The sequence below is a fragment of the Candidatus Odyssella thessalonicensis L13 genome (assembly GCF_000190415.1).
Classification (GTDB): Bacteria; Pseudomonadota; Alphaproteobacteria; order Paracaedibacterales; family Paracaedibacteraceae; genus Paracaedibacter; species Paracaedibacter thessalonicensis.
In genome coordinates this window covers 346028-403698 of the sequence record NZ_AEWF01000001.1, presented here as the reverse complement: position 1 = coordinate 403698, position 57671 = coordinate 346028, and the positions used below count along the sequence as shown (strand labels likewise).

Sequence of the window (57671 nt, the reverse complement as noted above, 5' to 3'; positions counted from 1 at the left end):
TTCATCATCGGCAAAGTTTTCGACTCTAACGAGCAGATTCTTAACGAAGGGTTTATACTTTTCAGGGAGCGAAGCTAATGTCTTGTAAGCCATAGTATAGAGATCTGCAAGATCAGGCATTTCAGCAGTTTCATTGCGTCGACTGATAATTGATAATTTTACTTTCTTGCCAGCCATCCGGCTCCTCCTACTTGAATTCCTATCAAAAAGTATGCAATCTAGATATAGATCAAATTTAGTGGATAAAAGTTAATAAATGGTCGATATTCTTGAAAAAAATCAATTGCCCGTCGAGTTGGAGAAGCTTGATGGATGGATTTTATCAAATGATGGACAGGCAATTACGAAGAAGTTCACTTTTAAAAATTTTTCGGAAGCCTTTGCCTTTATGACACGGGTAGCCTTAATTGCTGAAAGCCAGAATCATCATCCTGAATGGTTTAATGTTTATAATAAAGTGGATATCCGTTTAACTACCCATGCTGTAAATGGGATAACGATCAAAGACCTAACCTTAGCTAAGCTGATCGAAGGAATATTGAAATGAAGAAATTATTGGGTGCCGTTTCGTTGGCCATTGCCTCTTCTGCTTTTGTTTTGTTGGGATGTGCGCCTGATGCCGTAACCTCGGCTGCAAAATTATCGAAAGCTAAGGTCTGGCTGCATGAGGTGCAGTTTAAAATTGGTAAGAATATGAATAATAACTCTCCTGTTACGGTAAAGGTGGTCATTGTTCATGAAGATGAGCTTTATAAGCAAATCGGAAAATTGACAGCAGCTGACTTTTTCCAACAAGAAGCTAATTTGAATGCTGATCATGCAGGTGAGTTTGAAGTATTTACAGCAGAGGTTGTGCCCGGGCAAAAAAATGATCCTTTGGTCATCGAACCTTCAAATGTGAATTCGGTAGGAATCTGGGTATTTGGTCGGTATGCGACCCCAGGGCCGCACCGCCAGAAAGTTGGAACGGATCGTATTATTGAAGTTGAACTTCTGGATAAAGATTTTAAAATCAATACGATTAAGCCTTAACTCTGACCTAGCTTTTCACCTTAAGATAAGTATCTAAAATAAAGAAATTAAGGCATTTACCTACTTGTTTTGTTTTTTGGATGCTTGATCGATGCCAAAGCCCTGAAATTGACGGACTCCCCACGTCAACCCCTGGTCGACTTCTTTTTCTGTATCACACTTATGTAAGATACAGCAATAGGGGCCCATCTTTTCGATTAAGGCCTTGAAGGTCGCCTCTTTGTCATGAATTCCGGAAGACCAATTTATTTTGTAAGTATGTACGGGGATGGCTGCAAGATTAACTATATCTAAATGGCTTGCGTTAATACCGCTGAGGATAAGACGAAATCCTTTCTCATTTAATAGCTCTTTTGCATAAATGAGTGCTTCCGGATGGGCTATGTAATCAATAATGTCGACGCAAAAGGAGATAGATGTTTGCTTATCATAGCTGCGAAGAAACCTATGGAAGTTAGCTGTAATAATTGAGCGAAGATTTATATTTAAGCTCATGTGGATGTTTTCTAAATTCTTCTGGGCCAGTAAGTCAGGTAAAAGGCTGATTAATTGTTTATCCAGTAAGATGGTAATGTATTTAAACAGCCAAGCATTCGCTATAAGAGAATCGTTAAGGGCTAAGGCATTTTGAAGTGTTTGGATGGAAAGAAAGATATGACTAGAGATTTTTCGCGGTGGCTCTATTCCATCATACCAGTATATAGATTGGCGTTTAATATAGGGAAGTAAGGTAGAATTGGACAGAATCTTCTCTATACTGGAGAGGGTCTCTGAGTTAATTCCTCTATTCAGAAGGTCAGCTGATGAACCATCGCATCTTGCTTTAATATCTGAATATAAAGGATCAGTTTCGATTTCATAAACATAATTATAGAAGCTTTTCCAATTGACTCCTAGCTCATAAATCGTGCAAAACAGATCCTTTTTATTGTTGTTAGCGAGAAGAGGGTCATTTGAAAGTCCTCGTTTAAGCTGACTAATGCAGCGTTCAGAAGAAATTATAGCTTCATTTCTAATCAAACAAACTAGATCATCGTTTTTTAATTTAAATACTTTGCCTTTAATGGTAGCAAAGATTCGGGTTGCTTCAGCAAACAACTGATCGATTTGATCGTTTCCTCTATGGCAAGGCATTAATTTGCTGACATTGAATAAGATAGCCCGATAGCTTGAGGCATCAGATTGCAAGCGTGCTAAAGCTTCAAGGATTTTACTTGATACTGAATCTGGTACGCCCTGTGAGCCGATATTAATCTCGTCAGCCAAGTTCCTGGTTCCCCTTTAATTTGCTTCTATTTTACTTTAGAACAAGTAAAGAAATATTTAAGCGTCTAAACCGTAAATTGCTAATTGCATTCGCCGTTTGCCCTTGGTATGACAGAAGAGTATTCAACCTTAAAAGAGACTTCAAATGTCCTACTTAGCAACGCGACTTTCTTTAATTCAACCGTCCCCGACTTTAGCAATGACGGCCAAAGCTTCCCAGATGAAAGCGGAAGGGATAGATGTAATTGCCCTAAGTGCGGGAGAGCCAGATTTTGATACGCCTGACCATATAAAAGAGGCTGCTAAAATTGCGATGGATAAAGGGCTGACTAAGTATACAGCTGTTGATGGTTTACCCGATTTAAAGAAAGCCATTCAAGCCAAGTTTAAGAAGGATAATTCTTTAGATTATGATCTTGATCAACTTATGGCTGCCACCGGCGGCAAGCAAGTTATCTTCAATGCGTTGATGGCAACAATAAATCCAGGCGACGAAGTTATCATTCCTGCACCTTACTGGGTTTCTTATCCTGACATGGTTAATCTCTTTGGAGGGGTGCCCAAAATTATCCAATGCCCGGAAGTAGCAGGATTTAAGTTAACACCCGCCCTGCTTGAATCAGCAATTACACTAAATACTAAATGGTTAATCCTTAATTCACCCTCAAATCCAACAGGGGAGCTGTATTCACAGCAAGAGCTAGAAGCATTAGGAAAAGTGTTAGAGCGTCATCCTCACATTATGGTGATGTGTGATGATATCTATGAATACTTAGTTTATGATAACCAACCATTTATGACACTGGCTTCAGTTTGTCCAGGGCTGCAATCACGCTGTCTTATTGTCAATGGAGTCTCCAAGTCTTATTCCATGACGGGCTGGCGTCTTGGTTATGGAGCAGGTCCTAAGCCTTTAATCAAAGCTATGACAATGCTGCAATCGCAAAGTACATCCAACCCTTGTTCTATTACCCAAGCTGCAGCTATCGCTGCGATCAATGGTGATCGCAGTTTCTTGAAGGATTGGTGTCAATCCTTTGCTGCGAGGCGTAATCTAACCGCACAACTGATTAATGATATTCCTGGCTTAGCGTGCCGGATTCCCCAAGGGGCCTTCTACCTTTATATTAATTGTCAGGGAATTCTAGGAAAGCGGACCCCAAGCGGCCAGCTCATTGAGAACGATAATCAGTTTGCGCAGTATCTCCTTGCAGAAGCGTTTGTTGCCGTTGTTAGCGGTGATGCTTTTGGGTTATCGCCTTATTTCCGCATTTCCTATGCAACTTCAGACGCTGTCTTAAAGCAAGCTTGTCTGCGAATCCGTGAAGCTGTGGAAAAATTAGTTTAGCGAGTGGGGATTAGGTGTCTCTCTTAAGAGGCACCATCACTTATAAATACATCCGCATATATGCTTTCTATATGGGTAATTTCAGCTTCCTTCAGTGCCGAAAACTCTTTATGGAGGGCCCGCTTGGAGAGTTTTCCATCATTCTGTTTGAGGAAGTTGAATAATAGATCCACCTTAGATGAAGGTAATTCTAGAAAGGCATTAATTTGTTGCTTAAACGTATCATAACGCTGCAAGAATTCAATTTCTTGCGGAAGATCGACCGTGACCGTCTTTTCCACACAAGCATAAAGAAACTCAGTATGAGGGGTCGCATCAAAGTAACGATAAAAGTCATCAGTTTTATTAAGGACTTCAATATTCATACTTAATGTTGGCTCCCACTCGATAAGAGGTAATAAGCGTTTCGAATAACTTTCCAAGATGCTTCTATAATCATCAATCCTTTCCAGAATGGCTGCAGAAATGGGAAATATCAGCCCGGCCGGACTAAATTGTCTCTCAGCGAGGATGTGATGAATTAAATAACGATGTAGCCGCCCATTACCATCGGCAAAAGGGTGAATATAGATAAAACCAAAAGCTACACACGCTGCGGCAATGACTGGATCAAATTCTTTACCTGAAGTGTTAATAAAAGAAAAGAGTCCCTGCATAAGCGAAGGTAAGTCTTCAGGGCGGGCACTGATATGCTCCGGTAACGGAAGCCGAGTGATTTGCTCGTGTTCCCCTACAAAGCCCCCTTCATCGCGCAGGCCTAATCTTACAAAGCGATCATCACCGATAACAATTTTTTGTAACCGTAAAAGCTCAGCCAAATTAAGTGGCTGCTTGCCCGCTTCACCAATAGCGCGTCCCCAGCGTTGGATGCGAGTATGTAATTTTTCTTCCCCTTCAATGGCATAGCTCGATTTGGAATCTTTCAGTAACAGAAAGGAGGCAGTACGAGCAAGAATGCTAGCGGAGGTCTTACCGATAATCTTTTTTGCTCTTTCATCCAGATTCTTGCTGCGATAACTTTCGAGGATCTCTGTTTTAAATACTAGCGGACAAAAATCTCTACAACCTGGTAAGTTATTGATGACACGATGGCGTGGTGATTTTGTACCCTTACTACCATATTGGATGTCTGTATCCAATACATTGGCATAATTCCCAGTGATGACATTTTCTAAAGAGAGCGGTGTCTCTAGTAACCATTCATAAAGAAACCAAAGGCGTCTTGAATAACTGCTGGTGGGTTTCTGGATGACAATTTGTTTTATCTCTTCAGGATTAATCGCTTCGAACACCGCTTTTAACACCGCAAGGTCTAAGCCTTCGTATTTTAGGGCGAAAATTAAATGGTCTTCTAAAGTAGGGGCGGGCATATGGCGAGGTGTTAACACCTTCCAGTTATCCTTTTCATAAACTTTATGGCGGTCACTAATGGCATAAAGCTTAAGAGGGAGAGGAACCTGAAGTTTTAAGGAATGGATTAAGCAGGAGTAACCTGCCAAAGTGGCCGCCTCGGGAAGTTTTCTTTCCTGAAAAAAGCTTAGCTTGTATGAAAAATGATTAGAACTGTAGTTTTCCATGAAAATTTATTAGATAGTCGGGTAATATGATATGTAAACAGCATATCATGAAAAACTTTTATAATTCATGAAAAATGATTATATTTTGTTGTTTTTATGAATAATTGTTTTAGCGCAAAGGTAAAGAGGAAAAGGAGAGAGGCTACACTTTTACCTCTTTAACCCAGCGTAATTTAGGATGTCGGGCAGCGCGGGTCTCATCTAAACGTCGTCGCGGCGCCAGTTGAGGTGCTTGGATAAAGAGCTCAGTATTTCCGCTTTTGGCTTGCTGCGCTAAATGGATTAGCGTATCACAGAATTCATCTAGCGATCTTTTAGATTCTGATTCGGTGGGCTCCATTAACAAGGCTCCGGATACTACTAAAGGAAAATACATCGTCATCGGGTGGTAACCTTGGTCAATCATTGCTTTAGCAAAATCGAGCGTAGAAACTTTTGTCTCATCTAGAAAAGTATCGTCAAATAAGGCTTCATGCATACAGCTGCCTACAAAGGCTGGGGAGAGATGGTCTTTAAGGCGAGCAAGGATATAGTTTGCGTTCAGGACTGCATCCTCGGCGACTTGCTTTAGGCCATCGCGTCCGTGGCTCATCATAAAGGCCAGAGCGCGGGTCAGCATGCCCATCTGGCCATGGAATCCCTTAATTCGTCCTAAAGAGGCGGGAGCTTGATCGTAGGATTCAATGAGATCGAAGCCTTTTTCTGTCCTGATAACATAGGGCAGGGGGGCGTATTGGATCAGCCGTTCTGACAAGACAACAGGACCGCTGCCTGGGCCGCCCCCGCCGTGAGGGGTAGAAAAAGTCTTATGCAAATTAATATGCATACAATCAATACCTAGATCGGCGGGGCGCGTTTTGCCAACAATGGCATTGAAGTTGGCACCATCACAGTAAAAGTATGCTCCTGCTTTATGAATAGCCTCGGCAATATCAATAATATCGCGCTCAAAAAGCCCGCAGGTATTAGGATTTGTTAACATAATGCCAGCAACTTCATCATTAATCTGTGATAACAGGGCTGGTAAGTCAACGCGGCCATCTTCAGCCGCAGGAATTGTTCTGACTTGAAAGCCGCAGGCTGCTGCCGTCGCCGGATTAGTGCCGTGAGCAGATTCGGGAACAAGGATAATGGGGCGATGCTCATTGCGAGCTTCGAGGGCTTTACGGATGGCCATAATTCCGCACAGTTCACCATGCGCCCCCGCCGCTGGAGATAAAGCTACCCCTGCCATGCCTGTTAAACGGGTTAGCCATTCTGCGAGGGAATGGATGACTGCTAAGGCCCCTTGAAGGGTGGTGACTGGCTGCAGGGGGTGAAGATCACCAAAGAATCTTGCCACCTTTTCATTAAGACGCGGATTGTGTTTCATGGTACAAGACCCCAAAGGATACAATCCGGTATCAATGCTGTAGTTTTTCTGGCTAAGGCGCGTATAATGGCGCACGACCATAGGTTCTGATAAGCCAGGGAGTCCAATTTGCACCCGCTCTAAGCCATTCAGATAGGAGGTCTCTGTCGAAGCTTCAGGCCAATCAGTGCCAGATAAACCAGGAGTATCTAATTCAAAGATAAGGGGTTCTTCTATTTGTAATCCGTGATTGCCTGTAAACGTACTTGTCATCTATATACCCCCCTCATACTTTAACCGTATATGAAGACGATAGCATCTTTCGCAGCAATGGTGAAGGCTGCTCATGAGCTGCTGGGGCAGAATTAATTAAACTAAAACAGCAGGCATTTAAAAGAGGATGAAATAGAGCTATAAATTCAACACTCCGAAGCCTACTTATTTATGGTAAAGCTTTAACCTAAGAGTTCAATTAGCAGATAGTGTTTATGAAGCTACCTTATGAATTTTATAACCGTCATGTTGTCGATGTGGCACGGGAGTTGATTGGAAAAAGACTCGTTTGTGGGGCTGTGGAAGGTATTATTACAGAGACTGAAGCTTACCGTGGTGGTGATGATGCAGCATCCCATGCAGCGCGAGGGAAAACCGAACGGTCGGCTATTATGTTTGGCTCACCCGGGCATGCTTATATCTATATTATTTATGGAGTCTATTATTGCCTTAATATTGTAACAGAGCCAGCGGGACAAGCAAGTGCTGTTCTGATCCGCGGCTTAAAATCATCCAATGTTTATCTCAATGGACCAGGAAAGCTTTGCTGCCACTTAGGCATAAATAAGCAATATAATGGGCTGGATCTGGTGGAAAACGATTACATGTACTTAACTTCTGGTATAGATATAAAAGATTGTTTAGTAACTCCCCGAATTGGAATTAGTAAAGCGACAGACAAACTTTGGCGCTTTGTAATGACGCCTGCGGATTTGCAATTGTGCTGATAGCTAAGCTTATTGGCAGGAATAGTGAGTTTTTAAGGGTTAGATAGAGATAATAAAAAGTTTTCGCGAGGATTATAGGTGTGAAAAAGAAAGCTGCCTTTACTTCTCTTGAAACTTTTAAACTTCTTCAGGTGCTGACGCAGCTCTTTAATTTCATCGGTAACAATTAGCTGCGGATTTATAGAGGACTGTTTCTTGGTAACAAGAAGCTGCTTTCTGAAAAAATTAATTCCCTCATCAATTAATCCCGTTTGTATTAAGTAAGTGGAATAAAAAGCATATATTTCCATTTTCTTCGCACTGTACTCACGCAGAAATTTATGAAGAGAGGGGGTCAATTTTTGTTCCCTATTTAAACTGAACAATATTTCGAATTGTGCGAAAGCTTGGTTAAATTGATGCTTACCCGCGTAAATCTGTGAAAGATATAAATAAGCTTTAGGGTAACCTCTTTCACAAGCTTGTAATAATAACGGAATGCTCTCTTCTTTGCGGTTAGTCTTATATAATATTTCAGCTTGAATATAGAGTGCTTGGGTATATTTTCTTTGGGCAGGCTTAGTATCAAGCCAAAGGTAATTACAATAAAAGCTTAAAAGACCATTATAAGAGGGAATAAAATCTTGATCGGCCAGCCTTTTAAAGATTTTCAGGGCATCTTCTGACCGTTGGTAGGCTTTCGCAATCTTGCCTGTTTGCTCAGTATTTAAGGGACAGCTTGCTAACTTTAGATAAATACATCCCAAATTATAATAGGCTCTTAGATTGCCTTTACGGCTAGCCCGAAGCAAATAATCTTCAGCTAGTGTAGGATGTCTTTTTTTCCAATGATAAACACCTAATATTGCTTGGGCTTTAGTATGTCCGTGGAGGGCTGCACTGCTAAGATACATTTGACATTCGACTTCTGGGGCGTAAATAACGTCTTCAAGGCCATAGAAACCGTAATAATATTGCGCTTTAATATCTTCGCTGCGTGCCATTGGGCGCAATGTAGCTGCTGATGCGTTGCCTTTCAATAAGTACGGCATGAATGCTGCCTCATAGCCTGCCTCATTAAGCTCTTTGAGGTAGGATCGAGCTTCGGCAATGTCCCAGGTTCGGTAGGCTCCTTTTCTAAGAACACCATTATAGTATTTTTCCGATGCTGGATTAAAGTTTCCATAGCGAGCAGAAAGCATAATATTGGCACGCGCCAGTTGGTTGGCCTGCTTGTATTTAGGGCCAGAATAGTCAGACTGAAGTGAAGGATTTCCGTAAAGCTGAATATATTTCATCAGTTTGACTAGCATTCTGTGAGAATCAAGATCTGGAGAGCTTTCTCTTTCCTCATACACTGTTCTTAAAAGCTCTATTGCGTTATGATAATCTCGCACTTCCTCATAAAGCACGCCTAATGTAAGCCAATAGTTAATGTCTTGGGTTCTAGAAAAACGAATAAAGTGATAGGGTAATTTTTTCTTTAAATGTTCTGGTACGGTAATATTGCGCGCTATATGTTTAAATAAATTGTTTATATCTTCTTGAGTCCACGCCTGATAAGAGGTAAGCATAAAGGGAATCAAATGGGAATATTCAAGGGGGCATACCCATAGGCCCTCAAATATATCTTCATAAGAGATCCGATTCAAAAGATACTTTGAGACTTCCCTAAAACCTTCATCAATTTGTGAGGTTGTAGCCAAGTCAGCCACAGGAACATAACTTAGAATTTTCATAATCAGCTCATTGGGTAGGGTCATTGAGTGCTGATTAATTTCTGGCTCTAAGGAATTTGTACAATTGGCTGCGAAGAGATTGCACAGTAAGGCAGATGTGCCCAAAAAACTCCAAGTAGTCATTGCTGTATAATCCCTATATTATTTATGTATAATTTTATTAAATTATTAAACAAATATGTTTGCAAGTGACTGGTTTAATAAATTAAAAGTATCTTAAACAATTCGGGGTGATAGAATTCTTTATTTAACAGATTTTAAAAGCTGATGTGTCTTCAGCGGGAGACGTACTGCGCAATTAAAAAGGAAATAGACGCAGAAATTATAAAGGCAAGAGGAGCCCGTGCCAAGGCTCCTAACAATGGAAGCTTTACTCTTTAAGAAGGGAAGAAATATTCTCTTTGGCCAAGCTGATGCCCCGAATTACTTTTCCATTCTCACCTAGAGGAGGCGTAGATTTATCTCCAACCATCAGTTTAATACCAGCACCATTACCCGTATTAAGCTGGTATTTTCCAGTTGCTGGTACGGAATAAGTTTCTCCCGTGCGCATTAAACGCACAAATATAGCTTTACCGTTTTCGTCAACAATTTGCACCCAAGCATCTTTTATAGCGACCACTTGTATCCCTGGGTTTTCTGTCTCAGCAGAGCTTGCCGAATCAGGATGATATGTGGACGCTGATGTCGCAATATTCGCTATTCCTATATCGTTGTTTGGTACTAAAAGGCTTGAAAGTGAGGCATTATCGGGTGGGGCAGAGGTGGAAGAAAGTGTAGTATCTTCCTGTAGGTCTTTTAAAACTACAATATCTTCAGCATGCTGATAACTATTGTTAGAGACATACAAGATGCCGCCGCCAATAAATAAGAGCGTTGTTGCGGCTAAGATGACTTTAAGGTTGGGTTTCTTTTGTTGCTCCACAGGAATGGAATAATTAAAGCTAGAATAATCAGGAGTTATTTCTTCCTGAAGACCCAGATCCTTAAGAATTTGTGTCGCATCAAGATTTAAGAACTTTGCATAGGTTTTGATGAACCCTACTTTATAAACATGTCCTGGCAAGGCTGACAAGTTACCTTGTTCAATCGCAGTAATGTAAACACTGCGAATATGCAGCTCCTGACAGGCGTGCTGAATCGAAATATTTCTGCTTACGCGTGCCTCTTTAAAAAGTGCGCCAACTTTCGCGTAAACGGATTCTTCGTATATATCCTCATTTAATGCTTCTGTACTTGGACTCATGTCAACCCTCAGAAGAAAACAATCTTATTTAATTAAATACAGTTAATTTAAGGTGTGCAAGCGAAAATTATTTTATTAAATTAATTACCTGTATCAGGCGGGAGGGGACGTCATACCTTATAGAGAGCAGATTGTTTGCTGTTAGAAGCTACAACTAGGTCTAAATAAGAATTATAAGTAAAGGCACAGGAGATAACAGATACCTGTCTATATATAATTTCTTAAGGGCTGCGTCTGTCCCATATAATCTTCATAATCAAAATGGCGGCAGCTAAAACCAGAGTTATAGTGTTGGCAATTATAATCGGAGTAGAGTCTAGATAAATGCCATAAATTATCCATAAGATTAATCCCAAACAGAAAATTATATACATACTAACTGAGATATTTTTAACAGAATGAGTTTTTATCACTTTTATAACTTGTGGTAGGAATGCTAGTGTTGTTAACATTCCTGCACTTAACCCAATTAACTCTATCCCAGAAGACATATTTTAGGTTCCTCTCTAAAATATTATTGATAAACAGTTAAGTCACAAAATTGTGAGATATATTTTAAGTATATAAGATTATATATTAAATAATTATAAAGTTCTAAGGTGGTTGTCTATTATAATTGTTTGTTAAATTTAACGCTATCGTCTTATTACTAATTTAGAAGGGTCTTTGGTCCGGCTAGGAAAATCTATAAAATTACTGAGTTAGGCGTTTTTTATATAGCTGTTTTTGCCTGAACAGAGTTTCTACTCTGTACTATAAACAGATAAGCTCTACCAATATGGAGCCTGTTTTCTGAGAAATAAGTGATTTTATGTTTTATCATCCCAGGGCTGTGATAACTTTTTACACACCTATAGGTATATTTGAGATATATTTCCTAAGTGGCTATTATAATGTGATCTGATTGAAGGGCGCTAGAGCAAGTACAATGACATCTAATTATCCATTTCTCTCCACAGTGTCCCCCTTGGAAATTATTGTTAAGCTTAAGTTTGGTTCTCATCTGTATGGTACTGCAACTGCAGATTCTGACTTAGATGTTAAGGCTGTATATATGCCGCGTGCCCGCGATATTCTCCTTCAGACCATATCACCGGCTATTGTGGTGGGCCGAGACAAGGTGGCAGGGGAGAAGAATACCTGCCAAGATATAGATTTTGAAGCTTATAGCCCACATAAATTTTTATCGCTACTCGCAGAAGGTCAGATTGTTGCCTTAGATATGCTATTCGCTCCCTCGGCGTATTTTATTGATCCTCCTTCACCGCTTTGGGAACAAATCCAGGGTGTAGCGTATAAACTTCTCAATAAGAAAGCCGCATCATTTGTCCGTTATTGTCGTCAACAAGCAAGTAAGTATGGCTTAAAAGGGTGTAGGGTTGCGGCGGCTCGCCAAGCAGAGAATCTTCTTGAGAAGGCTTTAAAGCAGTATCCTGCAAGGAGTAAGCTTAACTTATTAGAACCAGAGCTTCATAAATTATCGATGCAGAGTGAACTTATCCAGCTTGGCAACATGGTAAACTTAGAAGGAATTGCGGCCAAGTATATAGAAATATGTGGTAAAAAGATTTTATTCTCAGCCTCGATCAAGACAGCCTGTGAAATTGTTCACAAGCTGGTGGGGCAATACGGTGCTCGAGCTTTGGCCGCTGAAAGAAATGAAAATGTGGATTGGAAGGCCTTATCACATGCTGTGCGTATAGGGTATGAAGCTATCGAATTTTTGACGGATCATAAAATTACTTTTCCTCGCCCAGAAGCCCTGCACCTTGTTGCAATTAAGCAGGGCAAGATTCCCTTTCAAGAGGTTGCTATTGAAATAGAACAGTTACTCACCCGGGTAGAGGAAGCTTCCTTAACTTCTACTCTGCCAGATGGTTATGATCCTGAACTTATCAATGAATTTATTGCTGATATTTATTACCAGCATATTCTTAAGGAGAAGGTATGATTAAGCCATCGCTGCTGCGCTTAGACCATAAAGAATACGTTCGCAATAAACTCATCAAATTTGCTGAGATGCACAATATCAGAATTATTACTGCAATTGAGTCGGGCAGCCGCGCCTGGGGATTTCCTTCTCAAGATAGTGACTTCGATGTGCGCTTTATTTATTATCGACAGCGCGATGATTATCTGTCTATTCACCCATATCCGGATGTTCTAGAAACACCAATAATGGAAGATGAATGCCTCGGTGTAGCTTTCGACTTAAATGGATGGGATATACGGAAAGCTTTGTTCCTTGCTCTCAGGTCTAATGCCGTTGTATTAGAGTGGCTGCAGTCACCCCTCAACTACATGGGCGATGAAGCTATTATCGCAAACTTATTAAAATTTTCTAAGAGTTGTGCTTGCTTAGCTTCTTTAGAGTACCATTATGATCGGCTTGCCCGCCATGCCTGGGAAAAGGTAACAGAAAATGACGATCTCGTAACCGCTAAGACTTACTGCTATGCTTTGAGGCCAGCCCTTATGCTCGCTTGGTTGCGACTTTTCAAAGAGGTGCCGCCGATGGATATATATAATTTGTGTGAAGGGTTGCTACTTAGACCTCAGCTGCGAGAAATTATGGGTGAAATCATCAGCATGAAAGCCGTAGCTAATGAAAAGGATGCCATCCCAAGAGCTGTTATGCTTGATGAATATATCAATACCATCTTGGTTAACAAAGTCACCAAACCTTTAGCTGCTATTCCTTCAGAATTCTCTCTCCTAAAAGCTAATCAAATTTTTAAGAAAATCATTCTTTAAATCAAATAGAGCCTTAAATCGTCGGCTGACTAAGAGCAGTTATGCTTGTCTTACAATTTCCTTGAGAAAAAAGAGCTCGGGAGATAAATAGCCAAATGCACTTACCGCTATAAATATTATTTTGCATCATCTTCTTGATTGAGGTCTATATTTTTATCCCGATAGCTTCTTTGAAGAGAATTATATGGTAAAGATTTTTATGACGAAATCCTAAGCTTTCATAAGCGCGCGCTGCAAAAGGATTGTTAGTAAATAATGTGGCATATCTAGCTCCTCTGTGTTTGGCTTCTAGCAGCGCACCGGCCACAGCCGCTCTGGCGTAGCCCAGATTGCGTAGGGGAGGAGGGGTCCAGACACCCCCAATCTGGACCACATCCTCCACACTGGCATTAAAAATAGTTTTTGCTAAGAGTTGGCCCTCCGCAGCTAAAACAAAAATAACTTGTTCCTTAATTAAACGGCTTACTTCTTGCTCTGCTTTTAGTTCTTCTATCTTTGTTCTGAAAATTTCATAATTGTAATATTGTTCCCAAGGAATGAGGGCCGGTAGGTCATCCATGTTGGCTAAGCGGCATTTTATCCTCCCTGAGTTTAAGGATTCGGGGATGATTAAGTTATCTAATGGCAGCTCATAAGTCTTGTCTTGCATCCTTAATTTGATATCCGTTTCAGTTAACAGGCCGTCTTCCCTAAGAATCTTTAAGATGATAGCTATGTGGCTATGCGGACCTAAAATCTGCTGCATTTTAAATCCTAATGTTTGAGCTTGGGTAAAGGGGATAAGCTTAAACAAGATGTTAGGATCAGCGACTTGGCATAAAAGTGATCCATTCCAACATAAAGCAACAACGCCCTGCAGGATGCCTTCTTCAAAGTAACCATAATAGTCGGCACTGTAGGCTTGCCCTTGCTTTAACGTGAAGCCACCCTTGCGGACATTACTCCTCAAGAACATTGAGGTGTCATTATAAACGGCCAAGAATGTGTCCATCTCATCGAAGTGAGACTGTTTAAGCTTTTTGATATTCTCACTAATATTTGACACTTTGTCGTCTTACTTAGATTAATAAAGAGTATGATTTTAAATATAGTGCTCAGATCCTTAAATTCAAATGTAAACCCTATTTTAAGGGTTAAAGAAGCCCGCTTGATAACGTTGTTATCCAAGTAGGACACTATATTATATTAATACTGTGATACTTTATTCATAAATTGGGCCGCAGGAACAATCTAAGATAATTTAAATAAATCTGATATCAATTTTTTACATTTAAAACTTCATAACTGTTCTGATAAAATGTTAAACGAATCTTTTTCTTCTGCATTAATTTCTGATAATTTTCTACCTTCTCCAGCGCTAAGAGAAATATTTAAAATTATACAGCTACCAGCAGCAGGCGATATATTTACTTTTTCGACCTTGGCTCAGCAACATTTATTGCGTCCGGCCGGCTTATGGCGCTGGGAGGTAGGTGCTTCTCCTTATGAAGATAAAGCATCACAATTAATGCCGTTATTAGAGAAAATGGGACTTAGAGGGCCTCAGCAACCAATACAGCAGAAATATCAAACCATTTTTATTCATGGCACCATCTTTTTTAATTTACGGCCAAGACTTAAATTCTTGGATGCTCTATGGGAGCAAGGTCTACGTGCTGATGACATTATCCTGGTTGCTGGTCAACGCCCCCTCAACCCAGAGGTGGAAACGGGTACAGCCCTTTTTGATCAGGCTCATTGCCCTTATCCCTTTGCTCCTGGCTGGCAGCCGCCAGCTCATATGCCTGCTAACCAAACGGAAGTAGGGCGATTAGTATGGGATCAAATTATTCTTAATAGGTATCTAAGAGAGCAAAAACTTACGGTTCTAACTGTACCTGATCCCTTGGATGCTTCAACGGGTCAAAAACGCCATGCAAATACAGGGGATACGATTTGGCACTGGTTGAAGTCGTCAACTTCAGTTAGGAGCTGTCTTGCTATCTCCAATAACCCTTTCATAGGCTATCAGGATGCTGTTTTAAGAGAAGTGATGGCGGAGCAGAAAATTATGGTGCCTAGTCCTGCTTGTGAAACAGCAGGAGCAGCTGCCAATGCAGATGTGGGACTTAGCATCTATCTTGATAGCTTGGCACGGTGGTTATATAGCGAGGTTAAATTCTTAAAAGCTATTCAGTTGCCTAGACAATAAGGAGAGCTATTAAATATTCTTGCTTAAGGCGCAGGGAGGAAAATGCTTAAGGCTCTCTTTAAAAAAGCTTCTTGCCTATGGTATAACAGCTATTTAGACAAGAAGTAAGTGTTAAAGACAAGCCCTATTGTCGAGAGATCTACTTTCAAGAGCGTGGGGAAATCTCTTCAATAATTAGGCTGTTGCCGTTAACGTCGACAATCTGCACCTGGGTGTGTGCAGGCATATCTTTGCCGATTGCTCGCCACCGCGAATCCCCCATAACAATATGACCAACGCCGTTAACAATAGGATCACTTAAGGTTAAAGTCATACCAATCATTTGATCGGCGCGTCGATTTAAACTTGAGGTGCCCTTTGAGATCTCTAAGCTACGATAAAGGCGTGCTCCGATTGTAACCCCTATGATTGAGAATATGGCAAAACTTGTAATCTGAGCCGGTAACATAAAGTCAAAACAGTATGTCAGTGCTGCCGTTAGGAGCGAGGCGAAACCAATCCAAATAAAGAAGCTTCCGGGAAATACCATTTCTATACAAAGGAGCACTAAGCCTAAACAGGCCCAGTGCCAGTAAGTTAATTCACTTAATAAAAGGTTAATCATTGCTTTATTAACCTTTCTTAGAACCGGTTTGGTTTGAGGCTCCCATACTGTCTTTAACAATCTCAGCAATCCCTGAAATGGTACCAACAAGGCTTGAGGTTTCCATCGGCATCAGAACAAGTTTTTGATTATGGCTTTCAGCCAAGGCCTTAAATGCTTCCACATATTTCTGAGCCACGAAGTAGTTAATTGCTTGACTTGAGCCTTCCTTAACGGCTTTGGATACTTCTGCGGTAGCAAAGGCTTCAGCTTCTGCTAGGCGCTCTCTGGCTTCTGCATCTCGAAGCGAGGCTTCTTTTCTTGCTTCCGCCTCTAAGATCATAGATTGCTTAACACCTTCGGATTTTAAAATTTTTGACTGCTTTTCCCCTTCGGCAGCAAGGATGGCAGCTTGGCGTTCTCCTTCAGCTTCTAAGATCATTGCCCGCTTTTCACGCTCGGCTTTCATTTGTCGGGCCATTGAATCAACCAAATCACGAGGGGGGCGGATATCTTTGATTTCTACACGGGTTACTTTTGTCCCCCAAGGGTGAGTGGCTTCATCGACAACCTGTAAGAGGCGAGCATTAATCACTTCACGATTTGATAGAAGTTCATCAAGATCCATCGACCCCATAACTGTACGAATGTTGGTCATTGTTAAATTTAGAATGGCATGCTCAAGACGTGCTACTTCGTAAGCAGACTTCGCCGCATCTAAAACTTGATAGAAAACAATGCCATCAACAGCAACGGCCGCATTGTCCTTCGTGATGACGTCTTGCGTGGGGACGTCCATCACTGATTCCATCATATTAACTTTGGCGCCAATACGGTCAACTAAGGGAATAATAAGATGAAATCCTGGAGTTAAGGTGCGGATATAGCGGCCGAATCTTTCAATAGTATATTCATATCCTTGAGGTACAATTCGTGCGGCTCTTGAAATAAAGAAAACAATAGCTAAAGCAAAAATGATCAGAGTTATTTCAGACATGATAATGTATTCTCCATATTATAATAATTGGTATTATAGCATACTATTAAGGAAATTAATAATTGGTAATTTTAGGGCAAGCTTATGATCTTTAACAAAACATTCAAAATTTTGTCTTTGATATGCTATACACCTAAGCTATGTATATAAAGAAGCACGTTTAAAGCGGATTTTAATAAATTATGAATATCTTTACTCATTTCCATCAGCAAATAATTGCTATTTTGGAAAATCTTAAGGCTCAAAAAGACTTACCTGAGTCCACTGATTTTTCTCGTGTCGTGATAGAATCGCCTAAGGATCCCAGTCATGGTGATTTGTCAACAAATGCTGCCCTGGTTCTTGCTAAAGCCGCAGGTCTAAATCCGCGTGCCTTGGCAGAGAAAATCTCTGCCCAATTGGGCACTATAAATTATGTAACTCAGGTAAATATTGCCGGTCCTGGTTTCATTAATTTCACGCTATCTTGTGAATTCTGGTTAGAACAGCTATCTGATATGCTCCAGCATTGCCAAACTTATGGTGCCACTAATTTAGGTCAGGGAGAATTGCTAAACATTGAGTTTGTTTCTGCTAATCCGACGGGGCCATTACATACGGGCCATAGCCGGGGAGCGGTGTTAGGGGATGCGATTGCCTCATTACTACAAAAAGTCGGTTACAAGGTTATCCGTGAATATTACATTAATGATGCAGGTGGGCAGACAGAAATTCTGGCACGGTCAGCTTATCTGCGTTATCTGCAAGCATGTGGTCATACAGTTGAAGAATCTAAATTTGAAGGATTATATCCTGGCGATTACTTAGTTAAAATTGGTCAACTTTTAAAAGATAAATATGCTGACAAGTATTTAAATGCGCCCGAAGTAGAATGGATGGATTTGTTCCGCAAGGTCACCATTGAACAGATGATGATCTCCATCAAGGATGATCTCTTAGCCTTAGGCGTCGAGATGAACGTATTTACTTCGGAGCGGGCGCTTGTCGAAGCAGGCGGTGTTTCAAGTGCAGTTGAATTTTTGCAACAGCAAGGAGATATTTATACAGGCGTCTTAGAAAAGCCCAAAGGGCATGATATCGATGATTGGGAGCCAAGACCCCAACTCCTATTCCGTGCTACCAAATATGGTGATGATGTGGATCGGCCCTTGCAAAAAAATGATGGTAGTTGGACCTATTTTGCCGGGGATATTGCTTATCACTATGACAAATATCAGCGCGGCTTTCATAAAATGATTGATATTTTGGGGGCGGACCATTCGGGATATGTTAAGCGGATTAAAGCTGCCACTAAGGCCGTGACAGCTGGAAAGGTTGATGTTGACATTAAAACCACTCAATTAGTCAATTTTATGGAAAATGGAGAACCTGTTCGGATGTCTAAGCGGGCAGGGACCTTTGTTACCTTGCGGGATGTGGTTGATCGCGTCGGACGTGACGTCGCTCGATTTATTATGCTTACGCGTCATCAAGATATGCCTATCGATTTTGACTTTACGAAAGTGGTTGAGCAAACTAAAGATAACCCGGTCTTTTATGTTCAGTATGCTCATGCCCGTGCCCGTTCGGTATTAAGGCATGGCTGCGACTATATAAGCAATAGTGATCCTGTTAAAATTGATAAGAGCCCCTTGACCGATGCAGCTGAGTTAGCGATGATAAAGATACTAACACAGTTCCCAAAGCAAGTTGAAGTAGCTGCTCTTTCACGAGAGCCTCATCGAATAGCGAATTTTCTCTATGAGGCAGCCTCCACTTTTCATGCTTTGTGGAATAAAGGCAAGGATAATGTTGAGCTCAGATTTATTGATCCAAATAATAAAGAGCTGACTCTTGCTCGTTTAGCCCTGGTTCAGGCTGTTGCCAATGTTATTGCTGAAGGATTGACCCTGTTAGGGGTTAATCCTGTTGAGGAGATGCGTTAATGACACCTTTTTTCCGCAAGCTTCAGGAATCTGAAGAGCGTTCTGAAGCAAGGTTGCGCTCTAAAGAGCAGCAGTGGGGGAGTGCATACTCAGAGGATGAACCCCGGGATATTCGTTTAGGAGAGGTTAGAGCCACCTTTGGTCAGGTCGAGCGAGACGATCAGATCCATCGCCTCAAGTTTATGCATAATAATGAGCGTCTATCTGAGGCTTCTTCGGAAGACTGGGATGAGCGTCATTCCCCCTTAAACTTTATTATTTTAGCTAGCTTGATCATTATATTAGTGGTACTAGCTTGGTTTGGCTATCGATGGTTTAATAATTCTTATAATGAAGCGCCACCCGTGTTAATGGCAGATGAGTCCCCTTATAAAGTTCGGCCTGAGCATCCAGGAGGGATATCGATTCCACATCAAGATAAACTGATATATGGCCGTATTACGCCCCAAAGCCAAGCCACTCCAGAGCGATTGCTTCCTCAGCCAGAGCAGCCAGTGCTACCTGAATATCAGCAACATTACACCCAGCCGGCTTATGGTTCACCAAATAATGGTTATCCATCTCAGGATCCTCAGCAGCAGCTTCAATCTTCTCCTTCATACGCGGAAGTTTCTCCCTCTCAGCAGACGTATCATCCAGCACCTACAATCGGGCCGGAGCAGCATGCTTATGCGCCCCAGCAACCTATAATGTCTCCCCAATCCCAAGAGTATGTTCCTCAAGCTTATCCGCAACAAGCCTATCCAAACCAAGGGTATAATCCTCAACCAGTTCCTCAATATCAACCTACAGCTCCTCAGGTTGCCCAATCCCACGATCAAGGTAATCCTTATGGTAACCAGTATGGACCTGCGCCCGTGAACGATGCACGCCCTGAGATGAATTATGCTAATGCTGCCTACATGCCGGCGCAAGCTCCGCAGCAAATGCTGAAGCCACGACCTTCTGTTCATCAGGAATCTGTAATGGAAGTAAAGTCTGAAAGTGTTAAGGTGCAGAATACTGCAGAACCTGTAAGGGATGCTCTCGATGAACTTGTGAGCTCTGAAGCAAATATGGTTGAGAAGATTGGATCCACAAAATTAAAGCTAGCATCCCTTAATAATGATTCTCCCTTTGCCTCTCCGAGCTCTGCAGGGCGGGGTGCAAAGAAAGATTCTCCTAAGGCACTGGTTGGTGAGGGGCCATATCGTGTACAATTAGGTTCCTTCTCTACAGAGAAAGAAGCAAAAAATGAAGTGCGACGTCTAAAGGGGTTAGACCATTCCGTTTTTACGGGAAAAAAGTTTATCATTCAGAAATCAAGTTCTTCTGTTACAGGTAATGCAGTCTATAAAGTTATGGTTGGTTTTTTCCCCACAGCTAATACAGCAACAACCTTTAAGAATAGAATGAAAATTCACCGTCTAAATGGAATTGTAATCAAGTCAGCAGCCTAGAGATAGCAATTCTTCTTGCCAGTCTTATGCTTTGCAAGGGATGCGTCTAACTTTAGAGGTTGAAGCTTCAGGCGACGCGTGTCAAAATAGCATCAACTTATCATAAAGAAAGTAGGATCTATGCCCCATACAGCACCCAAACCCGTGATCTTTGGCTGCCAAGGGACTAACCTCTTGGAATCTGAGTATGATTTCTTTTCAAGAGTACAGCCGCTTGGCTTTATATTGTTTACAAGAAACTGCGATAACCCCGATCAAGTTCAACAACTTGTGCAGGATTTAAGGTCCTGTGTATCTCATAAATTTGTGCCTATTCTCATCGACCAAGAAGGTGGACGTGTTGCACGCCTGAATAATCTGCATTGGCGTCAATATCCCCCTGCCGGCGTTATTGGCCAGCTGGCAGAAGAAGACTTGACCTTAGGATGTTGGGCGGCTGAAGCAAACGCTTATCTGATGGGGATAGAAATGCTTCAGTTAGGGATAAACGTAAATTGTGCACCACTTATGGATTTATTGATTCCGAATGCTCATCAAATCATTGGTGATCGGGCATTCCATGAGAACCCTGATGTTGTTGCTCCTTTGGCGGCGAGTGTTATCCGTGGCTTACAACGGGCGGGAGTAATTCCTATTTTAAAACATTTGCCGGGCCATGGTCGGGCCTTAGTTGATAGTCATGAAAGTCTTCCTATTGTAACAACTGATCTCAGTGAGTTACAGGAAAGTGATTTCTTGGCTTTTCGTCAGGTTTGCACCGTCATTAATGAAGAAAATCTTTCACAGCCTTGGGGTATGACCGCACATATTGTTTATGAAGCGGTTGATTGTCACACTCCAGCGACTCTTTCTGAATCAGTTATTGATAAGGTCATACGCAAGCATATAAACTTTAAAGGTTTTCTTATTACAGATTGCTTGACCATGAAAGCTTTAGGCGGAACCATGGGAGAGAGAGCAGTTAAATCCTTAGAGGCTGGCTGTGATGCCGTTCTCCATTGCAGTGGTAATATGAATGAAATGTTGGACATTGCCGCCCATTTAAAGCCAATGTCATCCTTATCTTTAGAAAGGCTAAAAACTTCTAAATTGTCTGGGCATCGATTGCGCTCAGAAGATGATGAAGTGTTATGGTCACAGCTTAACTATTATCTTAAGCCATACTGGGGTGGTGTCACCCGACAGATCATGTAATATCTGGCTTGCTAGATAATTAGGTTCAGAAAATTTATAAGGTGAAATAATTATTTTAGCCTTCTGCTTAAGTGCCTATATCTTTTTTATTTGTGTTTGTGGCCAGCTTCTAGGATGGTAGAATTTGTCTTGAGACTAATTGAAACTTACGATTTTATGCCCTTAAGTAAGCAGATTGGCTCTGTGAAGTTGGCATGCAAATAAGCCTAAAATTTATCGCTCTTGAAGGCAAGATCTAACATATTTATTACCTTTAATTTGTGTAAACCTTTCTCATTAGAGAGAGACAATAAGATCGCATGAGTATTATAATTGCTCCTCAGAGGAGTATCAGCATGGTTCACAAACGCCGGGAAAATGGGTTACCAGGAAAGATGCTTATTCTTAAACTGTCTTTCTCCAAATAAATGATCAAGAGATAGACTTGCTCAATATAATGCTGGCAATTAAACAGGTTGTCAGGCTGGTAAAGACAGTTCAGGGTGGTACCTCGAAACTATTATATCTGCTTCTTTCTAAATCGAATTTAGCCTATTATTAGGTAGCATTCACAGGTAAGAATTGTTATAAAATTGATGTATAAACTTATATAATTAGGATCATAGGGTCAGCAAGTTATTTGTATAAGCCTTATGCTTAAAGCCTGAACTATTTTTATACATCTCATATAATACTATCTTTTTAAGAAGGAGTATTTATATAAAAAACGATAAAGATTTACGCAACAATAGGATTTAAACCGCTAGCATGACAGATCATTTGATACTCTCTATCGCCTCACTTATTGCTTTAATCTTAGCTGTGACGACCCATGAGGCAGCCCATGGCTTTGTTGCTAAAGCTTTTGGGGACCGAACCGCAGAGATGATGGGACGGATGACATTTAACCCCATCTCTCATATCGATTTATTTGGGACCATTATATTGCCAGGAATATTGTATTTAACTAATGCACCATTTTTGTTTGGTTATGCTAAACCTGTACCGGTGGACTTTTCAAGGTTACAACCAAGGCGTTTGGGGGAAATACTTGTGGCTTTTGCAGGTCCAGCAGTAAATTTCTTGTTGGCTTTTGTTTCTGCTTTATTACTGCATGTTAATCCAACACAGCAAACTTTTGGCAATGACATTCTCGTCAAATCAATCATAATTAATATCGTTCTCGCGGTTTTTAATTTATTACCGATTTTACCCTTAGATGGGGGGCGAATTCTCAATGGTTTATTGCCGCGTCAGTGGGCTATGCAGTACAGCCAGCTAGAGCCTTATGGAATGCTAATCTTGTTCGGTTTGATCTTTTTACCCAATCTATTGGGGATAAATCTGTTAAGCAGCATTATGATGCCTGCTGTTAAAACATTTATGGGGGTTATATTAGCTGCTGCAGGAATTAATTAGTTCTAAGAACATACTCTATTATATAAAAGACTTTATAGTATATAAGGTCAGCATAATTAATAAGTTCGCTACGTTCGTTGAATGCTTGAAATATTGTAAAGTGTCACGACAGGAAATAAAGTCAAAAGGTATAAATTTGCAATTTAATAGAGGATAGATTAGGGTAAATTAAAAGTTAATCTAGGATGAAGAGAAGAATATGGGACTAAGTTTCGGGCATTTAGCCTTATTAGTATTGGTTGTTTTAGTAGTTTTTGGGGTTGGTAAATTACCGCAAGTGATGGGTGATTTGGGTAAAGGTATTCGTGCCTTTAAAGCTGGCCTTAAAGACGCAGAGCCTTCTGAGGATGAAAAGGATAAAGTCTAAACAATGTTTGATTTTGCTTGGTCACATTATGCTTTGCTTTTAATTGTTGCGGTTGTGCTTTTGGGGCCCCAAGAAATCCCTACTGTCCTTCGGTTTATTGGCCGGTGGACAGGGCGTCTTCGTCGTCTGACCGGAGAATGGCGAGAGTATATTGAGCACATTGCCCATGAGGATACTGCACGCAAAGATGAAGATAAAAACGATCAAACAGTGAGTAAACCCGATGACAGCGCCAGAATATGACCAGGCTCAACCTCTTGTGCATCATTTAGTAGAACTGAGGGCAAGATTTATTCGAGTCCTTTTGGCTTTTTTTATAGCATCCATTTTAAGTTACTGTGTTTCCAACCATATCTTTCAAATTCTTCTTCATCCTTTGCATAAAGTTTTTGCAGAACTTGGGCTTGATCGCAAGCTGATCTATACAGGACTAACAGAGGCCTTTTTGACGTATGTTAAAATTGCTATGTTTACGGGCGCCTTTTTAACCTTTCCTTATTTCGCCATTCAGATATGGCTCTTTATTTCTCCCGGCTTATTTAAGCATGAACAGAAAACCTTAAGGTTAATGTTAATAGCAACACCGCTGTTTTTTTGCATCGGGGCTGCATTTGCTTACTTTGTCATCTTTCCGAATGCTTATAGATTCTTCTTAAGTTTTGAAAGTTTAGGGGGACAGGGAGCTATGCCTATCCAATTAGAACCGAGAGTTTCAGAATATTTAAGCTTTGTAATGCGTCTAATTATGGCCTTTGGCATTAGTTTTCAGTTGCCAGTGTTACTAACCGTGTTAGCAGGGATAGGTGTTGTCAATAAAAAAGCACTAATTGAAAAATGGCGTATTTCTGTGGTAAGTATTTTTGCAGTGGCAGCTGTAATTACGCCTCCTGATATCCTTAGTATGGTCGGACTTGCAGCGCCTTTGGTATTGCTTTATGGGCTATCGATTTTAGCTGTTTCTAAAGTTGAAAAGACCCGCAAGAAGAAAGAAACCCAGTCATGCTTGACCTGAAATTAATCCGAAGCCATCCTGAAATCTTGGATGCCTCATTAAAGCGCCGTGGTAAAGAACCGTTGGCTCATCGACTGCTTGCTATGGACGAGACTTATCGTTCAGCTTTAACTGAGCTGCAGGAATTACAAACGAAACGCAATCAAATAGCTAAATCATTTGGTGAAGCCAAACGGACGGGCCAAGATACAACAGGGTTAGCTGCTGAAGCTGAGCAGATTAAGGCTTCTATTGCCGACTTAGAAGTTAAAGCGAACCAACTTAATCAAGAACTTATGGATGAAATGTCCACGATACCTAATCTGGTTGCTGACGATACTCCAGATGGCTTGGATGAAACGGCGAACTTAGAGATACGTCAAGTGGGAGAGATTTCAAACTTTAGCTTCCAGCCAAAGCCCCATTATGAGCTAGGTGAAGATCTCGGCAAAATGGATTTTGAGGTTGCAGCTAAACTTTCGGGTTCAAGGTTTGTTGTCTTATACAGTGAATTAGCCCGTTTAGAACGGGCTCTAGCAGCGTTTATGATTGATATCCATACCTCTCAATATGGCTATCAAGAGGTATATGCTCCTGTCCTCGTCCACGAAAAAACGATGTATGGAACGGGACAGCTTCCAAAATTCCGTGAAGATCAATTTCAAACAACGACAGGCCATTGGATTATCCCGACCGCAGAAGTAGTATTAACGAATCTAGTGGCGGAGGCTATCTTAGCAGAAGAGCAGTTACCGCTTCGGTACACAGCTTATACTCCTTGCTTTCGGGCAGAAGCGGGGGCTGCTGGCCGTGATACGCGCGGAATGATTCGCCTGCATCAATTTGGAAAGGTGGAACTGGTAAGCATTACCCATCCCAGCGAGTCAAAGGCTGAGCATGAACGCATGACCATGGCCGCAGAAGAAATTCTCAAGCAATTGAAGTTGCCTTACCGGGTAATGGCCCTGTGCGCAGGCGATATGGGGTTCTCAGCTCAGAAAACCTATGATTTAGAAGTTTGGTTGCCGAGCCAGAACACCTATCGTGAAATTTCAAGTTGCTCAAATTGTAGCAATTTTCAGGCTCGCCGGATGAATGCGCGCTATCGCCCTATGGCTACCCCTGAAACCCCAAAACCAGCGCCTGAGTTTGTGCATACCTTAAATGGTTCAGGGCTGGCGGTAGGACGGACAATTGTGGCTATTTTGGAAAATTATCAAAGATCTGATGGCAGCATAGAAATCCCTGAGGTGTTAAGACCTTATATGGGAGGCGTTGAAGTCATAACTAAAAAACAATAAAATATTATTATGCGTATACTTATAAGTAATGATGATGGTATTAATGCTCCAGGCCTTCAAGTCTTGGAGTCCATCGCCCGTCAGTTATCCGATGATGTTTGGATTGTGGCACCTGAGCTCGACCAAAGTGGCGCTAGTCACTCCTTAACGCTGCGCGATCCACTGCGCATGCGAGAAATCTCCGATAGGAAGTTTGCTTTATCTGGTACACCGACTGATTGCGTATTATTCGGAATTAATCATTTACTGAAGGACAAGGCTCCAGACCTCGTCCTATCCGGGGTTAATTATGGTGCTAATTTAGCTGAAGACATTACATATTCCGGAACAGTGGCAGCGGCAATGGAAGCTTCATTATTGCATGTTCCCGCGATTGCTATAAGTCTGTGCATTGACAAAGGCAACTCCGTGCAATGGCTAACAGTGGAACATTTTATGCCTTCTATTATTTCACAAATAATTTCTGTTCCTATGGACCATTATACGTTGGTAAATATCAACATCCCAAATGCAAGCATTAATTCTATTAATGGCATAAAGGTTACCTGTCAAGGACAGCGGACTTACCAGGATCAACTTCATGAGTGTATCGATCCACGCGGCAAGAAATACTTCTGGGTTGGCATTGTGGACCATGACGGTTCTGGCGCTCCGGGGACAGATTTAGAAGCTATTAATCATAACTTTATCTCTGTCACTCCCTTGACGCTTAATTATACTCATGAAAAGTCACTTAATCGACTGAATCAATTATTTTTGAAGGATAAGACAGATGAAGCTGCGTAATTTCGCAATAATACTTATGGCAGCCAGTATTCTTGTGGGCTGTAATAGTCGACGAGGCGGACCTGCAGATGTAGAATATGATTCATATAAGAGCCCGTATCACATTGTCCGGCGAGGCGATACAATTGCAAGCATTGCTAAGAAGTATCATCTTGACAAGAAAGAATTGGTAAGGTTAAACGGCATGAAGTCCCCCTATCGCATTGTTGTGGGCCAGAAATTACTAGTGGGCGCTCATGCTAGCACAAAGCATGATGACCATTATGAACCTGGAGCAGATGCGCCTCATGTGGGTGAGGTCAAAGTTTCTAAGCTTGCTCCATTGCCCGGGACTGAGGAAGAAAGTGCAACTGTTCCCTATTCAGAAGCGGATGAAGAGGGTGAGGATGACACAGATCACACTGAAGGCGGACTAGCCTCCCATCAGGAAGAGGAGACACATGGGGAGGAGTCGGCCAGAGAGGCTAAGACATATAAGCCTTTAAATGAGGCTCCAAAGGCAGCTGCTTTTTATACATGGCCAGTTCGGGGAAAAATTATAAAAGCATTTTCCTCAACGAAGGGAGGTCATACAGGGATCAACATCAGTGCTCCTAAAGGAACCCCCGTTAAAGCCGCGAATAATGGAGTTGTCAGTCGAACCGAGCAAATACCGGGCTATGGCAAAGTCATTCTAATCCGCCACCAAAATGGATTCATCAGCGTTTACGCGCATCTTGATCAAATTCTTGTAAAGCGGGGCGATACGGTGGCCGCAGGACAGAAAATCGGTACAGTAGGAAAGACGGGAAATGTTAAGGAACCACAGCTTCATTTTAAACTTAACAAAGGAAAAACTCCAATTGATCCTACTAAGCTTCTAGATTAGGATAAGAAATTGCAATTTAGAAGTTAAAATCTCAAACAGATGGGAGTTATTTTATGAGTCAGGGTGGTTTTGATATAGCAGCATTTATGCCGCTGGTTATGATCTTTGTAATATTTTATTTCTTGTTAATTCGTCCGCAGCAAAAAAAGGTGAAAGAGCATCAAGCGATGCTATCGGCTGTTCGGCGGGGTGATAAAGTTGTCACCAATGGCGGTTTAATCGGGACAATTTCAAAAGTTACCTCTGATACAGAAGTATTGGTGGAAATTGCTGAAAATGTAAAGGTTCGGATTGCAAAAGCGATGATTGCTGAAGTGTTATCAAAGACTGAAGCTGTCAACTCAGATGAACCACAAGGTGTGGTGGCAAAGCCCGAGGAAAAGAAAACTCCTGTCAAGAGGACAGCAAAAGCTAAAACTGCTGATAAGAAGGACTAATCTATGTTACAAATTGCACGATGGAAAGCCGTACTAATTCTGCTGGTCTGTGCTCTGGGAATTTTGTTCTCAGTGCCTAATATGTTGTCAGAAGCGCAACGGAGTAAATTGCCTGATTGGTTGCAGCATACCTTTAATTTAGGACTCGAACTGCAGGGCGGTTCTCATTTACAGCTTGAAGTTGACATGAAAGCCGTAATGAAAGATTATTCCGATAATCTTCTTGATGAAGTGCGGACAGCCCTTCGTGCAGAAAAACTTGGTTACACGTCTCTATCTCTAGCCTCAGATCGCAAAGGCGTCACATTTATGCTCCGTGATCCGAGTCAAATTACGAGCGCCAAGAAGGCTCTGCGTAAGGTCGTTGCTGATTTAAATAGTGAATTTGAAACTTCAGGACGGGTAGTAATTTCTCTCACCGACGAAAAGATCGATCAGATTCAAACTAAGGCTTTAGAAAAATCAATTGAAGTTATTCGCCGACGTGTGGATGAAACAGGAACCAAAGAACCCTTAATTCAGCGCCAAGGTAGTGATCGTATTATTCTACAGCTACCTGGGGTGGATAACCCAGCTGAGGTGAAAAATCTTATTGGGAAAACGGCAAAAATGGAATTCCGTCTGGTTGATCATGATGCCGGGGGGATTCATATTGATGCTAATGGTCGTCCTCAAGGCGCCATACCTTTGGGCTCAGAAGTTTTACCAGCTACAGAACATGAAAACCGTGAAGGTTTTGTTGTTGTGAAGAAGCAGATTGCTATCACGGGTGATCGCCTTGTTGATGCACAGTTTAACTTTCATGAAGCACAACCCGGCGTTTCTATTGTCTTTGATTCAGTCGGTGCAAAGAAATTTGCTGAGATTACAGCTAATAATGTGAATCGTCAATTTGCTATTATCTTGGATGGGCGAGTTATTAGCCATCCCAACATTAAACAACCTTTATTAGATGGTCACGCATTTATTAGTGGGGGATTCACTCCTAAAGAAGCCCAAGAGCTGGCATTATTGTTAAGAGCAGGTGCTCTGCCTGCGCCCTTGAATGTTATTGAAGAAAGAACAGTAGGGCCAAGCTTAGGCGCTGACTCAATCCAAGATGGCCAAAGAGCAACCATTTTTGCCTTCATATTTGTGACTGTGTTTATGATTCTGAACTATTCATTGTTTGGCGCATTTGCAGATATTGCTTTAGCTTTTAATATGATTCTTCTGTTTGCGGCATTGTCATTATTAGGGGCGACTTTAACCTTACCAGGTATTGCTGGTATCGCGTTGACAATTGGTATGGCAGTAGATGCGAATGTTCTAATATATGAACGTATTAAAGAAGAATTACGGCATAATGCTAAACCTGTAATGGCAATTGATATAGGTTATCGCAAAGCGTTAATGACAATTTTAGACTCCAACATTACTACCCTTATTGGGGCTGCGGTATTGTTTGAATTTGGATCAGGGCCTATCCGTGGTTTTGCTGTGACCTTAGCTTTAGGTATTGTGATTTCATTATTTACAGCATTGTCGTTAACGCGTCTAATTGTTATCTATTGGGCACGTCGCCAACGTAACTTAACATCATTGCCAATATAGAAAGAGGTTATACCTATGGCATATTTACGCTTAGTACCGCATAATGTTAATATTAACTTTGTTGGCTTACGCTTTGTCACTTTTTTAATTTCCTCTCTTGTTATTGCGGCCACATTAATTACCCTATGCACAAAAGGCCTTAATTATGGAATTGATTTTCAAGGGGGCTACATCTTTGAAGTGCGCTTAAATCAGGAGCCTAATATTCCTGAATTAAGAGATAAATTAGCGTCTCTTGGATTGGGAGAAACTGCAATCCAAAAGTTCGGCGCTGAGAACGATGTATTGATCCGTGTTGAAAAGAAAGCCAATGAAGGCAGCAATGAGACTGAATCGCAACAAAAGGTAATTGATGCAGTTAAAGGACTTTTAGGAGCTGATCAAGATTACCGTCGTGTTGAAACAATTGGACCCAAAGTAGGTGAAGAACTTGTCCGAAACAGTATGAAGGCAGTACTTTTTGCTTTAGCAGCTATGCTTATTTATATTGCGGCCCGATTTGAGTGGCAGTTTGCCGTATGCGGTATCATTGCCCTTGTTCACGATACCATCGGGATCTTAGCACTATTCTCTATTTTTCCCTTGGAATTCAATGAGACCGCAATTATCGCAATTTTGATTACTGCAGGCTATTCGATCAATGACACCATTGTGATCTTTGATAGGATTCGTGAAAACCTTCGCAAGTATAAAAAAATGGAGCTAGGGGCCTTGATCAATAAAAGTCTTAATGAGACATTGTCAAGAACTGTATTGACGGCCACTACGACGCTGACCTCCTTACTTGCCTTGTATTTTTTCGGGGGAAGCGTGATTTCAAGTTTTAGCTTGCCAATTATTATTGGTATTATGATCGGCTCATTCTCCTCGATCTTTCTTGCCTCGCCCTTGCTGCTTTATTTAAATCTTAAGCGAGGGGAAGACACCCCAGCTCCAGAAGTGGCAGTAAAAAAAGCTTAAAATGAGGCCCCTCTAAAAGAGGGGCTTTTTAATTATGATATATCCTTAAATAAGGGAATTGTAAAAGCCGAAAATTAGCGCGCTAGGAGTAAACGGAAGCTATGCCCCTAAATAATTGAGGGTGTTAAGGCAGAGTGTTCTCAAATTGCGCGATTAGATCAGAATAATATTATTGACCCCCTGAACGGATCCATTTAATAAGAGAGAGAAAACGGCAAGCTTAACTCTACCTGTTATCCTTTAGGGGCTGAAACTAGTTCTATAAGAGATAAATTTTAAATAATTTCTTCAATTTTGTGCAGATGCAAGCTTGTCATTTTTATTTATTCTGTTAAAGATAGGCTATATACCTCATTAGTGTACACAGACATGATCACTGCTAGTTCTCAAATAGATACTTCATACCATCACTCTGAACGATTAGAAGATTATATTATATTGTTAAAACCCCGAGTTATGTCGCTTGTAGTTTTTACAGGGCTGTGTGGTCTGCTTATGGCGCCTGGCAAGCTCCATCCTTTATTAGCACTAATTGCTGTCATATGCATAGCTGTGGGTGCCGGCGCATCAGGAGCGCTTAACATGTGGTACGATCGGGATATAGACCTCATTATGCAGCGCACCCAGAATCGGCCGTTACCCCAAAATAAGATTAATCCCGATAATGCCTTAGCCTTTGGCACCATTTTATCCCTATTATCAGTTTTAATTATGGGTGTAGCAGTAAATTGGATTGCAGCTGCATGGTTAGCCTTTACCATATTTTTTTATGTGTTCATTTATACTTTTTGGCTCAAGCGGCGAACACCCCAAAATATTGTTATTGGCGGAGCAGCCGGGGCTTTACCTCCTGTCGTCGGCTGGGCCGCGGTTACAGGAACAACGCCTCTTGAGGCGTGGATTTTATTTCTGATTATTTTTATGTGGACACCAGCTCACTTTTGGGCTTTGTCTTTACATCGCAATCAGGATTATGTGGCAGCAAAGGTTCCTATGATGCCAGTTGTCGCAGGCGAAAAGTCCACTAAGAATCAGATTATCGTTTATGCTGTCTTAACCGTTATTTCTACGATGCTGCCCTTATACGTTGATATGTCATCATTTATATATGGTTGGTTTGCTGGGGCTTTGGGATTAATTTTTGTTGGGATGGCCATCCAATTGCGCTTATCAAATACTACAGTTATTGCCATGCGGCTTTTTGGCTATTCCATCTTGTACCTGTTTCTCATATTCTTAAGCCTAATGCTGGATTCGTTAGTGAGGTAAGTATGGATCAAAATCTCAAGCAAAGAAATAAAGCCTTGTTAGTGGTTCTGCTGATCACAGCCATAACTCTGTATGCAGTAGCATTAATTCGTTATCCGGGTTTCTATTAAAATATGGCAGCGCGGCGTAATAACCTGGCCATTATCCTAGGGTTTCTTGCCTTGGGAATGTTAGGATTAGCTTTTGCCTCAGTTCCCTTGTACCGCATGTTTTGCCAAGCAACTGGCTTTGGGGGAACCACGAAACGGGCGATATCTCCTTCTGCCGGCATCCGGGATAGGATCATCACCGTGCGATTTAATGCGAATATAGACTCAAAATTATCATGGCAATTTAGACCTAAACAGACCCAAATAAAAGTCCATGTCGGCGAAAACTCTATGGCATTTTATGAGGCCTATAATTATTCTCCTCAACCTCTTACGGGCATAGCTATCTACAATGTTACCCCTGATAAAGCGGGAAAATATTTTTCTAAAATTGCTTGTTTTTGCTTTGACGAGCAGCAACTAATGCCGCGGCAACGGGTGGATATGCCAGTAATGTTTTATATTGATCCTGCCTTTGCAGATGATCCCTTTATGGATGACGTCCAAACCATTACATTATCTTATACGTTTTATAAAAGCTAAAAGCATTCTAATCATTGTCAAAGGAAAGGGATATTAGAGTTAACTGTTAACCAAGGATTTTCATAAATAGAAATATTGTTCTAAATCAAGGTGATAATTGATTGATTAATTGCATAAAATGCTTCTTGAGTGAAAGGGGTTTTTTTGATAGATGTGAAATATTAAACTGTTAACCTTAAATATTTAAAAAGAAATTCTTATGAAAAAAATACTTACTTTGCTGCTGGCTTTAAACTGTTCCGCGTTTGCCAGACCTGAATGGGCTATTTCCAGATTTGGTTCCCCCAAACACTCGGACAAGGAATTATTTATGCCCTATGTTAATCCTCAGGCTCCTAAAGGAGGACGGCTGCGGATGGCAAACATTGGTAGCTTTGACTCTATTAACAGATTTGTCATAAAAGGCTTTCCAGCAGAAGGTCTATTAATGTGTTATGACACTTTGATGCGGCGCGCAGCTGATGACCCGCATAGTATGTATGGGTTGGTAGCTGAAAAAGTTGATTTGGCGCCAGATGCTTCAGAGATGACATTCTATATCAATCCAAAGGCTAAGTTTCATGATGGACAGCCTATTACTGCTGCAGATATAAAGTTCTCTATTGAAGTTCTGCGCGATAAAGGGTTGCCGCGTTATAAGAAATTTTATGGTCGTATTGACGATATTCAAGTGATTGATGATCTAAAAGTAAGGCTAAAATTTAAGCCGGATGATCAAGGAAACTTTGATAAAGAGTTACCGATTATTATGGGTAACCTTGTGATTCTGCCAAAACATTTATTGGAAGACAAGGATTTTGCGTCCTTAACTCTAACAGAGATACCAGGATCAGGTCCCTATAAAATTAAGCAGCATGAATTAGGACGCAAAGTTGTTTATCAAAGAGTAGAGAACTATTGGGCAGAGGATCTTCCCTTGATGAAAGGGACGAACAACTTCGATGAGATCAGTATTGAATACTTCAAAAGTGATCACACTTTAAGAGAATCATTAAAAGCCGGTGAAATCGATGTCTATATGGAAGCGGATCAGAAAAGCTGGAATACGGCCTATGATTTTCCGGCTGTCAGGAAAGGCGACGTTGTCAAGCTTCAGCTTGAACATGCTCGACCTGTAGCCGTTAGAGCCTTAATTTTTAATATGAAAAACCCCGTGTTTGAGGATCGGCGGGTTCGTAAGGCAATTGCTATGGCTTTTGATGTCCATCAAATTAATAAGACACAGTACCATGGCGCCTTTAAGCCTATGACGAGCTTGTTTGCCAATACTCACTTCGTTCCTTACGGACAACCGTCAGCAAAAGAAATAGCTCTGCTGGAACCCTTTAAAGACCATCTGGACCCAGAAATATTTAAGGATTCCATTAAAATTCCGCAAGGCGATCGCCGCAAGATTTTAACAGAGGCAGATCAGCTTTTGAAGCAAGCGGGCTGGGTTATAGAAAAAGGAGTTAGGGTTAACCAAAAAACCAAACAACCATTGACCTTTACCTTCAGTGTGAAGGATCCGCGGATCGAAGGCTTAGCTCTTGAGTTACAACGGAACTTAAAGCCGCTGGGGATTAATATAACGGTGGCTAAAGTCGATACTTCTCAATACGAAAAACAGTCTGTTGAGAAAACTTTCGATGTGATCCTTCATACTTGGGCTAACTCTTTATCCCCTGGAATTGAACAGACTTATTATTTTGATCCTAAAATGGCCGATCAACCCGGAAGTTCCAATTACATCGGCATTAAGAATGAAGCTATTTACGTACTCGCCCATAAAGTGGCGTCTGCAAAGGATGAGGATGAATTAATGACCAGCGTCAAAGCTCTCGACCGGGCCGTTATGGGAATGTATTATATGGTCCCCGGGGTATACGATAACTCATTATGCATTGCCTTCTGGAAAGATCGCCTCGCTCATCCAGAAATTACTAAAGACGTTGGCACAAATATTCCAGAATGGTGGTGGGCAAAGTCATGAGACTTGCCTTATACCAGCCAGAAATTCCCCAAAATGCGGGGACACTAATGCGTTTAGCCGCTTGCCTTGGGGTTCCATTGGACATCATTGAGCCCTGTGGCTTTATATGGCAGGATCAAAAACTCCAACGTGCTGGCATGGATTACATTGAACTTGCGAATGTTCAGCGCCATGCTTCCTTTGAGGCTTTTAAAGCCAATATTCCTCAACGGTTAATTTTAGTGGATACCAAAGCTGCGACATCATTTCTCGATTTTAGCTTCCAAAAAAATGATATCCTTTTAATGGGAAAAGAAAGCGTGGGTGTTCCAGAATCTGTATTTGAGGCGATACCCGACCGCGTTATTATTCCCATGCTCCCTGGACGAAGATCATTGAATGTCGCTGTTGCGGCAGCGATGGTTCTAGGGGAAGCATTAAGGCAAACGAATGGATTTAAGCGAGGGGACATTTATGACAACGCCAGAGCAGAAAGCGGAATTTGAGCGCTGGGTTACGCAACTACGGAATAATATTTGTGCTGAGCTTGAGAAACTGGAAGAAGAATGTGATCATGATTATCTGCTTCCAGGTCAGTTCCGCCGGGAGATTTGGCAACGGCACGATAAAAGCCAGCAGAATGGTGTCGGCGGCGGTGGGACCATGTCCATCCTTAAGGGCCGAGTCTTTGAAAAAGCTGGCGTTAATATTTCTACAGTTTATGGACAATTCCCCGAGCAATTCGCCAAAGAAATCCCGGGTGCAGAAGAAGATCCGTCGTTCTGGGCCTGTGGTATATCTTTAGTTATTCACCCGTTAAATCCCTTTGTCCCAGCTGTTCATATGAATACGCGGCATATCGTGACTCATAAAACCTGGTTTGGCGGCGGAGCAGACTTAACCCCGACTTTTGAGTTCGCTGAAGATACTCGAGATTTCCATCAGGCCTTCCGAGAAGCTTGCGATCGCCATAATCCCGATTACTATGCAAAATTTAAGCTGTGGTGCGATGAATATTTTTATCTGCCGCATCGTAATGAGGCACGAGGAGTAGGGGGAATTTTCTACGATTATATCAATACTGGCTCCTTTGATGCTGATTATGCTTTTACTCGCGATGTGGGCCTTGCTTTCTTAAAAATCTATCCAGAATTGGTCCGCCGTCATTATCGCGACCCCTGGACCGCTGAAGACAAACAGAAGCAACTCATTAAGCGCGGTCGTTATACCGAGTTTAATTTGCTTTATGATCGGGGAACAAAGTTTGGCTTAAAAACCAATGGCAATGTGGATGCTATCTTGATGTCTTTACCGCCTGTGGCCATGTGGTAAGGGGCAAAAATTATAGAATTCCCTTGGCATTCGTTGACAACAATTATTCAGACTCTCTTAGATAACAAATGTACTTATCTAATAAGTGCGAAACTACCTTCAGGCAACTAGATTTTGAGCCACTTCTTTGCTCAATAATTCCTCAAATGAGAGAAAAAAACATTTAATAAATAAAATTTTTAGCTTATCAGTATTTGGTAGTAATTTTTTGAGAAAGTAGAAAATCTCATGGCTTCATTGTGTTTTAATTTTATTTTTCAAAACTAGCATCCGATATAACTGAACTAGATCTTTGATCTGATTGATAAAGCTAAATGGTCTAGCGTGATCAAAGATAAACAGTTTCCGAGGTTCGGGGTATGCCACTTAGTCCTCATATTCAAATTTCTTAATCTCTATCTTGCGTGGCTTTTGGAATAGATTACGTTAGACTATGGCGTAATGACTGGACAATCACGGCGTGCAACCTGCTCTGGGTTTATGATCCTTGAGCTAAATTGGTTTACTTCAGGTAAACACTATGGGCAATCCAGTATTGGATGGCAAGAAAATAAAATCCTTACAAGTCAGCGGAATTTTTACATGTAGTACTTTTTGACTTAGTGTACTAAAAAGTATAAATTTTTGCATATATAAACTATGAGGTATATAGATGGCCCTCTTTAATTGTATTAAAATATGTGACGCAGTTGTACTTTTAATGGATCCATTAGTAGAGATTGTGATCCATAATATTCAGTCCGATACCATTGTTTACATTAATGGTTTGCTTTCTAAAAGGAAAGTAAATGATCCTAGCCTCCTCGATAAGGAAGGATTAAACGACGTAGACAAAATAGTATACCCCAAGATCAACTTTGATGGAAGATTAGTGAAATCAGTCTCTATCATTCTTGAGGAGAAATGGTTGCTCTGCATAAACTGTGATATCTCTATCTTCAGCAAAATGCAGGATTTAAGTCGTATTCTTCTGCAGAGTAACGGAGGTCAACCCAAATCGCTCTTTATAAATGACTGGCAGGAAAAGTTGCATGTGACTATTCATAATTATGTGCAAAGTCATAAGTTAGAATATGATCATTTAAGCAATACAGATAAGAAAGCTATTGCAAAGCATTTATTTGATTCAGGCGCCTTTAAGGAAAGAAATGCTGCTGACTATATAGCAAAAATTTTGAAGCTTGGTCGGGCTACTGTCTTTAAATATTTAAAAGAATGGAGAGCAAGATGAATATTTTCAAGCTTGAAGATTACTTAGCAAAGCATGAATTTTCTACTCAATATTTATTATGCTGCTCAGATGCCGAGAGTTTTGACATGGTAGAAATTCTGTCCATGGCCTCTACCGAAGACATGAAATTATGGAACAATTTGCGGCTTAGCTATACTGAATCACCCGGATTGTCAATCCTCCGCAAAACAGTAGCTAATACACTATATAAAGGATTAAGTGAAGATAATATACTTATGTTTGCAGGCGCAGAGGAGTCAATATTTTGTGCACTTCATACCTTAATTGAACCAAGTGATCATGTTATTGTATTAACTCCTTGCTATCAGTCATTTATTGAAATCCCAAAATTGAAAAAAGTAGATATATCGGAAATCCAGCTTAAAGAAGAGCATCAGTGGCGGATCGATTTAAAGGCTATTCAATATGCTATAAAATGCAATACAAAGTGTATCATTATTAATTTTCCTCATAATCCTACAGGGCAAGTGATAGAAGAGGATGAATTAAAAGGTTTAGTTGATATTTGTGAATCAAAAGGCATTTGGCTCTTCTCTGATGAGGTTTATAGACTTCTCGGTTTGCCGAATAAGCAGTGGGCGCCCCCCGCAGCATGTTTATATGATAAGGCTTTATCAGTTGGAGTAATGAGTAAAGCGTTTGGAATGGCAGGCCTTCGCATCGGTTGGATTGCCAGTCAAGACCAAGCTATCCTAAAAAAAATACAGCACACGAAGCACTACACTTCCATATGTAACAGTGCACCAGCTGAAATCTTAGGCTTAATAGCCTTACATAATAAAGATAAAATCCTAGAGCGTAATAACCATATATTAGAAGCTAATCTAAATCTTTTAAATCAATTCTTTATGGAATATAGTCACTTATTTGAATGGGTGAAACCGCAAGGTGGATGTGTCGGTTTTGTCAGATATAAAGGCTCGGAAGTTATAGATTCTTTTTGTGAGCGGCTAGTACAAGAGAAAGGCGTCCTCCTTATGCCAGCCTCAATCTATAATTATGAAAGTAATCACTTTCGCATTGGATTTGGAAGATGGAATATGCCGCAGTGTCTTGAGAAATTTAGAGAGTTTTTGTATCATGAAAATCTTTAACCTTCAGGAAATCAAGCAGAAGATCAATATTGCCACAGATCTGCAAGAGCTGATCAATTCTCAAAAGTCAGCTTTTATTGATTTCTCATCTGGGCTTTATTTGGTACCCCCTCCAATGCAATTCCTTTTTCCGCTTTATGGCAGTGATTGTCATATTAAAGCAGCCTACAGGCAAGGGAGCAACAATATAGTAGTTAAAATCGTGAATGGTAGTCCCTTTGGAGGCAATGGTGTTGTGTTGGTTTTTGCGTCTAATACAGGCAAGCTTAAACTTATCTTGCACGATGAAGGTTTTCTAACCACATTAAGAACGGCAGTTACTGGCATTATTGCCAGCGAATTTGCCCCCTGGCAACCACAAAACATTGGTATTATTGGTAGCGGTAATTTGAGTTCTATGCTTTATTATTTAGTAGGGATGAAATACCCAAGTAGCAACATCATGCTCTATGCTAGAGATAAAAGAAAAGTCCAGGGTATTACTGAGGCTATATGTGACTCTGCGGAAGAATTAGTCATAAAATGTGACACAATATTTACTGCCACCTCATCAACCCGGCCTATTATCCATACCATTCAGGAAGACTCTAATAAGTTAATTATTGCTCTTGGTAGCGATGATGAATACAAGAGCGAAATATCTCTTAATATTTTTGGACAAAGTGATGTCGTTATTGTGGACAGTAAATTGCAAGCTACCCAATTTGGCGATGTGGCGAAAGCTCTAAAACATGGTGTTATTTCTTCAAATTCACTTATAGAACTTGGAGAAGCATTAAAAGTAGGTATTGCAGAGAAGGCAAAAACAATTATTGCTGATCTTTCTGGTATTGGAGCCCAGGATGCTGCTATGGCTCAATTTCTCTTGTCACGAACTCTATGCTAGCTCTTTTCTCTCTCGAAAATTTTATGCTTCTTTCCTGTTAATGGCTGTTCAAGCTTTAAATAACTCAATTCTATTATTTTACAGTGTAATGCTAATCCCTAAGTTAACCCACTGTTACTATCTGGCTATAAAGCTATACAATAAGTTATACGGACATGAATTGGTTACTAAAGAATTGTCGTAGAACATTTTTTAGCATAAATAAACTTTGCGTCGTATTTAAAGCAGATTTCTTAAAGGAGCCAGGTTTTCAAGCTTGCTTTGATTTTTTTCTGCTCTCAAATTTTAGGGTGTTTTGGCTCCTAGATGCTCAAGCCTTTTATGCTTCCCCCTTACACCAGTCTAAAACTTATAAAACTTTTCTCGTGGTTTAAAATAGAGAGGGAGGAAATAATTTTAAGGTAAGGAGAGATAGAATGAATAATATTATTAAAATAATAATTGCAAGTTTAATTGTGAATTATTCCTATACCACTTGGGCTGGTGAAGAGACTGAAAAGCTAAATGAATCTATGAAAGGTTTGAGTCTTGTAAGAGAGACCGAAAGCGCCGCTAGGCCAGAGCCGGTTATTAATCTTGCTATTGAAGAATATATAAAAGAGAACTTTGATCAACGCAGATTACTCCTGCCGTGTGGCCATAAACCGATTCAAGATCCTTATTATTCGACTGATATAAACGGTTCTCATGAAATTCATGAGCATAAAGGCTGGTATACGCTAGATATAGAGGCTGAGGTTGTACCTGATTATGTAGCAGATTTGAATTTGCCTACAACCCTAGACTATCTATTTCAGAACGATACTTGGGATATTATTTATTTGGAAAAAATAAGTTTTAGTCATTTAACGACTCATTTTTTCACCAAAGCTCGCCAGTCTTTAAGAGAAGGGGGCGTGTTAGTTTTCAGTCCCTGGTGGATAGAGAAGTTTACTCGGGCGGTTGTTGTGGATGATAAAAGAAACTCTTCAACGATTACTCTGTATATCGATACATTTTATCCAAGTGCTGCCTATTATCTAGCTAAAGAATCTTCACCTGAGCTATATTCCTACACTTCAGACCCTGAATTGGAGGCGACTGTCACTGACCTTACTCTTTTAGAACAGAAGCTAAAAACAACCTTTATGGATAAGTTTGGCTTCTCAGATGTCAGTTTATATACGGATACCATACTGGATGATAAGTGGATGACAGGAGTTACTAATAAAATAAACACTCAATATAAGGAAGAATTGAATTCAGCTACCGAGGCATATAAAAGCGCTTCACCCGACAAACAGCAAGAACTTATGTCCTCTATGATAACTCGGATAAATGAGATAATAGTCCAAGAAAGAGAAAAAGTGCTTACAACGAGTTGGGTATATAAGGGTGACACAGCTTCCCCAGGGGATACTACTCCGTTAGGCTATATTAATTACCCCTTTATATTAGATTCGTATGGCTTAGAGTTTAGAAGAATGCGTAAAGGCAATCTTTTCGCTATTGCCAAAAAGTAAAAATTTGACAGGTAAAGAGCTGAGAGAGAAATTTTTCTCCGCTACACTCTCTCAACTTTTTTCTGCAAAAGAGTATATAAAAATAAGACGAAGAGAGGATTTCTGAGAGAGGCGTATAAGGAGAGAATTAACTATAGCTTAACACATATTGCCGTGCCTTTTCTATGGCAACGGCATTTAAGCTATGCTGAAGCTGCTTGCGGTCCAACAAAGCCAAAACTGCCTCTGTGGCTACGTTTCCTTTAGCGTTTTCTCCGCCATAAGGGCAGCCGCCTAACCCGGTGATGGCACTATCAATGGTCATGACGCCTTCAGCAAGAGCGGCCTCAATATTCTCAACTGCTCGACCATAAGTATCGTGGCAGTGAATCGCAAGACGCTCTAAAGGAACACGCTCTTGAACAGCTTGAAGCATAGCCACCGTAGATTCAGGCGTTCCTTTGCCAATCGTATCACCCAGCGAGATCTCAGCACACCCCAATTGCCAGAGCCGTTCCGCTACAGTGGCGACCAAGGTAGGAGAAACCTTGCCACTGAAAGGACACTCAATCACACAGGAAACATAGCCGCGGACGCGAATATTGTGGTCTTTGGCTTGATGGAGGAGAGGGGTGAACCGTTCAAAACTTTCCTCAATTGAGCAATTAATATTTTTCTGATTAAACGCTTCTGAGGCGGCGGTAAATATGGAGATATCGCGCACATTATAAGTCAGAGCCGTATCCATGCCCTTTTGATTAGGCACCAGCACTGAATAACGGCAGTCAGGAGTTTTGTGAATTTTCTGGTAGACTGCCTCGGTATCAGCCATTTGCGGCACCCATTTCGGTGAAACAAAACTTCCTACTTCTATTTCCCCAAAGCCACACTGGCTCAACAGATCAATCATCTGGATCCGCTCGGCAATGCTCCATATTTTGTTCTCATTTTGCAGGCCATCACGGGGACCCACTTCAACAACCTTAATCTTGTTCTGCATAATTGTTATTCCTTAAGCTGCTATCAGGCGGACGAGTTCCGCACCGTCATCGACAAAGTCACCTGTTTTATAGAATACGTCTTCTACAATGCCATCAAAGGGTGCTCTGATCGTATGCTCCATTTTCATGGCTTCTAAAATCATAAGCGGGCACCCCGCCTCAACCTTTTCTCCCAGAGAAGCTAATACGGAAATGACTCTACCTGGCATGGGGGCATTTAATTTTTGGTCCTTACTGGCAGCATCATCCGCTCCATGATCCAGCTGGGGCAGAGTAGCATGGTAAACTTTCCCGTTGATGCTTAAAGTGATACTGTTAACATCTTGATCTAACATAAGGGCTGGCGGCAGATCTTCGTGAGATTCTAATATAGACTGCATCATCTCGTCCTGACAGTCAAATCGCAGCAGCTGCTGACCGCGGCTTAGATGACGCCAGCCATCAGCTGCATCCCAGGGAGAGCTCCCCTGACGAGAAAGTGTATTCAAAAGGGACTTTGCCAATACTTTCTTGGTGATGTCATCGGGCATAGTTGGCTTTAAAAGCTGTGCCATATGGTGATCGAGATAAGCGATATGAGGAAGTTTTTCGCAAACATCTGGGTTCTGCAACAGCTCAATTAAGAATTGGCGATTGGTTTTAACTCCTTTAATCTGTAATTTTGCTAAAGCTTTGACGGCTTTATGAAAAGCGGCGCGTCGGTTGTCAGCATGGACAATCAACTTTGCCAGTATGGGATCATAATAGATACTGACCTGATTTCCATTCTGATAACCGCTGTCGAGCCGCACACTTGTATCCGTATCTAAAGCAAGTTCTGTAATTTGACCAATAGAAGGTAAGAACCCTTGGTGCGGATCTTCAGCATAAAGGCGAACTTCAATGGCATGACCGCGCGGGCGAATTTGAGACTGTGATAAAGGCAAGGGCTGGCCTTCGGCAACGCGAATTTGCCACTCGACCAGATCGAGCCCGAGAATCATTTCCGTGGCAGGATGCTCTACTTGTAAGCGGGTATTCATCTCTAAGAAATAATAGTTACCTTCCGCATCCACTAAAAATTCTACGGTGCCAGCACCCACATAATTAACAGACGCGCTAATAGCTTGAGCATCTTGATGAAGTCCAGCCCGAGTAACCTCTGCCAAGCCAATCGCTGGGGCTTCTTCGACAATCTTCTGATGGCGGCGTTGCAGAGAGCAATCTCGCTCTGAAAGTGTTAGAACTGTACCGTGCTGGTCACCAAATACTTGGATTTCAATGTGGCGGGGATCGACGATGTATTTCTCTAACATCACATCAGCATTGCCAAACGCACTTTGGGCTTCCCGTTGGCAGCTGGCAAGAGCAGAGGTAAAATCGGCTTCAGAGTCTACACGACGCATGCCTTTCCCACCGCCACCATGGACAGCTTTAATAAGAATAGGAAAGCCAATTTGCTTGGCGTGCTTTAATAATACTTCTGTATCTTGATCCGCACCCATATAGCCTTTAATGGTGTTAATGCCAACTTTCTCAGCAATCATCTTTGCTTCACTTTTAGAGCCCATGGCGCGAATAGCAGCGGGTGAGGGGCCAATAAAAATAACGCCAATCTGATTTAAAGCTTCGGCAAAAGCAGCATTTTCAGAAAGGAAGCCGTAACCAGGATGAACCGCATCGACTTGATGTTCTTGGCAGATTTTGACGATTTTATTGATATCGAGATAAGTCTCTCTAGCTTCGCACCCCTCTAATGCAATAGCTTTAGTTGCAAGCTTAACAAAGGGCAAATCTTTATCCACATCCGAATAGATAGCAATTGTTTCAATTGCCAACTGATCGCAGGTGCGGATAATTCGGCAGGCAATCTCGCCGCGGTTAGCAACTAAAATACGCTTAATTTTTTTCATGAAGGTTATATCCAGCTAGGTTGTCGTTTTTCTAGAAAGGCCTTTAACCCTTCTTGACCATCAAGGGACGCACGGGCTTCAGCAATGGCGGCGGCTGTGATCTGATTTAATTCAGCACTAAGGGGGCTTGCTTCAACAGTGTGAAATAATTTCTTTGTGGCGGCTTGGGCGGCAGGGCTTCCTTGCATCAGATAGCTTGTAATTTGATCGACTAAGGCTCGGAGATCTGCTTCCATTACCTGATAGTGAATTAAGCCGTGCTGAAGAGCTTCTTGAGCAGTAATCACTTGAGCTGTTAGCGCATACCGCAGCGCTTGGCGCGCACCCATGGCGCGAACAAGATAGGGTGAAATAACGGCAGGAATAATTCCTAACCGAACTTCAGAGAGAGAAAATTTGGCATCTTGAGTGGCGATCGCAATATCGCAAGCGGCAACCAAGCCAACGCCGCCGCCATAAGCTCCTCCTTGAATGATCGCCATTGTTGGCTTGCTACAGCGATTTACTGTCGCAAATAAATGGCCAAGTTCGTGAGCATCCTCTAAATTCTGTTCATAGGTTTGGTGGGCAATCGCTTGCATGTGATTGAGATCCGCCCCAGCACAGAATATTTTTCCTTGGCCGGTAACCTTGATCATGCGAACTTTAGGATCAATCTCGCAGTGTTTAATGGCATGCGTTAATTCTTTAATCAGCAGTGGACTTAATGCATTTCGTGCCTCTGGCCGATTTAAGCTTATCTCAGCGCAACCACTATCATCAAGCTGGAATAAAATAGCAGAATATTGATCCATTTTTGATAATTTCTGATTAAGTTACCTTGGTAAAATTTATCTTATTTTCTTTGTAAAGTCGAGATGCCAAATCAGTCGCTAAGCTGGAGGAGCATAGTTAGAATACATGAGGTTTATAGGATCTGATGAATATAAAGTGATAATTGCCTCATCTTCAATAAATAAAAAATAAAGCATCCCTTATTAACCAAAAAATATCCAATTGCTAGATTAACATTAAAGTAATAGTTGTGATTAAACTTTTAGAAGGGGAAATGGATGCTTAAGAAATTAAAAGGCATATTTGTGCTTGCTGCCGTGGCTTATAGCTGCGCTATAAATGCGGCTGAAGACGAACTCCAGGTCATTACGCTTGAAAAACCGAAAGCTGTTATCATGGGCGAAGTGAGTGAGAATAAAATACGGCTAAATGTTCTCGCTAATCCTGCCTCGGAGCCCACTTTTGGAGTATTGCAATATGGTCCCCTAGAGGAAGAATGGGAAGACACTATTGTTTTTCCTTTACCTCGTTCACAGCATTTTTCAGAGGCTGTCGATATTAAAGACTTAATTCCAGGCTGCCAATATGAATACCGTATCGGTACTTTTCATATTCCTGATAATTCTTTGCTATCGCGTATAACTTTCGCGTGGGAAGAAGAAGAGGATGGAAAGCCTAAGTATGACCATGCGCTTTTCCAAGCTTATGAGAATATGGTTGGCAAAAGGGATGTCGCTTTTCTGTTTGGCTCTTGTCAATACGATGGACCGCTATTAGATAAACTCGAAAAGTCACCCCTGGGTCTACTGAATTTGTTAATGAAAAGCAAATGTTTAAGAAAGATAGGCTTTTTCTCGAAGCTTTCTAAACTTCCTGGTTTTAAGAAAAAGCTTACTGATACAAAGCTTGGGATTTTAGTGGAGATGCTCGTATTAGCTGAAAAAGAGGGGGAGTTTTTCCGCACTGACGATAGTGAGATCTTTAAAACTGTTGAAAAATTTAGTAGTTGCAATAATATTGCCCTGCGTGGCTTTATCGATATGGGTGATACTTATTACCGTGACTGGTTGAATAAGTACGCCGGCGCCAAAGGAACAGAGGAGATCTATGAGCTTTTATGTGATGCTCTGACTGCTGAAGGACGATATGAGTTCCAGAAAACTATGCCGACTTATGTACAAATAGATGACCATGCTGTTAAGGATAATTTTACTAAGAAGGATTTAGAGGGTGAAAATTATAATTCCCTCACGAACGCCTGTTGGACCTTGGCCGATATCCTTCAGCGTCAAATGAGTACTTATGATCCTATTAGCGGGCATATCGGCTACCGTTGGACTGAAACGCGATTATGGGGGCTTCCTGTTTTTATCGGTGATTTTCGTTCTGAAATGATGCCAGGAGTTGAGAAAATTTCCAAAGCTCAAATGGCGGCTCTCAAGAACTTTCTTTTAATGTGGGGGGATCATCCGAAAGTGATTGTCAGTCAGGTTCCTATTGGACCGGATGATAAAAGTGGCGACGGGTCAGATAAGTGGGGCGATGAGGGCTATCAGTCAAGTAGAAATGACATTTTGAACACCTTATATACTCATAAAATTAAGAATACTTTCTGGTTAGGTGGCGATATTCACAGTGGCCTGTTTGCTGATATTGTGCACACCAAAAAGGAAAAGCCTGAGGCCCAAGATAAACTATGGAAATTCCCACGCATAACTGACGCAAAAGAGAGCGACGTGAATATGAAGAGAGTCCTGCTCGCTCAAGCAGTGGCGTCCCCCTTCAACTGGCCAATTCAGTTCGAATCAATGATCTTGGATCCTTATAAACCTTTAGGAACAAGTGATAAGGGAAGCTTTTGTATTGTTAACCAGTCTAGCTTAGTTAAACAAAATCATGCCGGCATATTTAAGCTGAGCGCTACAGGAGATACTGTAGAGATTACGCTGCTGGGAAATAACCCGGATAATAAAGCCGGTGAAGTAGCTTTAAGGAAGATCTATCATCTTGCACCTTACCAACATTAAACCCATAAAATGCCGGCATATCAACCGGCATTCATGTTATCCTATAATAACTGTTTGAGTGATAGCTAATGAGCTTCATCCCAATTATTTCCAATTCCAACACCAATCACTAGCGGCACGCGCAGATAAGTGATGTTTTCCATTAACGCTTTCAAATGGTGTGTTGTCACTTCTAGCTCTGCTTGAGGAACCTCAAAGACTAATTCATCGTGTACCTGCAGCAACATACGCCCTGATAAGTTATTATCCTTTAAACATTGAGGAATGCGGTGCATGGCCATTTTAATGATGTCGGCATTGGTCCCTTGAAGAGGGGCATTGATGGCTTGCCGTTCAGCAAACTGCCGCATGATCGCATTCTTATCTTGAATTCCCAAGGTGTAGCATTTACGGCCAAATAAGGTTTTAACATAGCCATGTTGGCGAGCAAAATCTTTCTGATACTCCATATAGGCTTGGATACCGGGATACTTATCAAAGTAATGGTTGATATAATGAGCCGCTTCCGACTGGGGAATATCTAATTGTTGTGATAGGCCATAAGCGCTAATTCCATAAATAATCCCGAAGTTGATGGCCTTGGCTTTGCGACGAATATCGGCTGTGACTTGATCTAAGGGAATCCCAAACATTTCTGACGCGGTTGAGGCATGAATATCTAGACCTTGCTGAAAAGCCTGAGTCAGTTGAGGTACCTCTGCCATGTGGCAAAGCAGGCGCAATTCAATTTGCGAATAATCCAAAGATAGCATTTTCCAGCCTTCAGCGGGAATAAATGCTTGACGGATCTGGCGGCCTTTTGCCGTTTTGATAGGAATATTTTGCAGGTTTGGATCGGAGGAAGATAAACGCCCTGTCGAAGTTAACGCCATAGAGTAAGAGGTGTGGATTCGTTGGGTCTTTTTATTAATGCTGTTCAATAAACCGTCAGCATAGGTGGATTTTAATTTGGCAAGTTCGCGCCATTCAAGGACAACTTTTGGCAATTCATGGCCTGAAGCTGCTAGCTTTTCTAAAACATCAGCATCCGTCACATAGCTGCCGGTTTTAGTCTTTTTGGGAGCTGGCAGCTTAAGCTCATCAAATAAAACTTCTCCCAGTTGTTTTGGGGATCCAATATTGAAGGCTCGTCCAGCGAGTTCATAAATGCGGCGTTCTAAGTGCTGCATTTCATCGCCGAACTCTCGACCTAGTTTGAACAGTAATTGTTGATCAACGCGAATGCCTGTCAATTCCATTTCGGCGATAATAGGGATGAGGGGGCGCTCAATGCGTTCATATACAGTGAGCATTTTCTCTTGCGCTAAGCGCGGATACAAGTGCTCATATAATTGTAATGTAATATCTGCATCTTCAGCGGCATAGGAAGTTGCTAATCCAATATCCACTTGATCAAAGGTTTTTTGATTGCGCCCCGTTCCGACCACATCAGTATATTTGATGGTCGTATGGTTTAAGTGGCGCTCAGCTAATTCATCCATGCCATGGCCATTGCGACTGCCATCCAACACGTAAGAAATTAACATGGTATCAGTTATAGGGAAAACCTTGACCCCATATTTATGGAGAACACCGAGATCGTATTTAATATTCTGTCCTATTTTAAGAACAGACGGATCTGTAAGAAGCGGCTGCAAAATTTCAAAGGCTGTTTTTTCATCTAATTGTTGGGTCGCTTCTTGGTGGTTAATGGGGATATAGTATCCCTGTCCACTGGTATGAGCCAAGGACACGCCCACAATCTTAGCTTCCATAATATCAAGAGAAGTTGTCTCGGTATCGAACGCAATATACGGTTTTTGTAAGCATTCTTCAACCAGGGCAATTAATTCTTCTTTCGTGCGAATCGTTATATAGGCGGAATTGCTCGACTTTTTCTCTGTTCCGGCGTGTTTATCAACGCGAGAAATCAAGCTCGTAAAGCCCTGGAAACGCATAAAATCTTTGAGTTGAGTGATATTGGGAGCTTGTGGAACCATCGTACTGATTTCAGCAGGTAAGGGCGCCGCGTCGCATAAAGTCACCAGACGCTTAGAAATGCGCGCATTATCGGCATGATCAACTAAACTTTGCCGCCGTTTTGGTTGCTTAATCTCTTGGGCACGTTCAAGTAAAGCTTCAACGGAACCGAAGCTGTTGATCAATTCTGCTGCTGTCTTTATACCGATTCCAGGCACCCCCGGAATATTATCTGTGGCGTCTCCGGCTAAGGCTTGCACATCGATAACTTTGTTAGGAAAGACGCCAAACTTCTCGAAAACTTCCTGTTCGGCAATTCTTTTATTTTTAATAGGGTCCAGCATAGTGACCCCATCGCGTACCAGCTGCATTAAATCTTTATCTGAGGAAATAATGACCACTTCCATGCCTTGTTGCTGAGCTGCTTTAGCGTAACTTGCGATAAGATCGTCGGCTTCATAACCTTCTAGTTCTACGGAAGGGACATTAAATGCTCCACAAGCTTCACGAATGATGCTGAATTGTGGGATCAAGTCTTCAGGTACATCGGGGCGATGTGCTTTATAGTCCGGATAAATTTCTTGGCGAAAGGTTTCTCGGGCCGCATCAAAGATAACTGCTAGATAACTGTTATCATATTGGGCTTGTTCGATATGCCGCATCAACATGGTACAAAAGCCATAAACTGCCCCCACATGGGTACCATCGGAACGACGTAAAGGAGGTAAAGCATGATAGGCGCGGAAGATAAACCCCGAGCCATCAATTAAAATAAGCTTTTTAGTCATTATGTCGCTCCTTACCTCCAAATGTTAGGTTTAGTTTTAGCATTTTAAGAGGAAGGAGTCGAGAATACAGATTTAATTATCGCCAATATACTTGTCGAAGTGATTGCAAGCATCTTTTATTTCTATCAGCGAGGAGCGAACATCTATCTTTGAACGTTTACAGGCATTGGCGTTAAGATGAAGCTTCTGCGCATTGATTGCCTGGGCAGTCTCTACTTCAGTTAAATTAAGCAGGAGCTTCTCCAGGAGCTTCTCTAGTTCAACTTGATAAGAAACAGCCATTGAAGTTGTAAGACAGTTGCCTCTTCTCAGACGTTCCATCAGCGTTCTTACCTCTCCAGTATTAAATGACGGATAAACGAAGCAAAGCTGATTGTCCCAATTGCTTAGAATACTTTCTAAGAGCTGGAAAGCTGTATCTCGGACAGGTGTAAGTTCCTTTGAGACAACCATTCTCCCAAAGTCTCCTAAAGTATCTGAGCTGGCTTTAATAGCCAGAACCTTTGTCCTTTCTAGCCCCGAGATTGAAACCTTTAACTTTCCGACAAAGTCCTTTAAATCTAAATCTCTTCTAATGAGACTCTCAGCTTCTAGCTGGATGGAATCCAATTCTTGCAACCTGCCATGCATTCTAGCGACGCTAGTATTGAGCTGAGTAACACAGCCTTCAATAACGGGGTCGTGGGTAAGGGGGGCGGTCCGATAATCTTCAGCTTGAGCAGTGCTTATAAACTGGCTTACGACAAGGGTGGTTATAAGAAGTCGATACATTACTCTTTTACTCTCCATATTAATGTTGTCCATAATCAGAATAACAACGGCTGAGTAATGAGCAGAATGAATATTTATAAATTAAAAAATAGTTAAAATAGAATTTATTAATGAGCTCATTTTATTAATTGTTTTTCTGATAGAATGAAAAGCTTTGTTTATTCTAAAACCTGGAACTGTTAAAGGCGCATCATATTAATTGGGGGGATAAATGGTATGAGGATGAAAAGGGGAGAGCAGCGCTCCCCCCTCTTTATTTATTGAGCACTAGACTTGAGCTTTATAATCATTTTATTAATCTGATAAGATAGCATTTTAGATATTTTAAGTTGATCGTAATTGTTGACCAACAAATTCATAACTTCTTGAGTAGTTATGCTGGCCTCAGTGCGGTTTTTATAGTGCATCTTTGCCAAATACAAGGCACTGCTCAACTTTAATTCCTGCAGTCCTGAAGGGAGAAGTGATTGCGTTGCCGCAATTTCTTTAAAGATTTGGCAGGCTTCTGCATCAGTGATGCGGTTGGTGAGGTGTAAAAGCCTCATATATCCTTGATAAAGTTTGCCATAGAACTCATAAAAAGGCGGCAGGAGTGAGGCATTGCTAAATTGTCGAAAGATATTAAATACTTGATCAGATTTTAAGTCCCCTTTAAATCCTGTACAAAACATCTGGCCCTTACGGAAGTTAGCTAAAATCCGCGTCGCCTCAGTTAATTCTTGATCGGTGCTACAGGTATTAAAGTGATTAAATATTATGGTTGGATGTTGATCAATTTTCTCTTTATCTTTCGCTAGATAAGCCCGAAATTCCACATAGGCGGTCTCAAATCCTAAAGGTGTCATATGCGGAACATTTTCAAGAGATGTCGTGACCACACAATTTGCAGTATCGGCAGGGAAAAACAATTTTGTAAATGAACTACCAAATTCATTTAAAGGATAGCGTTGGGGAGTGGGTATGGTCTCAGATGATTGTGATGGCTGAGTAGTGATAGAGAGTGGTCTTGGAGTACCCATTGCAGAGGTGGAAGGCGATGTTGCTGCTTCAGTTCTTGCGTTCATTTCCCTTGTCAAAATTGGTCGGGGTGCATGTGAGGGAGTTGGTGCTGCCCCAGTTCTTGCGTTCATTTCCCCTGGCCGGGTTGGTCGTGGTGAATGTGAAGGAACTGGCGCGGGAGACTGTGAGGGCTGACGCGAACCGGAACAGGCGTTAAGAAAAAATGCAAATGGTAAACTAAGAGGACTCCTTAATCTTTGTTTTTGGTTAACTTTTTCAAGATATTCTTTCGCTCTGTATCTTGCCTGAGGAGTAAGGTACGCATTAGTACTACATGATTTCAAAATATGCATAAGAATTTCAGCTGTACAGTTTGGAAGGATTTGTATCCGGTGATAATGTAAAGCATGGATAAGGAAATACAAGCTAGCAAAAGTCTCACGCTTTCCCTTGTTATCTCTGAAAGCTCTCTTAAAGCTTTCCCACATCCCAGGGTTAAAATTAGATAGATCTTTTATGTGACCTTGAGTCAAGAAGTAGATATAATTTCCTTGCCGCATCAAATTTAATGCTTCTCCTTGAGGAGGTTCCAAGCCACATTCTTTGATAAGAGACATTACCAAAGCAAAGTTAGGATTTTCACTGTGTACTTGAGGCGCGTCTGTCGGCTGAATCATCTCTAAAGCTGAGCTAGAAGGAAGTAGAGTCTCCGTTAAATCACTGGTATCACTGCTGTCCGTTTCAATCCTAATCGGAACAGACGGTAGCGTAGTTGCGGAGGTACTGGAAGTTTGGGAAAAGTCCGACACATGTTCTGCTAGACTTGCCAAAATCCCAGCTTTCGTTTCTTTCTCTACGTCTTCTTCGCTTAATCGGGATCTTTTTAGTGGGGGTTGCTTGGGCAGGTCATCATCTTTCTCCATAGCAAAGAGTGAAGTACTACCAAGGGCAAAACTTAGGAGATAAGCTTTTAATTTCACTAATTTTTTTAGAGAAGTCATCAATATATCCTCGCGTGTTTTTATTTATCTTACCGACGGGGGTAATTTTGTTATAAAGAAAGATTTTACCCATATTTATAGGGAATCAAAGTAGAAATCTCTAGTAAAAAAATGAATGGATTTTCCTAAAATCAGAACACAACAAAATGGGTAGGCAAGATTAAACCTTTAAGGATTATCGTTAAAAAAATTTAGAGCTGGGGGCTCAAAATAAACTTTTTAGCAAGAATTATAATATAAAAATAATGACATAGGATCGCTAGATCTCTGCCTAAAACCTAGCTATTAATAAGGTTTCTCAATAATTATATTTTTATGTGTAAAAAGTGTAACTTTATTTGAGTATGTTAACGAAATATCAACTATCTTCCGGGTAAGCTCTAGATATCAAATACTGTAGACAGGATGTCGATGTAATGGATCAAGAGGATGAACAAATTGGCCGCGGCTTTTTGACCGGCAAGCTATTAATAGCTATGCCCTTTCAGGAAGACCCCCGCTTTTCACAATCAGTCATTTATATTTGTGGCCATGATGATACAGGGGCTATGGGTATAATGGTGAACAAGCCTTTGCTTACCGTTGATTTCTCTGACTTACTGGAGCAATTGGGGATTGAGTTCTCTAAAAAAATGGTACCCAATATTCCCGTCTTTTATGGCGGCCCCGTCGAAATTGGCCGAGGATTTGTCCTGCATACTCTTGAGTATGGTTCAGACTCCACAGTTGGGATTAGCGGCAACTTTGCTCTGACGGCCACTTTAGATGTTTTGCGAGCGCTGGCAAATAACCACGGTCCTGCTCACACGGTTGTAGCCTTAGGGTATGTAGGATGGGGCGCCGGTCAGCTTGAACAAGAAATCAATAGCAATGGTTGGCTCATAATTGATGCCACAATTGACCTGGTGTTTCAGCAAGATTACCAAGAATTGTGGCGCTCAGCCATGCTATCCATTGGGATAGAGCCCAATAGTATAGCCATAGAATTTGGTCATGCTTAATTAGGCAAGATTATAGCTCTATCTCAAAGATGATAGGCTCACCATCATCACAATTTTTGCCTTGGTTTATATAGCGGTTTATACGCTTAGATGTATTCTTCTCAGATTTAAGCTTCTTCTGCTCTTCACCATCAAAATAAATAAAATTTAATTTCTTATTGGTAAAGAGGGTCAGTTTTTGCGCTATCTCAACTTGCTTTTCAATAAAAGAGAGTGTTTTAGCCTCAGTATTATTCTTAAGAATAAAATAGAGGCTGGTAAAATTTGGTGCTGGATGAACGAGAAAGGGAAGGACTACCCAAGCATCATAGAGCCCTGAACGATGCGGCTGAGAAGCCACAAAAGCAACTCTCCCAGTTTTAGAAAGATGAAGGTCTGATCCATATTTTGGAGAAGTAATATTTTTTTCTCTCAGTTCTCCATAGGCTTCTAATTCTTCCGCGAGGTGGTGTTGACGGATTTGCTCTAAAACCTCTTCGGGATTTTCGGTAAAACTTGAAGCAAAGTAAGCAACATTTGCTCTTTGTAGTTTTTCAGTCAGCTTAGATATATCTTGTTGATGGTCTATCAGAATATCAGTATCAAATATTATGGCTGGCTTATTACGAGCAGTCTTCTGACTACAGATATAATTTATTGAGCCCTCTAAGTTTAATGCATGGATTCGCTCATATTCTAATTTACCATTCGGAGTCGTAGCTTCATGAACTATGGGACGACTTCCCAATTCAGAAAGGGTAAATACTTGATCTTGCGCAATTGCGAATGATGTTAAACTTAAAGATAAAAACGGAAGAGTGAAAAAATATTGAAGTTTCACCAGTACTGCTCCTCAAACATGGTGTTATCAGTAATATGAATTATTTCTTGGCCCTCACGTATTTGGGCGAAAGAATTCTCCTACTTGAAAAAGATCTAGTAGTGCTCTATGAGCACTACTAGATAATTTGTGATTCTAAAATGACGGCTAAAATTGGTCAAGATAAATTGCGACTAATGAGCTGTCCAACCCCCGTCTATTGGTAAGCATGTACCCGTAATTGAAGCGGCCGCATCAGCACATAAATAGTAGACTAATTCGGCAACTTCCTCAATTTTCACAAATTCTTTAGTCGGTTGTTCCCCTAACATCACATCATTAATGACTTGCTCTTCGCTGATCCCGCGCGCTTTGGCTGTGGCGGCAATTTGACCTTCGACTAAGGGGGTAAGTACATACCCAGGACAGATAGCGTTACAGGTGATATTATGCTGTGCTACTTCAAGCGCAATCGTCTTAGTTAAGCCCGCCACACCATGCTTGGCAGCGACATAGGCCGATTTAAAAGGGGAGGCAATTAAAGCATGGGCAGAAGCAATGTTAATAATTCGACCCCAGCCATTCTTTTTCATCATCGGAATAGCTAAGCGAGAAATATGAAAGGCAGAGGAGAGGTTGATGGCAATAATTTTATCCCAGGCGGCAATTGGAAATTCGTCAATGGGGGCCACGTGCTGAATTCCAGCATTGTTTACAATAACATCAAGGCGGCCAAACTGCTTTTCAATCATGCGCATCATGGCTTCAATTTGGTCGGGTTGCGACATATCCGCGTCTGAAAATAATACCTCACCTTTGCCCAGCGTTTTAACCTCACTAATCGTCTCATTAAGAGTAGGGGTGGCTAAGCCATTGAGGATAACAGAATGGCCAGCCTGAGCTAGTCTTTTGGCAATTCCTAAACCAATTCCGCTGGTAGACCCTGTAATTAAAGCAACTTTATCCATTGTATCCTCCTCAGTTGATAGATATACATGAATTTTAGTTTGAAAACCTTAAGAAGATCTAAATTCTAGGAGGTAATTTTACATTAGTTCGCCGAATTGAATTCAGCGGCAGTATTGCCTTGCGAGTGGTCAGTCCCGTCTTAGCTTTTATAATTTTCTGGCCTCGCCCTTTGTGAAAGAAACCAGTATCCTGGATGCTACCGGACGTTCGAATGCGGCTTGTATCCACTTTCGGTAAACTGCCCCCATAGCCGGTCAGTGGCGAAAACTTAATTTGTACGGGAATAGTCCGACCATTTAGACTATGAAAGTTAGTTTTTACAACCTTAGGCTGATTGGCAGCAAAGACAGTTTGAAGGGGCATTTGTTGCGCGGTAAAAGGTTGGTTGCCAAATTCTTGCCAAGCAGCCATAACTTTATTTTTGTAAGGCTGATTGTAAATAGCCGAAGCGGAATGGTAATGGGCAACTGCTCCTTGCCAATTGCCCTGAGCGTGCAATTTTTCCTTTAAAAACCGAGCTGCATATTCAATATTTGTCGCTGGATCAAAAGCAGCCTCAAGACTTGGGAAAGCATTAGGGTGATGTTTCAAATTGATCTGCATACAGCCGACATCGATACTGCTGATTCCTTGGGCTTGTAATTCTTTGACCTTATTAATAGCTTCAATTTTCGTATTGAAGACATAGGGTTTGCCATTAGCATTAATTGTCCAGGGCCAAGCAACCACCCCTTGACCTTGGACATATCGCCCTGACTCGATCCGGGATATTGCTCGCAATAAATTGGTTGGGATGCCATGTTGCCGCTCGAACCGCTGAATATAAGCCTCACAAACAGCATATGCCGAACTTGTTATCTGGCTAACTATTATTAGGCTGAGAATAAACTTACGCAGTATATACATAAAAATTTCTTATAAGTTGCCTTATGTTTATTTATAATAATTTTAATCTTAATTTAGTCTTAATATTCGTAATAAGCCGGTTTGCACATTAACATACAGAGAGCAGAACACAAGAAATTTCTTAAGCTCCCCTTAACACTCACTCTTATCAATCTCAGCTGAAGCTATGGCAAATAAGGCTTAAATGGAACCCCTGTGTTAATGCAGGAGAGTAAAAGATTAACGGGATAATATCACACCATCTTCTTTACTAATCTTGAATATTAAATATTCAATTAATTAACACTATTTTTACTATTAAAAACCTCCTTTTTAAAAAGGTTATGCTAGGGCCAATATTATAGGTAGCTGGGTTAATTTATTACAGGATATCTCATGGCAGGCAGGATAGCAGGGGATGTAAGAAGAGTTTATAAACTTATAGGTAGGTTTGGCTTAAATCTTAATGGGAGGAATACCTTGTTGGGCGGAACAGATACCAGGGGAGGGATTTTTAAATTTAGAAGAACTATGGACTCTATCCCAAAGCAAGTCTTTTATTGCATCTGCCGCTCCTTCTAGTGATATGCATACTAGCCCTATGACAGAGGCAATTTCCAAGGTAAAGGGGCATGAAAGCACCAAGACTGCAATTATAGACGATTTAACATCGAGATCATTTAGAAGCGATATCAATAACACTCTCCCTCTTTCTTGGCCTTTAAGAGAGTCCTCTTCTCTAAGTGCTAACTTATTAGGGACTAACGCTTTTACTTCGTCTGTGATAGTGAAAGAGAAAAGTAATAATTTACCTAAAAAGCGCATTGAGAGTAAAGATGGCAGCCAATGGGAAATAGTGGGAAACTTTGTAAAGCTTTATGATTGTGGCCCCGGAGTGCCTTTAAATCGCTATTTTAAAATCAAATCTCTTATTCAGGAAAACCAAATAGAAAAGATCGACGTATTAGGCTATAATGAGGATAATGTCAGGATTAGTGTAAAAATGAAAGAGGTTGATCCTGAACTAGAATTTTCTCTAAAAGAGAAGGGGCTCATCGAACCAAGGCTCCTTTTTGAGCAAACAATCTATTCAAGTGACAAAAATAGGCTATCCGAATACTTAAATGTTTTTTTCAGCTATGGGTTAATTCCGCAATTAACCATGGAAAAAATATTATTTAAGATAGAGAATGAAAAACCTAGTGAAGCAGCCCTTCAGAACTATTTTTACAATTTTGAAGCCGCATACCAAAGAGCACAAGAAATTAGAGGTAAGATCAACAGGATAAATGCAATTGGCCAAATTCAAAATTTGGGATTCTTTACCTCCTCTATAGCTAAAAATGTTTTACAGCGCCATGTAGGCTATACACAGGCTAAGGAACGCTACCCTATTATTGGCTCCTTTGGGACAGGACCGTGTCTAATTATGGCTGTTTATAATTCTAAGCATAAAACAGCTGCTTTATGCCATATTGATAGCATGACCAATCTTACTTCATTGCACAGCATTTTTTCCAATTTGAACCCTACTAAAGACAAGAATACTCCTGTGGAAATTCATCTGGCTGGGGGCGACGAGAGCAGTAAGGAGATGGTGGGAGAAGTGATTAGTCTTATTGAGAACTTTGAGAGTGCCAAAATTATATCAGCGAGCATAGTACGCCCAAACCCAGCTCAGTTAGCTATTGATAGCCGCACCGGAGAAGTATTTACCGACTTTTCTGCTCATCAATTAAATCTCGGGGAAAATATTTCTATGGGCTTGAAAACTGTTAGTTTTATATTTACTCTGCAATCTCTTGCAATTGAGCCTGGTTTAAAATTTAACGGGTAAATCTTTTTAAATGTTATGCATTAATTAGGGCAAATAAAGCCTCTATTAGGATTTCCGCACCGGCGTTAAGGCTGCTCATGGTGACGTGATAAAATTCAAGATATTTTATTTTACTTTAAATGTCTGTGCCCTTATAGATGGAAATGGAAGGGAGATCTGTCGTCTCCCTCGTTTCAAACTGTGAGAAACCTTAGCCATTTTAGTAAGCGATAGCACATGCAAACAAGTTATTTAATTTTAGGTCTTGCCCGTTCGGGTTTAGCAACGTTACGTTGGCTCCTTGACCAAGGCAGTAAAGTCTTTGTCAGTGATGCCAATCCTGAGAGTGTGGCCTTAGCAAGTTCTGAAGGGGGAATACCCTGGACAGAGGGGCAGAAATTTTCACAATTGACTGCTTTAATTCAAAGCCCAGGCATACCTTTAGATCATCCGTTGACGCAGGCGGCCCGCGCGCAAGGGATAAAAATTATGGGAGATGTAGATTTATTTCGTCAGAATTATCCAACGGCAAAGATTATTGGCGTAACAGGCACAAATGGTAAATCGACGACAACGACCTTAATTGGCCATATCCTGAAAAACTGCAACGTTCCTATAGCCGTTGGCGGGAATGTGGGCATACCTGTCATGTCTTTGCCAAAACTACCAGACAACGGTGTATATGTTATTGAGCTTTCATCTTATCAGCTAGAACTGTCTACTTGTTTAGGTTTAACAATTGTGGCTTGGACAAATATTACCCCTGATC

The 57671-nt window shown here is 41.2% G+C and carries 52 protein-coding genes (2 of these 52 running past the window's edge); 33 read left to right on the top strand and 19 right to left on the bottom strand.

Annotated features, from left to right (window positions below; all coding sequences use genetic code 11):
• Nucleotides 1-177, bottom strand: partial view of a metallopeptidase family protein gene (locus tag HMO_RS16020; RefSeq protein WP_010298078.1) — the beginning only. It extends 279 nt beyond the left edge of the window; the window shows 177 of its 456 coding nt (coding positions 1-177); it begins with the start codon at nucleotides 175-177; its stop codon lies beyond the left edge, outside the window.
• Between the two features lie 79 nt (nucleotides 178-256).
• Here HMO_RS16020 and HMO_RS0101995 point away from each other — a divergent pair, with 79 nt between their 5' ends.
• Nucleotides 257-547, top strand: coding sequence for a 4a-hydroxytetrahydrobiopterin dehydratase (locus HMO_RS0101995; RefSeq protein WP_010298075.1), 291 nt, complete (start codon nucleotides 257-259; stop codon nucleotides 545-547).
• Nucleotides 544-1032, top strand: coding sequence for a hypothetical protein (locus tag HMO_RS0101990; protein ID WP_010298071.1), 489 nt, complete (start codon nucleotides 544-546; stop codon nucleotides 1030-1032). The genes HMO_RS0101995 and HMO_RS0101990 overlap by 4 nt, the downstream gene beginning before the upstream one ends.
• Before the next feature lie 60 nt (nucleotides 1033-1092).
• On the opposite strand, the gene HMO_RS0101985 is transcribed toward HMO_RS0101990, so the two are convergent.
• Entirely contained in the window at nucleotides 1093-2298 is a 1206-nt protein-coding gene (locus HMO_RS0101985) for an EAL domain-containing protein (protein WP_010298068.1), read from the bottom strand.
• A gap of 145 nt (nucleotides 2299-2443) precedes the next feature.
• Between HMO_RS0101985 and HMO_RS0101980 the strand changes: the two genes are divergently transcribed.
• Nucleotides 2444-3646, top strand: coding sequence for a pyridoxal phosphate-dependent aminotransferase (locus HMO_RS0101980; RefSeq protein ID WP_010298065.1), 1203 nt, complete (start codon nucleotides 2444-2446; stop codon nucleotides 3644-3646).
• 23 nt (nucleotides 3647-3669) lie between these two features.
• On the opposite strand, the gene HMO_RS0101975 is transcribed toward HMO_RS0101980, so the two are convergent.
• Entirely contained in the window at nucleotides 3670-5223 is a 1554-nt protein-coding gene (locus HMO_RS0101975) for a Fic family protein (RefSeq protein WP_010298062.1), read from the bottom strand.
• Between the two features lie 142 nt (nucleotides 5224-5365).
• A complete protein-coding gene (gene gcvPB, locus HMO_RS0101970) occupies nucleotides 5366-6847 on the bottom strand; it encodes an aminomethyl-transferring glycine dehydrogenase subunit GcvPB (protein WP_010298059.1) in 1482 nt (493 codons plus the stop codon).
• A gap of 209 nt (nucleotides 6848-7056) precedes the next feature.
• Between gcvPB and HMO_RS0101965 the strand changes: the two genes are divergently transcribed.
• Nucleotides 7057-7575 (top strand): DNA-3-methyladenine glycosylase, encoded by a 519-nt coding sequence (locus tag HMO_RS0101965; RefSeq protein WP_425358511.1) that lies wholly within the window; start codon nucleotides 7057-7059, stop codon nucleotides 7573-7575.
• A 32-nt stretch (nucleotides 7576-7607) separates the two neighbouring features.
• Here HMO_RS0101965 and HMO_RS0101960 read toward each other — a convergent pair whose 3' ends face one another.
• From HMO_RS0101960 to HMO_RS17615, 3 genes are all read right to left on the bottom strand, one after another.
• Nucleotides 7608-9293: a tetratricopeptide repeat protein gene (locus tag HMO_RS0101960; protein WP_175282079.1), complete on the bottom strand. Its 1686-nt coding sequence runs from the start codon at nucleotides 9291-9293 to the stop codon at nucleotides 7608-7610.
• A gap of 370 nt (nucleotides 9294-9663) precedes the next feature.
• A complete protein-coding gene (locus HMO_RS0101955; RefSeq protein WP_010298050.1) occupies nucleotides 9664-10539 on the bottom strand; it encodes a helix-turn-helix domain-containing protein in 876 nt (291 codons plus the stop codon).
• Between the two features lie 221 nt (nucleotides 10540-10760).
• Nucleotides 10761-11030 (bottom strand): SemiSWEET transporter, encoded by a 270-nt coding sequence (locus tag HMO_RS17615; RefSeq protein WP_010298047.1) that lies wholly within the window; start codon nucleotides 11028-11030, stop codon nucleotides 10761-10763.
• Nucleotides 11031-11467: 437 nt separating this feature from the next.
• Here HMO_RS17615 and HMO_RS0101945 point away from each other — a divergent pair, with 437 nt between their 5' ends.
• Both HMO_RS0101945 and HMO_RS13455 read left to right on the top strand, forming a co-directional pair.
• Nucleotides 11468-12490 (top strand): DNA polymerase beta superfamily protein, encoded by a 1023-nt coding sequence (locus HMO_RS0101945; RefSeq protein ID WP_010298044.1) that lies wholly within the window; start codon nucleotides 11468-11470, stop codon nucleotides 12488-12490.
• Nucleotides 12487-13293 (top strand): nucleotidyltransferase domain-containing protein, encoded by an 807-nt coding sequence (locus tag HMO_RS13455; RefSeq protein WP_010298039.1) that lies wholly within the window; start codon nucleotides 12487-12489, stop codon nucleotides 13291-13293. Before HMO_RS0101945 ends, HMO_RS13455 begins: the two co-directional genes overlap by 4 nt.
• Before the next feature lie 145 nt (nucleotides 13294-13438).
• On the opposite strand, the gene HMO_RS0101935 is transcribed toward HMO_RS13455, so the two are convergent.
• A complete protein-coding gene (locus HMO_RS0101935; protein ID WP_010298036.1) occupies nucleotides 13439-14338 on the bottom strand; it encodes a GNAT family N-acetyltransferase in 900 nt (299 codons plus the stop codon).
• A 252-nt stretch (nucleotides 14339-14590) separates the two neighbouring features.
• Between HMO_RS0101935 and HMO_RS0101930 the strand changes: the two genes are divergently transcribed.
• Nucleotides 14591-15484: a hypothetical protein gene (locus HMO_RS0101930; protein WP_010298034.1), complete on the top strand. Its 894-nt coding sequence runs from the start codon at nucleotides 14591-14593 to the stop codon at nucleotides 15482-15484.
• A 145-nt stretch (nucleotides 15485-15629) separates the two neighbouring features.
• Here HMO_RS0101930 and HMO_RS0101925 read toward each other — a convergent pair whose 3' ends face one another.
• Both HMO_RS0101925 and HMO_RS0101920 read right to left on the bottom strand, forming a co-directional pair.
• On the bottom strand, nucleotides 15630-16088 hold the full coding sequence (locus HMO_RS0101925; protein WP_010298032.1) for an NfeD family protein: 459 nt from the start codon (nucleotides 16086-16088) through the stop codon (nucleotides 15630-15632).
• A 7-nt stretch (nucleotides 16089-16095) separates the two neighbouring features.
• Nucleotides 16096-17070, bottom strand: a complete 975-nt coding sequence (locus HMO_RS0101920) for an SPFH domain-containing protein (protein WP_425358514.1) — start codon at nucleotides 17068-17070, stop codon at nucleotides 16096-16098.
• 176 nt (nucleotides 17071-17246) lie between these two features.
• On the opposite strand from HMO_RS0101920, the gene argS reads away from it, so the two are divergent.
• The 22 genes from argS (at nucleotide 17247) to HMO_RS0101805 (ending at nucleotide 40241) form a co-directional block, all read left to right on the top strand.
• A complete protein-coding gene (argS, locus tag HMO_RS0101915) occupies nucleotides 17247-18989 on the top strand; it encodes an arginine--tRNA ligase (protein ID WP_010298025.1) in 1743 nt (580 codons plus the stop codon).
• Entirely contained in the window at nucleotides 18989-20428 is a 1440-nt protein-coding gene (locus tag HMO_RS0101910) for an SPOR domain-containing protein (protein WP_010298022.1), read from the top strand. The genes argS and HMO_RS0101910 overlap by 1 nt, the downstream gene beginning before the upstream one ends.
• A gap of 120 nt (nucleotides 20429-20548) precedes the next feature.
• Nucleotides 20549-21622 (top strand): beta-N-acetylhexosaminidase, encoded by a 1074-nt coding sequence (gene nagZ / locus HMO_RS0101905; protein ID WP_010298020.1) that lies wholly within the window; start codon nucleotides 20549-20551, stop codon nucleotides 21620-21622.
• A 747-nt stretch (nucleotides 21623-22369) separates the two neighbouring features.
• Complete coding sequence (locus tag HMO_RS0101900) at nucleotides 22370-23020, top strand: site-2 protease family protein (RefSeq protein WP_010298017.1); 651 nt, start codon at nucleotides 22370-22372, stop codon at nucleotides 23018-23020.
• Between the two features lie 199 nt (nucleotides 23021-23219).
• A complete protein-coding gene (gene tatA, locus HMO_RS0101895; protein ID WP_010298015.1) occupies nucleotides 23220-23387 on the top strand; it encodes a twin-arginine translocase TatA/TatE family subunit in 168 nt (55 codons plus the stop codon).
• 3 nt (nucleotides 23388-23390) lie between these two features.
• Complete coding sequence (locus HMO_RS0101890) at nucleotides 23391-23630, top strand: Sec-independent protein translocase subunit TatA/TatB (RefSeq protein ID WP_010298012.1); 240 nt, start codon at nucleotides 23391-23393, stop codon at nucleotides 23628-23630.
• Entirely contained in the window at nucleotides 23611-24399 is a 789-nt protein-coding gene (tatC, locus tag HMO_RS0101885; RefSeq protein WP_010298009.1) for a twin-arginine translocase subunit TatC, read from the top strand. The genes HMO_RS0101890 and tatC overlap by 20 nt, the downstream gene beginning before the upstream one ends.
• Nucleotides 24387-25679 (top strand): serine--tRNA ligase, encoded by a 1293-nt coding sequence (serS, locus tag HMO_RS0101880; protein WP_010298001.1) that lies wholly within the window; start codon nucleotides 24387-24389, stop codon nucleotides 25677-25679. Before tatC ends, serS begins: the two co-directional genes overlap by 13 nt.
• Before the next feature lie 9 nt (nucleotides 25680-25688).
• Nucleotides 25689-26465, top strand: a complete 777-nt coding sequence (gene surE, locus HMO_RS0101875) for a 5'/3'-nucleotidase SurE (protein WP_010297999.1) — start codon at nucleotides 25689-25691, stop codon at nucleotides 26463-26465.
• Nucleotides 26452-27333 carry a M23 family metallopeptidase gene (locus HMO_RS15360; protein WP_010297996.1) on the top strand — a complete coding sequence of 294 codons (882 nt, stop codon included), beginning with the start codon at nucleotides 26452-26454 and terminating at the stop codon, nucleotides 27331-27333. Before surE ends, HMO_RS15360 begins: the two co-directional genes overlap by 14 nt.
• A 53-nt stretch (nucleotides 27334-27386) precedes the next feature.
• Nucleotides 27387-27770, top strand: coding sequence for a preprotein translocase subunit YajC (gene yajC, locus HMO_RS0101865; protein ID WP_010297995.1), 384 nt, complete (start codon nucleotides 27387-27389; stop codon nucleotides 27768-27770).
• Nucleotides 27771-27773: 3 nt separating this feature from the next.
• A complete protein-coding gene (gene secD, locus HMO_RS0101860; RefSeq protein WP_010297992.1) occupies nucleotides 27774-29363 on the top strand; it encodes a protein translocase subunit SecD in 1590 nt (529 codons plus the stop codon).
• 15 nt (nucleotides 29364-29378) lie between these two features.
• Nucleotides 29379-30323, top strand: a complete 945-nt coding sequence (gene secF, locus HMO_RS0101855) for a protein translocase subunit SecF (protein ID WP_010297989.1) — start codon at nucleotides 29379-29381, stop codon at nucleotides 30321-30323.
• 369 nt (nucleotides 30324-30692) lie between these two features.
• Nucleotides 30693-31592 (top strand): heme o synthase, encoded by a 900-nt coding sequence (locus HMO_RS0101850; RefSeq protein WP_029448177.1) that lies wholly within the window; start codon nucleotides 30693-30695, stop codon nucleotides 31590-31592.
• 113 nt (nucleotides 31593-31705) lie between these two features.
• The gene (locus tag HMO_RS0101840; RefSeq protein ID WP_010297984.1) at nucleotides 31706-32224 is read left to right on the top strand and encodes a cytochrome c oxidase assembly protein; all 519 of its coding nucleotides are present in this window, start codon (nucleotides 31706-31708) and stop codon (nucleotides 32222-32224) included.
• A gap of 199 nt (nucleotides 32225-32423) precedes the next feature.
• Entirely contained in the window at nucleotides 32424-34196 is a 1773-nt protein-coding gene (locus HMO_RS13445; protein WP_010297980.1) for an extracellular solute-binding protein, read from the top strand.
• Nucleotides 34193-34681 carry a tRNA (cytidine(34)-2'-O)-methyltransferase gene (locus tag HMO_RS0101830; RefSeq protein ID WP_033444408.1) on the top strand — a complete coding sequence of 163 codons (489 nt, stop codon included), beginning with the start codon at nucleotides 34193-34195 and terminating at the stop codon, nucleotides 34679-34681. Before HMO_RS13445 ends, HMO_RS0101830 begins: the two co-directional genes overlap by 4 nt.
• On the top strand, nucleotides 34650-35507 hold the full coding sequence (gene hemF, locus HMO_RS0101825; protein WP_010297974.1) for an oxygen-dependent coproporphyrinogen oxidase: 858 nt from the start codon (nucleotides 34650-34652) through the stop codon (nucleotides 35505-35507). Before HMO_RS0101830 ends, hemF begins: the two co-directional genes overlap by 32 nt.
• 652 nt (nucleotides 35508-36159) lie before the next feature.
• Nucleotides 36160-36738 carry a PAS domain-containing protein gene (locus HMO_RS0101820; protein WP_010297971.1) on the top strand — a complete coding sequence of 193 codons (579 nt, stop codon included), beginning with the start codon at nucleotides 36160-36162 and terminating at the stop codon, nucleotides 36736-36738.
• Nucleotides 36735-37853: an aminotransferase class I/II-fold pyridoxal phosphate-dependent enzyme gene (locus HMO_RS0101815; RefSeq protein WP_010297967.1), complete on the top strand. Its 1119-nt coding sequence runs from the start codon at nucleotides 36735-36737 to the stop codon at nucleotides 37851-37853. The genes HMO_RS0101820 and HMO_RS0101815 overlap by 4 nt, the downstream gene beginning before the upstream one ends.
• On the top strand, nucleotides 37840-38739 hold the full coding sequence (locus tag HMO_RS0101810) for a Rossmann-fold NAD(P)-binding domain-containing protein (protein ID WP_010297964.1): 900 nt from the start codon (nucleotides 37840-37842) through the stop codon (nucleotides 38737-38739). Before HMO_RS0101815 ends, HMO_RS0101810 begins: the two co-directional genes overlap by 14 nt.
• A gap of 416 nt (nucleotides 38740-39155) precedes the next feature.
• Complete coding sequence (locus tag HMO_RS0101805; RefSeq protein WP_010297957.1) at nucleotides 39156-40241, top strand: hypothetical protein; 1086 nt, start codon at nucleotides 39156-39158, stop codon at nucleotides 40239-40241.
• Nucleotides 40242-40368: 127 nt separating this feature from the next.
• Here HMO_RS0101805 and HMO_RS13440 read toward each other — a convergent pair whose 3' ends face one another.
• From HMO_RS13440 to HMO_RS0101790, 3 genes are read right to left on the bottom strand one after another with little or no spacing between them, the layout of a single operon-like run.
• A complete protein-coding gene (locus HMO_RS13440; RefSeq protein WP_010297954.1) occupies nucleotides 40369-41220 on the bottom strand; it encodes a hydroxymethylglutaryl-CoA lyase in 852 nt (283 codons plus the stop codon).
• A 12-nt stretch (nucleotides 41221-41232) separates the two neighbouring features.
• Nucleotides 41233-43113 carry an acetyl/propionyl/methylcrotonyl-CoA carboxylase subunit alpha gene (locus HMO_RS0101795; protein WP_010297951.1) on the bottom strand — a complete coding sequence of 627 codons (1881 nt, stop codon included), beginning with the start codon at nucleotides 43111-43113 and terminating at the stop codon, nucleotides 41233-41235.
• 5 nt (nucleotides 43114-43118) lie between these two features.
• Nucleotides 43119-43907 (bottom strand): enoyl-CoA hydratase-related protein, encoded by a 789-nt coding sequence (locus tag HMO_RS0101790; RefSeq protein WP_010297948.1) that lies wholly within the window; start codon nucleotides 43905-43907, stop codon nucleotides 43119-43121.
• Nucleotides 43908-44165: 258 nt separating this feature from the next.
• On the opposite strand from HMO_RS0101790, the gene HMO_RS0101785 reads away from it, so the two are divergent.
• Entirely contained in the window at nucleotides 44166-45914 is a 1749-nt protein-coding gene (locus tag HMO_RS0101785; RefSeq protein ID WP_010297946.1) for an alkaline phosphatase D family protein, read from the top strand.
• 65 nt (nucleotides 45915-45979) lie between these two features.
• Here HMO_RS0101785 and polA read toward each other — a convergent pair whose 3' ends face one another.
• The 3 genes from polA to HMO_RS0101770 form a co-directional block, all read right to left on the bottom strand.
• Nucleotides 45980-48661 (bottom strand): DNA polymerase I, encoded by a 2682-nt coding sequence (gene polA, locus HMO_RS0101780; protein ID WP_010297943.1) that lies wholly within the window; start codon nucleotides 48659-48661, stop codon nucleotides 45980-45982.
• Between the two features lie 72 nt (nucleotides 48662-48733).
• On the bottom strand, nucleotides 48734-49432 hold the full coding sequence (locus HMO_RS0101775) for a hypothetical protein (RefSeq protein WP_010297940.1): 699 nt from the start codon (nucleotides 49430-49432) through the stop codon (nucleotides 48734-48736).
• A 257-nt stretch (nucleotides 49433-49689) separates the two neighbouring features.
• A complete protein-coding gene (locus HMO_RS0101770; protein ID WP_029448165.1) occupies nucleotides 49690-51432 on the bottom strand; it encodes a hypothetical protein in 1743 nt (580 codons plus the stop codon).
• Between the two features lie 416 nt (nucleotides 51433-51848).
• Between HMO_RS0101770 and HMO_RS0101765 the strand changes: the two genes are divergently transcribed.
• On the top strand, nucleotides 51849-52433 hold the full coding sequence (locus HMO_RS0101765) for a YqgE/AlgH family protein (protein WP_010297935.1): 585 nt from the start codon (nucleotides 51849-51851) through the stop codon (nucleotides 52431-52433).
• Nucleotides 52434-52443: 10 nt separating this feature from the next.
• On the opposite strand, the gene HMO_RS0101760 is transcribed toward HMO_RS0101765, so the two are convergent.
• The 3 genes from HMO_RS0101760 to HMO_RS15355 all read right to left on the bottom strand — a co-directional run bounded on the left by HMO_RS0101760 (nucleotide 52444) and on the right by HMO_RS15355 (nucleotide 55107).
• Nucleotides 52444-53253, bottom strand: a complete 810-nt coding sequence (locus tag HMO_RS0101760; protein WP_010297933.1) for a hypothetical protein — start codon at nucleotides 53251-53253, stop codon at nucleotides 52444-52446.
• 173 nt (nucleotides 53254-53426) lie between these two features.
• Nucleotides 53427-54200, bottom strand: a complete 774-nt coding sequence (locus HMO_RS0101755; RefSeq protein ID WP_010297931.1) for a 3-hydroxybutyrate dehydrogenase — start codon at nucleotides 54198-54200, stop codon at nucleotides 53427-53429.
• Between the two features lie 58 nt (nucleotides 54201-54258).
• On the bottom strand, nucleotides 54259-55107 hold the full coding sequence (locus HMO_RS15355) for a lytic transglycosylase domain-containing protein (RefSeq protein WP_010297929.1): 849 nt from the start codon (nucleotides 55105-55107) through the stop codon (nucleotides 54259-54261).
• A gap of 445 nt (nucleotides 55108-55552) precedes the next feature.
• Here HMO_RS15355 and HMO_RS0101745 point away from each other — a divergent pair, with 445 nt between their 5' ends.
• Complete coding sequence (locus HMO_RS0101745) at nucleotides 55553-56923, top strand: hypothetical protein (protein WP_010297927.1); 1371 nt, start codon at nucleotides 55553-55555, stop codon at nucleotides 56921-56923.
• 216 nt (nucleotides 56924-57139) lie between these two features.
• A protein-coding gene (gene murD / locus HMO_RS0101740; protein WP_010297925.1) for a UDP-N-acetylmuramoyl-L-alanine--D-glutamate ligase crosses the window boundary here: on the top strand, nucleotides 57140-57671 show its 5' portion. Its footprint extends 815 nt past the window's final position; only the first 532 of its 1347 coding nucleotides appear in the window; the start codon lies at nucleotides 57140-57142; its stop codon lies off the right edge, out of view.

Coding starts and splice junctions, on each gene's coding strand:
- HMO_RS0101810 (WP_010297964.1), top strand. CDS start 37,840: ATGAAAATCTTTAACCTTCAGGAAATCAAGCAGAAGATCAATATTGCC.
- HMO_RS0101830 (WP_033444408.1), top strand. CDS start 34,193: ATGAGACTTGCCTTATACCAGCCAGAAATTCCCCAAAATGCGGGGACA.
- yajC (WP_010297995.1), top strand. CDS start 27,387: ATGAGTCAGGGTGGTTTTGATATAGCAGCATTTATGCCGCTGGTTATG.
- HMO_RS15355 (WP_010297929.1), bottom strand. CDS start 55,107: ATGTATATACTGCGTAAGTTTATTCTCAGCCTAATAATAGTTAGCCAG.
- surE (WP_010297999.1), top strand. CDS start 25,689: ATGCGTATACTTATAAGTAATGATGATGGTATTAATGCTCCAGGCCTT.
- HMO_RS13440 (WP_010297954.1), bottom strand. CDS start 41,220: ATGCAGAACAAGATTAAGGTTGTTGAAGTGGGTCCCCGTGATGGCCTG.
- HMO_RS0101910 (WP_010298022.1), top strand. CDS start 18,989: ATGACACCTTTTTTCCGCAAGCTTCAGGAATCTGAAGAGCGTTCTGAA.
- polA (WP_010297943.1), bottom strand. CDS start 48,661: ATGACTAAAAAGCTTATTTTAATTGATGGCTCGGGGTTTATCTTCCGC.
- HMO_RS0101900 (WP_010298017.1), top strand. CDS start 22,370: ATGACAGATCATTTGATACTCTCTATCGCCTCACTTATTGCTTTAATC.
- HMO_RS0101755 (WP_010297931.1), bottom strand. CDS start 54,200: ATGGATAAAGTTGCTTTAATTACAGGGTCTACCAGCGGAATTGGTTTA.
- HMO_RS0101990 (WP_010298071.1), top strand. CDS start 544: ATGAAGAAATTATTGGGTGCCGTTTCGTTGGCCATTGCCTCTTCTGCT.
- HMO_RS0101975 (WP_010298062.1), bottom strand. CDS start 5,223: ATGGAAAACTACAGTTCTAATCATTTTTCATACAAGCTAAGCTTTTTT.
- hemF (WP_010297974.1), top strand. CDS start 34,650: ATGACAACGCCAGAGCAGAAAGCGGAATTTGAGCGCTGGGTTACGCAA.
- HMO_RS0101785 (WP_010297946.1), top strand. CDS start 44,166: ATGCTTAAGAAATTAAAAGGCATATTTGTGCTTGCTGCCGTGGCTTAT.
- HMO_RS0101995 (WP_010298075.1), top strand. CDS start 257: ATGGTCGATATTCTTGAAAAAAATCAATTGCCCGTCGAGTTGGAGAAG.
- HMO_RS0101770 (WP_029448165.1), bottom strand. CDS start 51,432: ATGACTTCTCTAAAAAAATTAGTGAAATTAAAAGCTTATCTCCTAAGT.
- HMO_RS0101765 (WP_010297935.1), top strand. CDS start 51,849: ATGGATCAAGAGGATGAACAAATTGGCCGCGGCTTTTTGACCGGCAAG.
- HMO_RS13445 (WP_010297980.1), top strand. CDS start 32,424: ATGAAAAAAATACTTACTTTGCTGCTGGCTTTAAACTGTTCCGCGTTT.
- HMO_RS13455 (WP_010298039.1), top strand. CDS start 12,487: ATGATTAAGCCATCGCTGCTGCGCTTAGACCATAAAGAATACGTTCGC.
- argS (WP_010298025.1), top strand. CDS start 17,247: ATGAATATCTTTACTCATTTCCATCAGCAAATAATTGCTATTTTGGAA.
- HMO_RS0101850 (WP_029448177.1), top strand. CDS start 30,693: ATGATCACTGCTAGTTCTCAAATAGATACTTCATACCATCACTCTGAA.
- HMO_RS15360 (WP_010297996.1), top strand. CDS start 26,452: ATGAAGCTGCGTAATTTCGCAATAATACTTATGGCAGCCAGTATTCTT.
- secD (WP_010297992.1), top strand. CDS start 27,774: ATGTTACAAATTGCACGATGGAAAGCCGTACTAATTCTGCTGGTCTGT.
- HMO_RS0101960 (WP_175282079.1), bottom strand. CDS start 9,293: ATGAAAATTCTAAGTTATGTTCCTGTGGCTGACTTGGCTACAACCTCA.
- HMO_RS0101925 (WP_010298032.1), bottom strand. CDS start 16,088: ATGATTAACCTTTTATTAAGTGAATTAACTTACTGGCACTGGGCCTGT.
- HMO_RS0101790 (WP_010297948.1), bottom strand. CDS start 43,907: ATGGATCAATATTCTGCTATTTTATTCCAGCTTGATGATAGTGGTTGC.
- HMO_RS0101820 (WP_010297971.1), top strand. CDS start 36,160: ATGGCCCTCTTTAATTGTATTAAAATATGTGACGCAGTTGTACTTTTA.
- HMO_RS0101840 (WP_010297984.1), top strand. CDS start 31,706: ATGGCAGCGCGGCGTAATAACCTGGCCATTATCCTAGGGTTTCTTGCC.
- gcvPB (WP_010298059.1), bottom strand. CDS start 6,847: ATGACAAGTACGTTTACAGGCAATCACGGATTACAAATAGAAGAACCC.
- HMO_RS17615 (WP_010298047.1), bottom strand. CDS start 11,030: ATGTCTTCTGGGATAGAGTTAATTGGGTTAAGTGCAGGAATGTTAACA.
- secF (WP_010297989.1), top strand. CDS start 29,379: ATGGCATATTTACGCTTAGTACCGCATAATGTTAATATTAACTTTGTT.
- HMO_RS0101795 (WP_010297951.1), bottom strand. CDS start 43,113: ATGAAAAAAATTAAGCGTATTTTAGTTGCTAACCGCGGCGAGATTGCC.
- serS (WP_010298001.1), top strand. CDS start 24,387: ATGCTTGACCTGAAATTAATCCGAAGCCATCCTGAAATCTTGGATGCC.
- HMO_RS0101980 (WP_010298065.1), top strand. CDS start 2,444: ATGTCCTACTTAGCAACGCGACTTTCTTTAATTCAACCGTCCCCGACT.
- tatA (WP_010298015.1), top strand. CDS start 23,220: ATGGGACTAAGTTTCGGGCATTTAGCCTTATTAGTATTGGTTGTTTTA.
- HMO_RS0101945 (WP_010298044.1), top strand. CDS start 11,468: ATGACATCTAATTATCCATTTCTCTCCACAGTGTCCCCCTTGGAAATT.
- HMO_RS0101805 (WP_010297957.1), top strand. CDS start 39,156: ATGAATAATATTATTAAAATAATAATTGCAAGTTTAATTGTGAATTAT.
- HMO_RS0101890 (WP_010298012.1), top strand. CDS start 23,391: ATGTTTGATTTTGCTTGGTCACATTATGCTTTGCTTTTAATTGTTGCG.
- nagZ (WP_010298020.1), top strand. CDS start 20,549: ATGCCCCATACAGCACCCAAACCCGTGATCTTTGGCTGCCAAGGGACT.
- HMO_RS0101930 (WP_010298034.1), top strand. CDS start 14,591: ATGTTAAACGAATCTTTTTCTTCTGCATTAATTTCTGATAATTTTCTA.
- HMO_RS0101815 (WP_010297967.1), top strand. CDS start 36,735: ATGAATATTTTCAAGCTTGAAGATTACTTAGCAAAGCATGAATTTTCT.
- HMO_RS0101775 (WP_010297940.1), bottom strand. CDS start 49,432: ATGTATCGACTTCTTATAACCACCCTTGTCGTAAGCCAGTTTATAAGC.
- HMO_RS0101745 (WP_010297927.1), top strand. CDS start 55,553: ATGGGAGGAATACCTTGTTGGGCGGAACAGATACCAGGGGAGGGATTT.
- HMO_RS0101955 (WP_010298050.1), bottom strand. CDS start 10,539: ATGAGTCCAAGTACAGAAGCATTAAATGAGGATATATACGAAGAATCC.
- tatC (WP_010298009.1), top strand. CDS start 23,611: ATGACAGCGCCAGAATATGACCAGGCTCAACCTCTTGTGCATCATTTA.